The organism is Streptomyces sp. NPDC002870, assembly GCF_042888505.1.
Lineage (GTDB): Bacteria > Actinomycetota > Actinomycetes > Streptomycetales > Streptomycetaceae > Streptomyces.
Map to the genome: position 1 here is coordinate 57396 of NZ_JBIAPW010000027.1, position 56590 is coordinate 113985.

Genomic DNA, 56590 nt, shown 5'->3' on the forward strand with positions numbered 1-56590 from the left:
AACGATGATGATGAGCCCGAGCATGGTCTTCCTCCTTTCTGTCAGCCGATGTTGAAGAGCCAGGCGATGACTCCGCCGATGAGTGAGGCGATGAAGCCGAGTGCGTCGGCGATGAAGGCGCCCGCATTGCCGGGGATGGTGACGGTCAGCGGCGGCACCGTTGCCGCGAGCAGGAGCGTTCGGCCGGTGACGTTGTCCTGCCGGAAGTCGCTGATGAGCATCAGCAGCAGGACCAAGGCCGGGATGAACGTGAGTGCGATGCCGGTCCACTCGCCCACCCAGGACGCGGCCCAGGTGTTGGCAGCGGTGACGCGCTCGTTCCACCAGGCGCCGGCCGGAGTGGCCACGAGCCCGATGGCAGCCGTAAGGACCAGGAGGACCTGGGCGCGCGGCCCTTGGACCTTGGCGGCGATGCGGCTGAGTCCGGGAAGCCGGTCGGCGAGGTACAGCACACCGGCTGTTCCTACGCAGGCCCCGCCGGTCGCGGTCGAGATCCCAGCGTCGATGACGGACATTCGTTGAACCCCCTTGCGATTACGGTCTGTTGGTGGTTTCCTCGCGCGCGCGTTCGTGCGTGCCGACACGTGCTCCCTTTCGATGTCGCGGCGGGCGCGACACGCGACATGCGACACGTCACTCGCTGTCGCTGTCGGCGAACTCCTGTCGGATCCGATCCAGTTGGGCGGTGGCCATCTCCCAGGCCTCCCGCTGTAGTCCCTCGGGCAGCCGGTTGACCGTGGCCCGGAGCCGATCCCAGGCGGTTGCCGCCTGGGTGCGCGGCCCCTGCTTGCGGGCCTCGGCGATCCGGTCGCCCCAGTGCTCGGCCCTGCGGGCCTGGCGCTCGGCGCGGCGCTCGACGAGCGGCTTCTTCCTCGTGGACGGCTTGGACCAGGGTGCGGTTGTCACTGGGCACCTCCGTCGGTGTCGGGCGTGTGGCCCTGGTGGTCGGTGGTGACGGCTCGGATCTGGTCGAGGCCCCACGAAGGCGAGCGGTCGTACTTGCGGGCCACGGCGCGGGCGCCGAGAGGCTGTCCGGCTGTGAGCGCACTCTTGATGTCGGCGCGGGCGGCTTCCCGGTCCTGCCGGTCCTTCTCGCGCTGCTTGGTGTTCGCCTTCGACTGCTTGGCGGCCGTGGCCTTCGAGCTCCGGGCGGTGTTCGGTGCGGGGAGCTTCCCGGTGTTCGCGTGCGAGGGGCGAAAGGTGTTCGTCGAGTTGTTCGCGGTCGTCCGGGGAGCGGTGTTCGCGAACGCCTCGGTGGCACTGTTCTCGAACGGGGCAGTGGAGGTGTTCGCCTCGGCGGGAGCGAACGACGCCGTAGCGACCGCGTCGCCGTCTTGGCCCTCGCCGTTCTCGTCGTGGTGCATGAGCGCGTGCACTCGCCACACCACGTACGGGCCGATGCCGGAGACGATGATGACCAGCCACCAGGCGGGCACCCCGCCGTCCAGGCCGATGATCTTCCGCTCGGCGAGGTGATAGACGGCGTTCGCCAGGAACATCAGGCCAATCGCCGGAGCCTGATCCTTCTCTTGCCGTACGGCGGCGACGGCGTAGATGTCGATGGCGGCGGGGAGCATCGCGGCGACCACGGGACCGAAGCCCACCAGCCGTGCGAGGTTGTACTCGCCGGAGGCAGTCAGCACGACCGCGGCCACAAGAGCAACCCATGTCAGCCCTCGCGACCACCGCTGGCGGGACTCCTTCGCCTTGGCCCGCGTCCGCTCCTCCCGCCGTCGGCCGGCCTCGGCCCGAGCGGGACCGAGGACTTTCGCAGCCTCCGCAGTCGCGGTCTTACGTGCGTCCTCGATCAGCCGGGCCGCGGCGGCCTCGGCATCCGAGTGGATCCGATCGGCCTCGGCCTGCTGACGCTCGCCTCGCTCTGTGGCTGCTTGCAGTACCTCCGCGGCCTGGCGCTTCGCGTCGGCGAGGACCTGGTCGGCCTCCACCTGAGTCGCGAAGAACATGTGACCGTTCAAGGACTGCGGCCGCGGTGCGGGCCGGAGAGTCGACAGATCAATGCCTGAGGTCACGCGCTCGGCTCCTCACGGTCACGCACCACGACCTCGCGGCCGTGAGCCGCTTCGAGGAGGTGCTCATAGCTCTCCCACGCCAGGGCGGACCAGGTCTCGATCGGCCCGTGGCCGCTGCGGAAAGCGGTGGGGGTCACCGCGTCGTGGGCGTGCGTCTTCATGCCGCTGCCCCCAGTCGCTTCTGGGCGAGGTGGCGCCGAAGCGCGGCGCGCTCGCGCGGGGTGGTCGCGCCGAGCACGGCGTACTCGTCTCCGATGCGCAGGGCCTGCACGAGGCACTCGCGGACGACCGGGCAGCCTCGGCAGATCTGCTTGGCTACCTCGGCTTCGTCGTTGTTCTTGGGGTGGAAGAGGTCGGGGTTCTCGCCGACACAGGCGGCCTTCGAATCGATGACCGGGCTGAGCCGCGTGAGCCGGCCGCGCTCGGCCTGGCGCGCACGCCAGTCGTAGGTGACGGTCGTCAGCTGCTTGGTTCCGGAGATCGTGCCCGTGGTGCGTCGCGGCGTGGCCATCTCAGCCCACCTCCGCAGCGGCCGGCGTCTCCGCGCGCCAGGCGGCGGTCCAGTCGGCGACGTCCACGAGCTGACCGGAGTCGGAGACCGCGTCCATCAGGCGCTCGATGGCCTTGATCGGGACGAGGATGCGCCCCCGGATCTTGATGCCGGGGAACTCGCCGTCGCGGATGGCCCTCCACAGCGTCTGGTAGCTGACACCGAGCTGGTCGGCGGCCTCGGCGATCGTGACGGCGAGCTTGGCGCCGGGCCGGCGGTCGCGGCTGGCCCGCTGCAGCTTCACGACGGGGGCGGGAGCGGGTTCACTAACCTGGTTGTGCATCGATCCTCCTGCGTGATCAGGGGGTTGATGTCGGGCCCCAGTGAGGGGACTTGCGGGGTGTTGCACCACCTCGTGGTCCCAGTTCTCACTGGGGCCCTCTGCGCTGTCAGGGATGACTCCGGTCCGACCTCCGATGAGCGGAGATCGCCCGGGGTTTCCCCCTGGTTCCCACATAGTGCTCCTTGAGCTCAAAGAGCGTCAAGTGGCCGGGCCTGATTTCCCGGGCCACGGTGTGGTGCACTAGGAGCGCATAGGGCACGCACGAGAGGTGGGTATGGCGGTCAAGAGGTCGGGCCAACCGGCATACGCGCAGCTGGCGGAGGATCTGCGGAAGCAGATGCGAGAAGGTTCACTCGCCGTCGGATCCGAGATCCCGTCGACGAGTCAGCTGATGAGCCAGTACGAGGTGTCCAACACGGTGGTCAAGCGGGCCCTCGACCTTCTGAAGGCCGAGGGCCTGCTCATCGGCCAGCAGGGCAAGGGCGTCTTCGTACGCGAACTGCCGGCGGCTCCCGAACCGTCCGCCGCAGACGTGGCGGCGGTCATGCGGCGCCTCGACGAACTCGGTGCGACGGTCGAGCAACTCGTCGATCGCATCGCGGCCCTGGAGAAGGGTCGTTCGACTTCGGCGCAACCTCGGCCCGCCCAGGAGTCGTGACGCGTACGGCTTCCGGCTCCTCCGCTCGCTCAAGGGCGGTCATTCGTGCGTCCAACTTCGCGACCCTGCCCTCCATGTCGTCGAGACGAGCAAGCACCGCTGTCCACTCCTGTTCAGACATCGCGTTCACCCCTGTTGATCTGGCGTGTCAGTCCTCGATCCCCTGATCGTGGAGGCAGGCGCAATGCCGGAACCCTCTGGGCCTCCCAACTGCTCACAGGGCGGGAAACGATCTCTTCCGGCGGTCCACAGAGCGGGACGCGACCGGCTGACGTCCTGGCGGTTCGCCCATGTCCTTCGGGCTGCGTGAGCACCGCGTTCATCCCCTGATCGGACATCCCGTTGCCTCCGGTTGTCGGTGATGTCCTCAGGTTGGCCCCAGTCAAGACGAAGGACCCGGACAGACTGTCCGGGTCCAATTTCCTGCTGGCAAAGCACTGTTGACTGAGCGTCAGGAGATGGCTTGCTCGGCCTCGCTCAGTGCGGCGTCCCATGGGTACTGCCGACCCGGCATCCCGGCGCGCGGCTCGGCGAGCGGCCACACCTCCGAGCCGTAGACCAGCCGCACACCTGCGTCGCGCAGAGCCTTGATGTGCCCCTCCCACGCAGGGTGCCGGGCGTGTGCCGCGTTCACGCGGGGCCAGACGACAACCGGGAGGTCGAGCGTCCCGATCGCCTCGTTGACCTGGGTCAGTGCCTGATTGTCCGAGATCCCCAGGGCAAGCTTCGCGACTGTGTTGGCGCTCGCGGGCGCGACGACGTAGCAATCAACGGGCGGATGCGGACGGGAGTCGCCCGGCAGTCGTGGTTCGGCACGGACGGGCAGGCCCGTCAACTCCTCAATCCTGGCGGCCTCGCCACTTGTGCGGAGCCACTCACCCGCGGTCGGCGTGAGCGTGACCGCGACAGTCCAGCCGCGTTCGAGCGCGGGGATCACAAGCGCCGTACGCAGCTCCTCGACTCCGCCGGCGCTCGATCCGACGACGCCCAGCACCTTGCCCTGTATCGAACTCACTGCACCGCCCTGCATCGCTTGGCCATGGCCAGCAGCTCGGAGGAGCGGCTGCCGCCTGTGACCGGGGACTGTTTCCTCAGCTCGCGAAGGGTCTCGCGTACCCGGGGATTGTTCCGTACGAGCTGAGGCGACGTCCGCTCGGCCTTGCGCAGTTCGTCGAGGGAGTCGTCGACGCGACCGCTGAGGCACAGGCCGCGGGCGTAGTCGATGCGATGGGACACCGCGCGTTCCGCCGGCATGTGGTCGACGTCGATGTCGCCGTTCTCGACGACGTAGGGGATGTTGTCCAGATCGAGTTCGATCGGCAGGCGGTGGAGTTCGACGTTCGTGGGACCGAAGCACGTCTGCCAGTAGTTCTCATCAGAGCCGAGCCGGTCGCCCAGCCCCTGCGCCTTCCCCAGCAGGGAGGTGGCGGTGCTCCGATCCTGGTGGCGGGCAGCGGCGACCGCTGCCCGGAGGTGAATCATGCCCAGCAGGCTCAGCGCGGAGGGATCGTCGTCGCTGACCTGCCGTGTGAGCCAGGCCGCCGCGGTGTCGCCCAGTTCGAGGGCGTCCTCGTAGCGGCCGTTGGCCAACAGCGCGTGCGTACCGGATCGGGCGGCAGAGACGAGCGACAACGGATCCTCGGACTCGTCGGCGGCACGCATGGCGCGTTCGGCGGCGAGCCAGGACAGGTCGGACTCGCCGACCTTGGCCAGCGTCGTTGCCGCCAGGTGGTGTGTGCGGGCCGAGACCGCGAGCCCGCGGCGCCGTAGATCGCCGTGTGGGAGGTCTTCGAGCTCCTGGGCGGTACGTAGCAGCCCAGGCAGAGCGGCGATGACATCGCCCAGGACGCCGGCCTGGTAGTCGTCCCAGCTGCGCTCGACGAAGACCTTGGCCTGGTCCGGCCGCGGCAACTGCCGCTCTGCCGTGGGTCCGAACAGCAGCTTGGACAGCCGACGGGGGCTCATCAGGGCGTCACGCACGGCTGGCACGTCGTCCATGTGCTTCTCGTCGTCCTCCATGAGGACGGGCTGCCCCATCAAGTCGCCCAGGGGGACTCGCAGTACGTGGGCGAGCTCGGCGAGCTTGTCGATCCTCGGTGGCTTCCGCACGCCGCGCTCGATCTTCGACAGCCAGTCGGTGCTGTGGCCGACGAGCCCGGCGAGCACGGGCTGTGTGTACCCCCGGCGCTCGCGGTAGAACGCGATCCGCTCGCCGACACTGAGGTGATCCCCAAGACCACGCATGCGCGGTGCCTCCCCAACGGTAGGTCGTGTTCAACGGTAGCGGCGACTCGAATACCGAGGTGAGAGACCTGCCTGGATCCGCACCGCCAGGGCTCAGCTTCCGTGGCGACGGGCGTGCCGGGCCGGACACTTTGTCCGCCTCCGCGCGCCGGGGCCAGCAGAGATGAACGCTTCCCGCGTCCGTCGCGCAGAGTGACCGGCTCTGGTGGTCGGGGTCGCGAACCGGCGCAGACTCCCGCGAGGCGACAGGGATTACAGGGCAAATCGCTGACCAGGCGTTTTGTTCCCGTCCGGGGCCACAGGGCAAAGACAGGGATTACAGGGTTGAACGTTCAACCCTGTAATCCCTGTCTTTGCCCTGCGCTTATCCCTGTCGGCGTTTGTGCAGGTCAGCGATTTACCCTGTAATCCCTGTCGGGTTGGGGCGTCGGCGGCGAGAGCGGCACCTCAGTGGTTACGGAACGTGCTCGCTCGTGGGTCGAGTCGCGAGGCGCTCTTCGTGCCTCGCACGGCGGTCGCGGCCTCCTTGGCTCTGCTGACGACACGTCGCGCGCAAGCGTCCCGGACAGGCCCAGGACCCACCTGACGGGACGCGGCGAAATTGGTTTCCCGCTCCACGGGACGTACGGCGGTCCAAGCCGTTCTGGCCTTGTGGCCAGGCCCAACATCAGGGCATCAAGGGCGACCGGAGGTAATCATGATGCCCAGTGAGCAGTGGACTGAAGTCCTGTCCCGCATGGATGAGTTGGACCGCAGGGTTGAGGGCCTGGCGGCGAGGGTTGCCGCTCTCGAACAAGCCGAGCCGCAACGCCGGGCGCGTCGGTGCTCACTTCGGAGCGCGGGCCCCGAGTCGATATGCGATGCCGCATGATGCCCGGCGTGCTGCCCCGGCTGGTTGGGATTACCCGGGAGGGTAATCCCCTTCGTCCTCTCCCTCTCTTCGATCACGAGCGATCCACACGCCGTAGGAACCCAACAGCCCAGAGGACAAACACAGAGACGGCCCTCCCGGCAGGGGGCTCACTGTGGCTTGGCTGACCAGGATCGTCGCGGACGAGCAAGTCGAGTACAGGCTGCGGCAGCAGGCCGGCTGCGCCGTGGTCGAGTCATCCACCGACAAGACGCTCGTCGTCGACGAAGGGGACGAGGCAGTTGACTATCGCCTGCGCCCGGAGGGTGGCACCTCCCTGGTGTGGGTGGGGTCCGGCCTCCATCTGGTCGGCCTGGTCGAGGGCGAGGTCCTGGACGAGGAAGGCAAGGACGCGGCGCGACGGCTGATGAACGCCTGTCACCCGGCAACTGGGGCACGGCTGCTCAGCTCGCGCAATTCAGCCCGAGCCCATCCGAAGTCCCAGCTGACCACCGCCCGTACGGTCGCCGCACTCATAAAGGCGGGCGAGGAGAAGGGTGTTGAGCCCGCCGTCCTCTTGGCGGGCAAGCCCAACCAGCAACGGGTCCTGGAGCGCATGCAGCGGATGGTGCACCGCCAGGGCGATGTGCACCGGATGCAGGTGGAGACGCTGCACAAGCTGGCCCGCGCGGCCGGCCTCTCCCTCACCGACATCTACGGCGGAGAGGAGCTCGCCGAGGCATGGGCGCACAAGGACAGCCGCGTCGACGCACGCGTCCGCGGCTGGGACATGGTCCTCGATCTGCCGAAGTCGGACAGTCTGCTGCATGGCCTCATCGGCCTACTGCACGCGGAAGAGCTGCGGTCCCTGGCTCTCCAGGCCACGCGCGACACCGTCGTGCAGCTGGAGCGGTGGTGTGGTTATGCGGTCGGCAGCGAGGACGGCGAGCTGATCCGGATTGCGACTGGTGGGTTGATGGCCTGGATCGTCGTGCACGAGAGCGCGCGGCCCGTTCGGGCCGGAGAGCCCGGTGACCCCCACCTTCATCTGCACCTGGTGATCGCCAACCTCGCCTTTTGCGAGGACAGCAAGTGGCGGTCCATCGCCAACTCCGGCAACGACCTGCACCGCCACGCCTCCGCTGCCGACGCCTACTTCAAGGCGCGGTTTCGGGCGCTTACCTACGAGCGGTTCGGGGTTCGGCGGGAGCAAAACGAGCGCACCGGCGCCTGGGAGATCCAGGGCATTCCCGCCGAGCTGCGCGATTCGTTCTCCCGCCGGGCCGCGCTCGTGGATGAGAAGGCCGGCGCTGACGCGAGTCGCCAGGAGAAGGCTGCGGTGTCCATGGCCACGAAGCGGGACAAGCTCGACGTCGACGCGGGCACGATGCGGGCCTCCTGGCGCCGGCGTGCTGAGGCGATGGCCGTCGACGTGGACGCGATGGTGGCCGAAGCTGCGCCTGGGCCGCCCGGCCCTGATGGCGGAGCGGGTATCCATGGCCGCGGGGGCGGACCGCGCATCCCGCCGCCGGACGAGCTGGCCGCCGTGGTGTTCGCCCCGACGACGGGACTGACCGCGCACGAGAAGACGTTCAGCCTCGCGCAGCTCCTGGCGGCCGTCGCCAACGCACTTGAGGACGGCATTGACGCCGATCCGGACCGCTTGGAGCAACTCGCCGACCAGGTCCTCGCGGTCAAGGGCTACGCGGTGCGGGTGCCGTCCTTCGGGTCCACCGTCATGTCGTCCATCGACCGCTACACGACCCAGGACATCCTCGACGCCGAGGGAGTTGTCCGTCGTCAGGTCCTCGACCGCTTCGACGACGGCACGGCGAAGCTCACCGACGAACGGGCCTCGTACGCGATCGACCGGTTCCAGAAGGCAGTTGGCTGGTCGCTGTCCGAGGAACAGAAGGCCGCCATGACCCGGATCCTCACCGCCGGCCACGGCGTCGATGCCGTCGAAGGCCCCGCAGGGGTGGGCAAGTCGACGCTGATGGAGGCGTGCCGGATCGGCTGGGACAACAGCGGCACCACCTATGCGGGCGCCTGCCTGAGCGCGGTCGCCGCACAGAACCTGTATGAAGCGTCGGGCATCCCGGCGAAGACGGTCGCGGCCTGGCTCACCGAGCTCGAGCGCGGCAACGGGCTGCACGGAGTCGACGTCCTGGTCATCGACGAGTCGGCGATGGTGGACGACCGGGCAGCGGCCGCATTGCTGACCGAGGCCGCGCGTACCGGCACGAAGGTCGTCGCGATCGGCGACCACCTGCAGCTGCAGGCGATCGGTCCAGGCGGCTGGTTCCGCGAGGCCCACCGCCTGGTCCACGGACTCACGCTCACCGAGAACCGCCGCCAGGAGGACGCCGCCGAACGCGCCGCGCTGGACATCTGGCGCACGGGTGACCACGAACTCGCACTGCGAATGCTCGCTGCAGGTGACCGGGTCCACCCCACCGAGACCGCCGACGAGGCACGCGCACAGATCCTCACCGTCTGGGACGAACTACGGCAGCGACAGTGGCCGGACGCGTACGACCTCATCGACAACCTGACGGTGCTGGCCGCACGCAACAGCGATGTCGACGCCCTCAATCTCGGCGCACAGCAGATCCGCCGGTCCGCCGGCGAACTCGGCACCGAGCACACGTACGCGCTGCCTGGCGGTGGCGCCCTCACCCTCGCGGTCGGCGACGTTGTCCGGGTTCGCCAGAACGACTATCGCTCGCGACGCGGCGAGGGCCCGGACATGCTCAACGGGTACCGTGCCGTCATCACGGCGATCGACGCGGACCACAACGTGCAGATCAGCTGGCGAGCGCGCGACAAGTCCTCGAACCAAGCAGACCACGAGTCGGCCTGGGTGAAGTCGGAGAAGGTCGTCGGTGGCGCGCTCTCCCTCGGCTACGCCATGACGATCGCCGCGAGCCAGGGCCTGACCTGCGACACGTCACTGATGTACGGACTCGGGGCGAATGCTTTCGCGACCTACCCCGGCATCACCCGAGCAAGGAAGCAGAACCATCTGTGGCTGCCGCTGGCCGCCATCGAGAACGAGCAGATCCAGGCCCAACTAGGCGAGGCACGCAGCGAGAAGGAGCTCCTGCAGCGTGCCATCCGCGCCTTCGCACGGTTCCTTGGGCAGTCGCGGCCGGACGGCATGGTGTCAGACCTCCTGCACGAGCCACCAGCCCCAGCGGTGCTGCAGGAGTTGCACCAGGAGGGCGATCGCGCCCGCGCCGACGTCGAACGCAACATTCAAAGAGCGCGTGCAGCAGCCTCGACCTCAGCTCCGACGGCGCTCGAACTTAGCCCGCACTACGAGCAGTTGCTGGCCCGCATGGAGGAGGCGCGGAAGTCAGCGGAGAAGCGCCATGTACCGGTGACAGGAAGTGAGCAGGCGTCCGCCAGCGAGAACCGGGCCGCTGCCCTGCAGCTCCAGGCACAGCGGCCACAGCATCAAGGGCGATGACCCGACGGAGGGCTTGTCTCTCAGCCCGTATAGCTGAGCTGCAGCACCGACAGCGTCTTGGAGATCTGCCCGACCAGGAGCACAGCGATGGCGTGCTCGGTGACCAGCGTCCGCACCACGCCATCGTCCCCGCCGTAGGGCTCGGTCGCGCCGATCGGATCCTCACAGGATCGGGCCGCCGGCCGCGATCCGGCCGACCAGCGGGATCTACGACGCGGCGGGCTTGCCGCTGGTGTCCGTCGGCTGGGTGCTGGGCTGGTCGGAGCCGCGCACCTCGTAGGCCTTGGGCCGATGGGGGTCCCGGCGCAGGAAGCCCTTGCGCTCGAGAGCGCCATCAGCTGATGAGCGACCGAGGAGGTGCTGGACAGGCCCACGGCCTAGCCGATCTCGCGCACTGTATGCGGTGGTGGTCACGTCGGCCCCTCTCGAATGGTCTCCCTAGCTGGACAGTGGTAGTTGCTTTCGAAAGGTTGCGCCAAACGTACGGTCGAGTGATCGCGCGGGGGCAATTTCGGCGATTTCGGGGTGTCACCGCCCCACGCCGTCCGCGATTTGCGCTCGCCACGCGACACGCTCCGGGGGCGAAAAGGGCGGTCCAACCCCAGATCTAGTGGTTGGATTGTGTCTGCCGCCCACAAGTTGTGGTCCCCGCTGCTCCAAGTACGTGGCCAGCGCCTATGCTTGGGCTGCACTCCTTCGAGAGGTCCCTCTCGTTCTTCGCCGATCATCGGCGAAGGCCCCCATGCGGGGCTTCTTCCGGACCACTTGGAGGTTGGTGTGACGACGCCTGTTGAAGATCGTCAGCCAGACGAGAAGCGCCTGTCGATACGGCAGGTCCTCATGGACTGGCTGCCGGTGGCAGCGCTCATCGTCAAGTGGGTGGTGGAGAACGTCCTCTGAGAGGACGGATGGTGGTTCCGGACGTACGGCGTGAGCTCAGCAATGAGCCCGGCCGAGACGTAGACGGCCGGGCTCACTAGCTCTGCGCCACTACGCAAGGGGCCTGATCCTGGTTGCCCCCAGGGTCAGGTCTTTTGCCGTGGCCCCAGACCGAGACGGCCAGTGTCCACGTGTGACATCTAGATCGTACGACAGAGTCCAACGACGACGCACCGTCTGAGCACGGTGTCACGACATCGTGAGGAGACCGATCCTCACACGCAGGGCCGCCAACGGCTCTACGCTGTCTACAGGCAGCCATCAAAGGAGGGAGTCGCCCGTGCAGTGCCCAACGTGCGCGGCTCCCACCAGCATTGTCGATTTCAGGCTCAGCAGCGACGGAACCTCGATCAGGCGACGCCGCCAGTGCCACGTCTGCGACAAGCGTTTCACCACAGTGGAGATCTCCACTCTGGTGACGATCCAGCACCCTGGAGTCCGCGAACCATTCTCACGACAGACCGTGATCACGCGGGTCCGCACTGCCGCGCAACGGCAGGTGCAAGTAGTTGATGCATCAGCTGGCCACGCCAGGGCGAGCAAGCATCCGCCGGGGGCATCTCTCGCGTCTCGTCTTCCTGAGCGTCGAAGCACAGAAGCCAGCATGTACAGCGCAAAGTCGCCGTACTCGCTGGGACCTGCTTCGGGCCGGGGCTGATCCAGCGTCTCCCCTCTCCATCACTGACATCGCAAACAAGGAGCGCGGTGCGCGATCCGGCCCTATAGCGCACCCACGCCTTCATGGGGTCACTGATCCACGATCTGTCCGTCAGCGTCCTGAGCGGCGCCCTCGTAAGCCTGACTACTGCCGCACTACGGCGCCTGTGGCGACGACGCGGCGACGGTCAGGCCGCAGGGACATCAACGACCAACGCCGACAGCACGGAATAGAGACTTTCACAAAAGATCACCAGGCGCTGAGCGCGTTTGGTGCATGAGCCGCGGTCAGGCCGCGTCCCACTCGTGGGCGCGGCCGCCGCGCCACTCGACCCAAGTCGGATCGTCAATCACCCGTTCCGCATCGAGCACGCCAGTTGCTTCGAGGAACACGATGAGGTCGTGGTCCGAATGCGCGAGGCCGAGGATCTCGTCCCTGCCGTGGCGGCTCACCGTCACCCGCCGGCCCCAACTGGCCGAGGATGGACGACTATCGGCGCGCTCATCCCCCCAGTGTCCTGCACGTGCGCCGTCTCGAATGCCGAGACTGCACATCGTTTCGATCTGATCGAAGGGGAGCCCTTCCGCTACTCCACCCGGCCCCCAGATGCAGGCCTTCGTCGACCACTTCGGCGACATCGAAGGGAACCAGCGTCTACTGACAGCCCGACCGGGATCGAGGATGATGCAGGAAGCGATGGGCAGCGGCCAGGAATTCCTCGACGAATCCCTCCTAGATGAGATCGTCATCAGCCTCGAGGCCCGAGCCGCGATTCTGGTGGGCTCGTTCCGCTGACCGCTTCCTGAGCGACTGACAGTTACCCGCTTGACGCAGTCTGGGGCTCCAGGGTGCGCGCCCTCCGCAGAGGTGTGTCCAGTAACAGATCGGGAAGCATCTGCGTGTGTATAAAGGGGCGGGGCTGGCCAAGTACGGGCTGACCGTACGTGGCGTGATGACATGTTTGACCGGTGTTGGGCTGATCGCATGGGTGTTCCTCAGCGGTTCACTAGGGAAACCCGACAAGACTGGCGCGCTGAACGCCGGCTTAGCGACGGTTGGACTGGCGGTTGCAGTCGCCGGCCTACGAGTCGCGGCGGCCGGACTACACAATCAGGCCGTAGTACCTGAGCAGGCGACGCGGAGACTGGCCGCGCTCGTACATCAAGAGGAAGACAAGCAGTTCACAAAATTGATGGGTGGGGTTCAGGCGTCGTTTCAGCCCATCGATACAAAGTTCCAGCTACGCAGTGGCAATGGGGTCGTTGCATCGAGTACAGGAGGAAGTCTAGAGAACCTTGTCGAGTTCTACCGCACGTCTTCGCCTCGGCGGCTAGTGATCACGGGGCAGGGCCCCGGTACTTCACTTCCTCCTTCCGGAGCAACGGATGCGGGTAGCGGCAAGACATGTCTTGCCGTCGCATTGATCGTGGAGCTCACTAGGGAGCAATCGACTGCCGCTAGCGGGACTACCCCGTCACGCCAAGGACGTGCACCGGGTGAAGCGGTACCTGTACGGCTGTCCGCTGCCTCCTGGAAGGGAGACGAGATCGCAGTATGGCTGAGGACTCATCTTCGGCAGGTGTATCGGCTGCCTGTCCATGTAATCGACTATCTGGTACACGAGAAATTGATAATACCTGTTATTGATGGTGTAGACGAGATGGAGGACGCGACTCAGGTAAGCCACACTTCGCGGGCTGCCAAGCTGATGCGGGCCTTGGATCGTTACAGCGCAGGCCGGACGCCGGCTCCCGTCATTGTCACTTGCCGCCGCCCTGTGTATGAGGCCCTAGTTGCATCACGGGCTCATCCGCAGAAGGTTGCTTGGCTGGAGATCCAGCGCCTTTCCGCGGCCACGATATCTGCGTACCTGCTGCACAGAATTCCGGATCGGGACATAGTTCGTTGGCGACGCGTGCTGAACGAAGTCACGCACAATGGACCACTGGTGCGCGCCCTGGACACTCCCTGGCGCCTAACGATGGCCACCATCGTGTTCCAGGAAACGGACGCTACTGGCAATCCTAAAGAAGACCCGAACAGAATAATCGCAATGTGTAACGCTGGCACATTGCACAGGTTTCTCCTAAACCGCTTCATAACTGCCGCAGTAACTGCTCACACCGCGAGCGGACAGAACGCGCGAGGAGACGGCCAGACGACCGTCTCTCAATACAGCCCTGAGCAGGTGTGGCGTCATCTGGCTACCCTCGCTGTCTACCTCCAGCAAAACGCTACGCATCCAGTACCTCAGGTTGCAGGACGCCCTCTGTCGTCTACCGACCTCATCCCGCACGAGCTGTGGCCAATTGCTCTACCCCGCCGCCCTTCTCTCATCAGCTACGCCCTGGGATTCTGGCTAGCGTTCCTGTCCATAGGAGCGCTCGTCGGCTCCTACTACTTCCGCTCCCACGCCGACGCGCTAATCGTCTTCGCCGCGACACTTCTCCTTTTCGCCATATCCTGCGCTCGGGAGAGAGGTGAATACGAAAACTGGCCGGAAGGGAATCCACTGCATTTCCGCAAATGGTGGGCACCGCTAATATTGACGTTCCTTTTCACCTTCGCGTCATTCATGCACATGCTGGTACTGGCTGTAATCGTAAGGTCGGTAATTAACTGGGGAGGGTGGGGGCGCCCGGGCAACGAAAAGACAAACGGTTGGCCGGTGGTAGCTGGCGTAGGTCCAATCTGGTCGCTCCTGGCGGCATACGTAATTTCAATCACGATATTCAGCAAAAAACCCCCGACTTCACCCCGCTCTGTGTTGCGCAAGCGTCTCGCCATGGAAGTACTCCTCTGTCCGGTCAGCGCGCTCGTGGGTGCCCTGGGTTGGCTTCTTTCCATTCGCCTGGCGGATAGATGGGGAGCGGACGAGCAGGTCATAGGAATTACGTCCGGACTCCTGTCGGCTATCCTAGTTGGAGGTTTTGCGAAGAAACTGCAAAACTCGCTAGGCTATCGCTATGTTCGATTCACATGGCGGAAACGTGGACACCTGCCACTGCGGCTACTTCCTTTCCTGGAATGGTGCTATTCCGCAGGGATTCTTCGAATCTCTGGCATTGCGTACCAGTTCCGTCATCGAGAGCTACAAGAACACCTCGCTCTGAATCCCGCGCACCCTCGGAATGACTGATTCCAGCTCAAAATCGGCGAGTTCCACCCAATAGAGTGGTTATCGATAATGCCTGAGTAGACCGCGACACCCGTGCGGGGACGGCGGAAGGTTGCAGGAAGGCTGCGGACCCCGATGGGCCCGCCCCGCCAGGTCGGCGGGACGGGCCCACGGAGTGCGGGGCGGCCCTGGCAAAGGTCACTGGGTGCGCATGGTCCGTTCACGTGGGAGGGGACGCACAGATCGAGGTGCAGGACCTCGGGGGAGAGGCCGTCATCGAAGCGAATGCCCCGGGCTTCAGGACGCTTGCCGGGCATCTGCTCGTGCGTTCCCGAAGGAAGTCACCGGCACCTCGAAGACAGCAATGGTCTGGAGGGCGGGTCCGTCGGTTTGGTCCTGGAGCGCAGCGACGAGGAGTGAGAATGCCCAGTGCGCAGTAGGCGGGCCAAGCGGTTGTTGGCGGCCCTGGTGTCGTCAGCCGGACCAGGTTCCGGTGACGGCAGTTCCTGGCGGCAACACCCCCGCCGACTGGACGTGGCTGGAGGCACCTGGCAGCTCACCCGGGGGCCGTGGCCTCACCCAGACGATCTGGTAGCGGCTGTGATGCATCCCCGTGCGGGCATGCATGGCCTCACCGCAGCGCTTGTCGGCGCGGAGTGCGAACTGCACTTCGGAACTGCCCTGCTGCGGCTCAACCCACGGCCATCGTCCTGACCTGAGAAGCCGTATCTCAACCGATCTTGGGGTGTGCGGGTCGAACGGGGGCCCTGATCGGGTGGTTTGCGGGCTGTACGCGCATGAAGGCAGGGCCTCTCGGTAGCTCGGGGATGCGAATCGAACCGAGCAATGCCGGGAGGCCCTGTTGTCGTTGTTGTACGCGCCCGTGCCCGTTGCCTTCAACTCGACTGCCGTGTCGTGCGATTGTCTCGCGCACGTGTACGGGAATGCGGCCGATCATCCGGACCGGGTACGCCGGTATCCGTCGGACATGACGGACGCGGAGTGGACGGCCGTGCGGTCGTTGCTGCCGATGCCGGCCTGGCTTCAGGGCAGGGGCGGGCAGCCCGAGGGCTACTGCCACCGTCAGATGCTCGACGCGGTCCGCTACCTGGTCGCGGGCGGGATCTCCTGGCGGGCGATGCCCGCGGACTTCCCAGCCTGGGGCCGGGTTTATGCCTTCTTCCGCCGCTGGCGCGAGCACGGGTTGATCGCGGAGTTCCATGACCGGCTGCGCGGTCGGGTCCGTGAGCGCGAGGGCCATGAGGCGGAGCCGAGCGCGGGGATCATCGACGCGCAGTCGGTGCGGGCCGCGGCTTCGGTGCCTGCCGCCTCACGCGGCTATGACGGCGGGAAGAAGGTTGCGGGCCGCAAACGGCACATCGTGACCGACTGCCTGGGCCTGCTCCTGGTCGTGGCGGTCACCGCCGCGAAAATCGGCGACCGGGACGCCGCCGTGGGCCTGCTGGGGCGGCTGCGCCGCCTGCACCGCGACATCACCCTCGTCTGGGCCGACGGCGGCTACACCGGCGGCATCGTCGACTGGTGCCGTCAGAAACTCGCACTGACCCTGGAGATCGTCAAACGCACCGACGACATGGAGGGATTCGTGATGCTACCGAGGCGGTGGGTGGTAGAGCGCACGTTCGCGTGGCTGCTGAACTCCCGCCGTCTGGCCCGGGACTACGAGACACGACCGGAGAACAGCGAGGCGATGATCCAGTGGTCGATGGTCACACGGATGAGCCGGCGTCTGGCACGGCCAAGGGCCGCTGACCGGCACTGAATGCCCCCGACGCCTCCAGGAGGAGCCACCCACGCTCCACCAGACGTCTGGCCTTCGACCGCACCCCCTCGACCTTCGCCGACGTCGTCTCAAGGCCCAGCTTCACCGCGATCTCCTTGGCGCGCAGTGGTCCTTGCCCCGCTCCCCGCCGCTCTTCCAGCACGCCCAGAATCCGCTGATAGTCCGGCGCCAGAACCGTCACCGGCAGCCCGTCCCGCCAGGGCGGCACCGTCGAGCCTGGCACCGGCGCGAGCGAGGGTGCCGTTTCCTCCTCCGCCACGGTCGCGGCCGTGGTCTCGGCCGCACAGACGGCCAGGGCCTCGACCAGCTCCTCCCGCGCGATCACCCGCCGATCCAGCTCGATCTCGGCTGCCTCCAACATCTCGGCAACCCGGGCGGTTTCCTCCCGCAGACCCTCCACCCGCACCCGGGCAGCCGCCTCTCGCGCCTCCAGCATTCCCAGCACCGACGCCACCGCGCACCCCTCGACCACGAAGCGGAAACAAGACGTCGCATGCCTCCCTCACCCCGAGCGAAACCATGCCTGACCAGCAGGAACCAACGATCAAGTTCGGTTGAGATACGGCTTCTGACACCAGGTAGCCGGGCCACGGCACTTCGCCCGGCCCAGCTACCCCCAACCTGGGCACGAAAAGCTGGCCTACACAGCCCTGCCGGCTGTCTCCTGGAGTGGGCGGACAACGGCCCGGCGGCCCCGGCTGACCTCGATCAGCCCGTCCTTTTTCAGCTGGGTGAAGGCGCGGTGCGCGGTGCCAACCGAAACGCCGTGAGCCTGCGCGATGTCGCCGACGGTGGGGACGTCCTCGCCGGGGAGCATGGTGCCGTCTTTGATGGCGTCCCCGAGCTCCTGGGCGATCGTCTCCCAGGGGGCGAGTTCGCGAGGCGGAACTGCTTCCATCCTGATGGTGCGGCCGATAGGCCCCACGTCCGTGTCCGGGCGGGCAACGACTGATACCTCGCACTGACCGCACAGGGCCTCGGCTCCGTCCGCGGTGACCACGAGCATCGCCCACAACGACTCGTTGCCACATTCGCAGACCAGGCGCAGTCCATTGATGACGGTAATTACTGGTTGCTCGGCGAGCAGTCCGTCCGGCACCGGCAACTGCTTGGCGAAGGCGGTGACGGCCTGGCGGTCGGAGGTGGCCAGGAAGGCTGCGTAGTACTTCAGCGTGGTCGCGCCTCCGCCGCCGTGGCCGACGCGGCCGGCGACGGTTCGTACGTCGGCACCGGCGCCCAGGAGCTCGGTCACGTTGTACGCGCGCAGATCCTTCAGGCGGTGGGTATGAATCCTCAGCTTCTCGGCGAGGCGGCGGTATCGCTGGCTGACGGTCGACGGGACGAGCGGGGTGGAGCTGTCGGCTTCGCCGGAGAACACGAAGGAGTCGCGGGCGAGTTCGCCGCCGAGTGCCTTGCAGCGCTCTTCGGCGCGCTCGCGGTGGGCGGCCAGGACGGAGCGTGTGATGACGTCAATGGCCTGCTTGCGGCTCTGGTGTGTCTTGGTGTCCTTGATCCGGCGGCCGTTGTTGGAGTGCTTGACGGAGAGCTCCAGCCGGTCGAGGTTGATGTGCGACCAGCGCAGCGCGCACATCTCGCCGCGACGTGAGCCGGTGACCATCGTCATGAACAGGAACGTTCCCCAGTCCAGATCGCGTTGCCAGGCCGTGTTGAGAACGAGGACCGCCTCTTCGGGAGTCGGCGGGTCGGGGTTCGGCTTGGGCTGGGAGGGTGGCTCGGCGAGGGCCGCGACGTTTGATGTCACGTAGCCCCAGCGCAGGCCGCGGTCGAGCGCGGGGCGCAGGATGAAGTGAATCTTGCGGACGGAGTTTGCGGAGAGTGGCTGGCAGACGTGCTTCTCCTTGGTCTTCGGGTCGGGCTTGCCGTTGCGCCGGCCGTCGCACTGCTCGCGGCACTTCCGCAGCCGTGAGTAGAACAGCTCGAGCATTTCGGCGCTGAGCTTGCCAGCCTTCAGGTCGCCGAACGTCGGCTTGAGGTAGTTTCGGATGATGCCCTCGGCCCGCTCGTACGAGGTGTCTTCATCGAGCTCGGCGATGCCGAGCCACCGGTCGAGCAGGAACGACATGGTCACCTGCCTCTTGGGGTGACGCTTCTCGTCGACCTGGTGGAGAAGCCGAGTCCGCACCTTTTCCGCCTCGGGCTCTGTCTCTGCCTGCTCGTGGAGATAGAGGTCCTTCTTCGTGAGCGGGTCACGTCCCGCGTACACCCGGACCTGGAAGCCGGCCCCGTTGGGGCGGATGCTGCCGCGCTGACGTCGCTTGGATGTCTTGGTCGCCATGGTTCTGGAACCTATTCATGGTTAATGCCATGGCTACGACAAACAGCGCGCCTACCCTGGAGAGGTAAAACGCGCTGGTCAGACACTGTGCCCCCGGCAGGATTCGAACCTGCGACACCCGCTTTAGGAGAGCGGTGCTCTATCCCCTGAGCTACGAAGGCGGGGATCTGCCGGAGAACGTGTCTGAGAGTCGGTCCAGGTAGACGCGATGATCCAGACGGGCTTACCGGCAGAGTACGGAGGCCTGGTTGTGAGGCCGGGCCACCGCGGTCAGTGTAGCGGGTGGTGCTTGATCCGCATCCGCGATCTAGGGCTCCTGGCACCTCATGGTGGGTGCGGCAGGGGGCAGGGGCGTCATGCCTTGGGCGTGAGGTCGATCATGGCGCGGGTGACGGAGTTCGCGGGTGACGGAGTTGCTGAGGCGCAGCCGATGTAGATGAGCAGAGCGGCGCTCGCTCCGTGGGCTGGGACCCGCTTGTGCGGGCGGCCGAGTTGAAGTCCACGGACGCAACCGCGGAGAACTGCGACAACAGGGCCTTCTGGTGCCGCTCGGACGGATTCGCACCCACGGGCTACCAAGAGGCCCTGCCTTCTTACAGTCCGGTAGCCGGCTCCTCCGTCGCAGGCATCCTGCTCCAGGCCCAGACACTGCCGACGAGGATGACGATCATGCCGGCTGCGGCTCCCCAGAACAGTGAGCGCGGGCCCAGCGAGGCAATCAGGACGCCGCCGAGGGCCAGGCCCAGGGGCTCCACGCCGAACGACAATGTACGGAAGGCGCTGTTGACCCGGCCCTGAAGGTGGTCGGGGGTGGCCGAGAGCCGGTAGGTGACCAGGGATACGGCGAAGATCGGCCACAGCAGGTTGGTGATCAGCAGACCAGCCGTGAGCAGGATGATCGACGGCGCGCTCGCCATCATGGCCGCCGCGACCGCCCAAAGGAAGACGGATCCCAGCGCCATCGAGCGCAGGCGACACGCTCTCGCAGCCACGACGCCGCCAGCGCGCTCGCCACCGTACCGAGACCGACTGCGGCAAGGATCAGACCGATCAGGCCGGCGTTGATGTCCAGATCCTCGGTGGCCAGGACGATGGTGGCCAGGTTGAGCGGGGCCTGGAAGAAGTTGATCAGCGTGACCATCACCATGAGCAGGCGCAGCAGGCGCTGGTGCCAGAGGAAGGACATGCCCTCCTTGAGGTCGGCCAGCACGGAACTGGGTTCGTCGGTCGACCGCTCCTCCTGGAAGGACTTGCGCACGAATAGGAGGGAAGCGCCTGAGATCAGGTACGTGACCGCGTCGACGGCATAGCTGTAGATCGCGCCGACAGTGGAGTTCCTGGCCAGGCCGATCAGCGCGCCGGAGAGCGCGGACCCGCCGACACCGGCGGCCGAATCGGCCACTTCGTTCAGGGCGTTGGCGGAGGCCAGCTGGTTCGAAGGGACCAGCTTCGACAGGGCGGACAGGTGCGAGATGGCCGAGAAGACGTGTCCGACCCCTTCGAGGAAGGCCACAGCGGCCAGGTGCGCGATCGTCAGGCTGTCGAAGGCGTAGGCGACAGGGATTGTCGCCAGCGCGGCGAAGCGTCCCACGTCGGCGACGATCATCACCCGGCGGCGGTCCCAGCGGTCGATGAACACACCGGCCAGCAGGTTCAGGAGCAGATAGGGGGCCAGCCTGGCCGCTCCGACGAGACCGGCCATCGTGGGGGAGCCGGAGAGACCGAGCGCGAGAATCGGCACGGCCAGATTGGACAGGGCCGTGCCCAGCGACGAGACCGTGAACCCGCCCCAGACGATCATGAAGTCCCGGTTGGTCAGCAGCCCGCGCCAGCGGCCCTTGGACGTGTCGGCTGCCTGCGGCACGGGATCGGCCGGCTGCTTGGTGAGCGACGTGGTGTCTTCTGTCGACATGGGGTTTTGTCAGTTCCTCTTTCTCTGACGCAACGCACCGGGCGCCCTTGTGCGCGGGTATCTCGGTCCCACTACGGACGCGTGCCTCAGGAGTTGTTCTCCAGGAACGTGCGCAGCTGTGTAGTGGATCGCGGTCCTCTCCGGTTCTTTCCGGTCGTTTCCGGTCGCGTTCCGCGCGGCTTAGCGTGGAAGCATGCGCGGGGACGTGGTGACCCTGTTCCTCTGCGGTGACGTCATGCTCGGCCGTGGCGTCGACCAGATCCTCCCGCACCCCGGCGACCCCGCCCTGTGGGAGCGGTACACCGCGGACGCCCGGTCCTATGTGGAGTTGGCGGAGGCGGTGAACGGGCCGATCCCGCGTCCGGCCGGGCACTCCTGGCCGTGGGGGGACGCGCTGGGGATGCTCGACGAGGCCGCGCCCGATGCCCGGGTGGTGAATCTGGAGACCAGCGTCACGCGCAGCAACGACTTCGCGCCGGGCAAGGAAGTGCACTACCGGATGCACCCGGCCAACCTTCCCTGCCTGGTCGCGGCCCGGCCCGACGCCTGTGTGCTGGCCAACAACCACGTGCTGGACTTCGGTCGCCGGGGGCTGGAGGAGACGCTCGACTCGCTGGCCGGCGCGGGCCTGCGGGCGGTGGGCGCCGGGCGGGACCTGGACGAGGCGCGGCGGCCCGCCGTCGTCGCCGTCCAGGGCGGCGCGCGGGTCCTCGTCTTCTCCTTCGGGATGTCGTCCAGCGGCATCCCGCGGAGCTGGGCAGCGGGCGAGGACCGGGCCGGGGTCGACTTCCTGGCGGAGCCGTCGGACGCCGCGGCGGCCTCGGTCGTCCACCGCGTACGGCAGGTGAAACGGCCGGGTGATGTGGCGGTCGCCTCCGTCCACTGGGGCTCCAACTGGGGATACGGCGTCCCGCGAAACCAGGTCCGCTTCGCGCATGCGCTGATCGACGGCGGAGTCGACGTCGTGCACGGGCACTCCTCGCACCATCCCCGCCCGCTGGAGCTGTACCGCGGCAAGCTCGTCCTCTACGGCTGCGGCGACTTCATCGACGACTACGAAGGCATCACCGGCTACGAGCAGTACCGGGACGACCTGCGGCTGCTGTATTTCGTCTCGGTGGAGCCGGACACCGGCAAGGCGGCCGACGTGCGGATGGCAGCCGTGCAGAGTCGGCGGATGCGGCTGAGGCACGCGTCGGACGAAGACCTTGAGTGGCTGCGGGCGACTCTCGCCCGGGTCAGTCGCGGCTTCGGTGTGCGCATCGGCCTGGAGTCCGGCGGCATGCTCGTGGCCGACGGCCTGGATGGGCCGTACACGGATGTTGACGAGGGTGGGGCTCGGGCATAGCGTCGCTCCGATATTGAGCAGGCGCTTAGAGAGGGTCGACCCGTGCCGCACCCCGATCCGTCCACCCGTCCTGAAGCCGCACTGGCTGCTCCCGGGGCGCCCTTCGCCGTCGTACGGGGCGAGGACGGCGGGCTGCTCTACGCCGACGGGCCGCGCACGCTGCGGGAGTTCGTCGAGGCCACCTGGGCGTTCGGGGACCAGCCGTTCCTCGTCGCCGGCACGGGGACGTACAGCTACCGCGAGTTCTTCGCCGCGGCCTCGGCGCTCGCCCGGCGGTTCGTCGAGGTGTACGGGCTGCGGCCGGGCGACCGGGCCGTCGTCGCGATGCGGAATCACCCCGAGTGGCAGATCGCCTTCTGGGCCGCCCAGTTGGCGGGACTGGTGGCCGTGCCGCTCAATGCCTGGTGGACCGAGGACGAGTTGACGTACGCCCTCGACGACTGTTCGCCGCGGGTGCTGCTCGTGGACGGGGAGCGGCTGCCGCGGGTCGACGCCTGGCGCAGGCGGGCCGATGTCCCGGTCGTCGTCTTTCACGGGCAAGACGGTCGTGGGCAGGACGTTCACCCGGAAGACTCTGACCGGGTAGCCGCGCCGGGCGCGGGGGTGGAGCGGTACGAGGACTTCGAGGTCCCCGATCCGCTCGCCGCGCCGCCCGGCGTCGAGGTGCGGGCCGAGGACGACGCCACCATCATCTACACCTCCGGGACCACCGGACGGCCCAAGGGCGCCGTTGCCACTCAGCTCGCGCAGGCCGGGGCCGCGCACAATCCGCGGTTCTACGCCGCCGCTTCCGCCCTCGCGCGCGGGGTGATGCCGGGGCAGGGGCCCGCGCCGGTGGTGCTGATGACGTTCCCGTTCTTCCATGTGGCCGCGTTCACCACGCTGTACTCGACGATGGCGGCCGGCGGGGCGCTCGTACTGATGCGGAAGTGGGACGCCGACGCGGCCCTCGCGCTGATCGAGCGGCACCGCGTCACGCACTACTCCGGGGTGCCGACCACCGCGCTCCAGCTGCTCGACGCCGCCGAGCGGACCGGGGCGGAGCTTGAGACGCTCACGCATCTCAACACCGGCGGGGCCGCGGCCCCGCCCGCTCTCGTGGCCCGGCTGACGGCCCGCTACGGGCGGCGGATCGAGCCGCGCAACGGCTACGGGCTGACCGAGACCAGCGGTGGCGTGTTCGCCAATTTCGGCGCCGGGTACCGGGAGAACCCGCAGAGCGTGGGGCGGCCGACCCCCGCCACCGAGGTGCGGATCGCCGGGCCGGACGGTCATGAACTGCCCGAAGGGCAGGTCGGTGAGTTGTGGCTGCGCGGACAGGCGCTCGTACGCGGTTACTGGAACGACCCGGACGCGACCGCCGCCGCGTTCCACGACGGCTGGTTCAGGACCGGCGATCTCGCGACCGTGCGCGACGGGCTGGTCAGCATCGTCGACCGGCTGAAGGACATGGTCATCCGCGGCGGCGAGAACGTGTACTGCGTCGAGGTGGAGGCGGTCCTGCACGACCACCCGGACGTCGCCGACGCCGCCGTGCTGGGCGTCCCGCACCCGGTGCTGGGGGAGGAGGTGGCGGCCGTGGTGCAGCTGCGCGCCGGGGCCACGGTCACCGTCGACGAGCTGCGGGCGCACGCCGGCAAGAGCCTGGCCGCCTTCAAGGTGCCCGCTCATGTCCTCGTACGGGACGAGCCCGTGCCCCGCAATCCGACCGGGAAGATCCTCAAGCGCGAGCTCCGCATCCCCGTACAGCGACAGGTGTCGCAGGAGCGGCTCTTCAGGAACGCGTGACGCGCACCCGGTAGGTGCCGCCCGGCTCCTCCCCGATCACCGCGATGCGGACGCCGTTCTGCTGGTCGACGAACGACTGCCCCGGCCGGTACGGCGCGTCGGACAGCTCCGCGTGCACATTGGGACGCCGGGTGCAGCCCCCGCTGTTCCGCTTGCTGTCCGAGACCGACACCGGACCCTGCCCGGTGTCCACGTCGGACTGCACGCGGTAGATCAGCACGCCCGGCGCGCACACGGCATCGTCGTTGCCCGCCCGGGTGCGCACCTCCACCGCGTACCCCGCGTTCTTGGTGAGCGGGATGATCGCCATCTTCGCGCCGCCCGCGACCGCGAGCGGCGTCAGCGCGTACTCCGTGCTGCCGGGCCCGGACGCGCAGCCGATCTGGCCGGCGTCCAGCCAGCCCAGCTTCCACTTGTGCCAGCCCAGCAGATCGTTGTTGGCCCCCCAGTCCTCGGACATGATGTCCCAGTGGCCGACCGCGCCCGCGCCTTCGGAGGTGTAGAGGTCGGGCAGGCCGAAGACATGGCCGTTCTCGTGGGGCAGTACGCGATAGCCCGTCTCGGCGTACGACCCCGAACCATCGTCCTGGCGGCTGTAGACGAAGGACGTGTTGGCGAGCGGCACGCCGTCCGCGAGCGGGGCCTCGTCATTGCCGGAGAAGGTCACGGAGAGCACGGTGTCCAGCGCCGACGGCCCGGCGTTGGGCGTGACCAGGACGTTCACCAGGTCGTACGCGCTGAAGTCCACCTTCGGGTCGGCCATTGTCACTACGTCCTGGGCGAGCCGGCGGTAGCCCGGTTCATAGGGCGAGCCGCGCTCTATCCCGTACGCGGCGAACGGCATCGGCATCCGCAGCCAGCCGGTGATCGGGGCGTGCGCGCGATAGCTGAGGCGTCCGTACGAACTGGTCCGGAACCAGTCGGCGGTCTGCGGGAAGAACTCCGCGAGCCGGTCCATCGCCCGGCCCGTACCCTGCGCGTCCGGGAAGTCGATCATCAGGTTGAGCGCGCGGACGACGCCTGTGGAGCGGGAGTAGCCCGACGGGGTCGGCACACCCTCTGACATCTGGACCCCCAGCGTGGACGCGATGCGGCAGGGCCCGAGCGCGGTCTTGTCGGCGCCTGCCACCGGCCCGGCCGATGCCCGGGTGGGGGAGGGGAGAGTGGCGCTCGCCGTGGTGAGCGCGGCGAGCGCGAGAGCGGCGAGGGCGCCGAGCGCGCAGATGCGGCGGGAGCTGCCGGTTTTGCGTATCCGCTGGCGTGTTGACTGCATGCAATCGCCTTCGGGTCCGCGGCAGCAGGCCGGGCCCTGGCTGCACTCAGTGCGATCAGCCTGTGACGGGTGGTGGCGGGGCGCCCGCCGGGTGGGCCGATCGTGGGTATTTCTCGCGAGGGATATGTGATGCAGGTCACATTCGAGGTGGGAAATAACCGGGGATCGTTTCCCCGTTTGAACTCGTGTCCCCGCGAAACGGGGAAGAGGTCCCCGGTTACGTAGCGACTACATGTGATGTACGTAGCGACACGAGCAAGACACGAGAGGAAGTGGAGCCGTGAGCCCCGCCGCCGACACCGAAGCGCGCCGCTCTCCCCGGCCGCGGGCGGACGCCCTGCGGAACAGGGAGCGGATCGTGACGGCCGCGCGCGAGATGTTCGTCGAGTTCGGGCCCGAGGTCCCGCTCGATGACATCGCCCGCCGAGCGGGTGTCGGCAATGCCACGCTCTACCGGCACTTCCCCGACCGCGACACCCTCATCCACGAGGTCGTCCTTTTCGTCCTGGCCCGCACGACGCAGCGGGCGCACGAGGCGGCGGCCGAGGAGGCGGACCCGTTCGAGGCGCTGCGGCGCTTCACCCACGCGGCCGCCGACGAACGGATCGGGGCGCTGTGTCCGCTGCTCACCGGGTCCTTCGACAAGCACTATCCCGATCTGGCCCATGAGCAGGTACGCCTCGAAGCGGCAGTCGACGGCCTCTTCGAGCGCGCACATGAAGCGGGCCGACTCCGCGCCGACGTCGCCGTCGGAGATCTTCTCGTGGCTCTCTCCCAGCTCAGCCGGCCGCTGCCGGGCACCGCGTGCCTGAACATCGACCACTTCGCCCATCGCCATCTGCAGCTTTTCCTGGACGGACTCGAAGCGCCCGCGCGCTCCGAACTGCCGGGCACGGCCGCGACCTTGGAGGGCCTGCGCGGCAGCACCGTGTGAAGCGGCGAAGCTGCCTGGCCGCGCCGATGAGTTGAACCGGCGCCGCAGGTCCCCTCCACAACACTTTTGACCACGTCCTTTTTTGACCCCTGTGCACCCTGAGGCGGCTCATCCCATGCCAAAAACAGCCGATATTTCCGTTCCGGACCCCAGCCGCTGGAAAGCGCTGGTGTTCATAGCCGTGGCCCAGCTGATGGTCGTGCTCGACGCCACGATCGTGAACATCGCGCTCCCCACCGCCCAGCAGGACCTGGGTATTTCCGACGCCAACCGCCAGTGGGTCATCACCGCCTACGCCCTCGCCTTCGGCGGACTGCTGCTCTTCGGCGGCCGCATCGCCGACCTGTGGGGCCGTAAGCGCACCTTCGTCGTCGGACTGCTCGGCTTCGCCGCGGCGTCCGCCCTCGGCGGCGCCGCCACCGGCGAGGCCATGCTGCTCGGTTCGCGGGCACTTCAGGGTGCGTTCGGCGCGCTGCTCGCGCCCGCCGCGCTCTCGCTGCTCGCCGTGATGTTCACCGACGCCAAGGAGCGAGCCAAGGCCTTCGGCATCTACGGTGCGATCGCCGGTGGCGGCGGCGCCGTCGGTCTGATCCTCGGCGGCTTCCTCACCGAGTACCTGAACTGGCGCTGGACCTTCTTCGTCAACATCCCCTTCGCGATCGTCGCCGCCGTCGGCGCGTACCTCGTGATCCGTGAGCCGGAGGGCGCGCGCAACCGCTCCTCGCTCGACATCCCCGGCGTCGTTCTGTCCACCCTGGGCCTGGTGGCGCTGGTGTACGGCTTCACCCGCGCCGAGTCCGCCGGCTGGTCCGACAGCCTGACCGTGGGCATGTTCGTCGCCTCCGCGGTGCTGCTCGCCGGATTCGTCGTCACCGAGGCGAAGGTCAAGTCCCCGCTGCTGCCGCTGCGCGTCCTGACCGAGCGCAACCGCGGCGGTGTCTACCTCTCGCTGGGCCTCGCCATCATCGCGATGTTCGGGCTGTTCCTCTTCCTGACGTTCTACCTGCAGGTCGTGAAGGGGTACTCCCCGGTCATGACGGGCTTCGCGTTCCTGCCGATGATCGCGGGCATGATCGTGGGCTCGACCCAGATCGGCGCCCGGCTGATGACCCGCGTTGCGCCGCGGCTGCTGATGGGCCCCGGCTTCGTGGTCGCGGCGCTCGGCATGCTGATGCTGACTCAGCTGGAGATCGGCACTTCGTACGCGGGTCTGATCCTGCCGGCGCAGGTGCTGCTCGGTCTTGGCATGGGTACGGCGTTCATGCCGGCGATGTCGCTGGCCACCCACGGCGTGAACCCGGCCGACGCCGGTGTCGCCTCCGCGATGGTCAACACCTCGCAGCAGGTCGGCGGCGCTATCGGAACGGCGCTGCTGAACACGATCGCGGCCTCGGCCACGACCGCGTACATCTCCTCGCACGCCGCGGGAGCGACCGACCCGAAGCTGCTGGAGCTCCAGGCCATGGTGCACGGCTTCTCGTCCGCGATCTGGTGGGCGGTCGGGATCCTGGTGGCCTCCGCCGCGATCGCGTTCACGTTCATCAACACCGGGCGCCCGGGGGCCGGTTCGGTCACCGCGTCGTCGGGTGAGGGCGTCGAGGACGAGATCAAGGTCCCGGTCGTCGCGCACTGACGCCGCGCACAGTGAAACAAGGCCCCGCCCGGGGCGAACCCGGGCGGGGCCCTTCCGTTGCCGTGTGGGCTCAGCGCAGCCAGGGCAGGTCCGCGCCGGAGTCCTGCGGCTGGAGTCCGGCGGCCATGATCTGCATGATCTCGCCGAGCTGCGCGACCTGCTCGGGCGTGAGCCGGTCGAACAACGCCTGTCGTACGGCCTCGACATGGCCCGGTGCGGAGCGTTCGAGGACCTTGAAGCCGTCGTCCGTCAGCACGGCGTTCTGCCCGCGCTTGTCGGAGGGGCAGTCCTCGCGGCGCACCCAGCCGTTCTTCTCCAGGCGGGCTATCGCGTGCGAGAGCCGGGACCGGGTGATCTTCGCGTCGATGGCCAGCTCCGTCATCCGCATGCGGCGGTGCGGGGCCTGGGAGAGCTGGACGAGCAGGCCGTAGTAGATGTGCGGCATGCCGACGTCGCGCTGGAGCTGCCGGTCGAGGTGGTCTTCGAAGAGGGTGGTGGCATGGAGATAGGCGCGCCACACGCGCTGTTCGTCCTCGGTGAGCCAGCGCGGTTCGCGGCCGCCCCCACCAGTGGATGCCGTGTTCATGTATCCCACTCTACGACCCATCCTTGAAAGTTGAACTATGTGGAGTTAGGGTGGATGTAGCTTGAAAGTTCAAGTAGGTCTGGAGCTGGAAGCAGACCGGACCGGACCGGACCGGACCGGAGTAGACCGGACCGGATCGGATCGATCGGACCGGATGTGGATCGGGAGCCGCAGTCATGAATGCCACCCCTGCCGCGGAGCGCATGCCCGCCCTCTATCTCTCGCACGGCGCACCGCCGCTCGCCGATGACTCCGTCTGGCCCGGCCAGCTCGCCGCCTGGTCCGCGTCCCTGCCGCGCCCGAAGGCGATCCTCATGGTCTCGGCCCACTGGGAGGACGCCCCGCTCGCGCTCGGCGCGACCGAGGCGGTGCCGCTGGTGTACGACTTCTGGGGCTTCCCCGAGCACTACTACCGGGTCCGGTACGACGCGCCCGGTGCCCCCGGACTCGCCGAATCCGTACGGAAGTTGCTGCGCGCCGCCGGAACGCCGGTGCAGGATGTCCCGGACCGAGGGCTCGACCATGGCGCATACGTCCCGCTGGTGGAAATGTTCCCTGGCGCCGACGTACCCGTACTCCAGATCTCCATGCCTACGCTCGACCCGCAGAAGCTGATGGGCGTCGGGCGCAGGCTCGCGCCGCTGCGCGACGAGGGCGTGCTGATCATCGGCAGCGGCTTCTTCACCCACAATCTGGCCGCGCTACGGCATGAGGGGACCCCCGGCTGGTCGGCCGAGTTCGACGACTGGGGGCGGCGGGCACTCGCGGCGGCGGACGTGGACGCGCTGCTGGACTTCGAGAACAAGGCCCCGGCGGGCCGACTGGCCCACCCACGGACCGAGCACTTCGCGCCGCTGTTCGTCACCCTGGGAGCGTCTCAGGACGAGCTCAAGAGCGGGAAGAGCGTGATCGACGGCTTCTGGATGGGCCTGGCGAAGCGGTCCCTGCAGTTCGGCTAGTCGCTGCCAGGTCCTTTTCGTACCAGGCCACGTCCCAGTACCGGCCGAATTTCCGGCCCACCTCGCGGTACGTACCGATGTGCCGGAAGCCGAAACGCGCGTGCAGCCGGGCCGAGGCCTCGTTCGGCTGGGCGATCCCGGCGTACGCGCGGTGCAGATCTTCACTGTCGAGTGCCTCGAAGAGCGCCTTGTAGAGGAGTGTGCCGATGCCGCGGCCCGCGGCGTCGGGGGCGCAGTAGACGCTGACCTCGACCGAGGTGGAGTACGCGGGCTTGGGGCGGAAGGGGCTGCTCGTCGCGTACCCGAGAAGCAGGGCAGAACGGACATCCCGAGCAACCAAAAGACGATGGGGACCGTCTTCAGGGTGGGAGTGCAGCCACGAGCGGCGCTGCTCGGGGGTGAAGGCGGTCGTGTCGAATGTGACGGCAGTCTCACGTATGTAGTGGTTGTAAAGCTCCGTGAGGGCCTCGAGATCGGCCTCCGTGCCCGCCCTGACCTGCACCTCTGTGTGATCCTCTGACACTCTTCCTCCCGATCGCCGGACAGGGTACTGCAAGATCACGAAAATCGATGTGTCGCGTGGGAATTCTGTCCGGATTCCAGTCGTTGTTTCCAACGGATGCAGGGCACCCGGGAGGGTGTCGCGACCTACTCAGCAAGGGAGCTCGCATGGCAACCCGTGCCGTCGCCCGTCGTCAGTCCCAGTCCGCTGGGGCGAGTCGGGCAAGCAGTGCCGTGGGCGGGGAGATCGCCGACCGCGACCTGGTCGGCATGTACCTCGACGAGATCGCACGTACGCCACTGCTCGACGCCGCAAAGGAAGTCGAACTGTCCAAGACCATCGAGGCGGGTGTGTATGCACAGCAGATCCTCGGCGAAGAGGTGGAGAGCGATGCCGTCGACGCCACCCGCGAGGAGCTCGAGGCGCTGGTCGTCGAGGGCGAGCGCGCGAAGGACGTCTTCATCCGCTCCAACCTCCGGCTCGTGGTCGCCGTGGCCCGGCGCTATCCGCGCAGCGGCCTGCCCCTGCTCGACCTGATCCAGGAGGGCAATGCCGGTCTGGTGCGCGCGGTCGAGAAGTTCGACTACGCCAAGGGCTTCAAGTTCTCGACGTACGCCACCTGGTGGATCCGCCAGGCGATCACCCGCTCCATAGCCGACCAGTCCCGCACGATCCGGCTCCCTGTCCACCTGGTGGAGGAGCTCGGCCGGATCCGTCGCGTCCAGCGCGAGTTCAACCGGGAGAACGGACGGGAGCCGGAGGCCGCAGAGGTCGCGAAGGAGCTGGGCTCCACGCCGGAGCGCGTCATCGACGTCCTCGACTGGGCGCGCGACCCGGTCAGCCTGAACATGGCGGTGGACGACGCGGGCGAGACGCAGTTCGGCGACCTTCTGGAGGACACCTCGGCGGTCTCGCCGGAGCAGTCGGTGCTCACGCTGCTGCGCAGCGAGGAGCTGGAAGACCTGATCGGCAAGCTCGACCACCGTACGGCGTCGATCATCCGCATGCGGTACGGCATCGAGGACGGCCGGGAGCGCACCCTGACGGAGGTCGGCAAGCAGCACGGCCTGACGCGGGAGCGGATACGGCAGATAGAGAAGCACGCGCTGCTGGAGCTGAAGCGGATGGCGCGCGACACGGGCTTCGACGCGGCGGCGTAATCGCCCGCGGCGGGCGCAAGCCCCCATAGACGGACCCCGGCACCATCCCCCCCCGGTGCCGGGGTCCTTTCCTGTCCTCGTGTCCTGCTCCTCGTGTCCTGTGCCCGTCCCTGTCCTGCGCCCGTCCCTGTCCTGTGCCCGTCCCTGCCGTGTGCCCGTCCCTGCCCTGGGCCCGCAGCCTCACCGGACAGGAGTTGCCCGGGTCAGGCGCGCGCCCAGGTCCGTCACGTACTCCACCAGCGGCCGCGGGCCGTGCACCGTGAACTCGCAGTCCACCAGCGCCAGTCGGAGCGCCACCCACTCCAGCGAGTCCGTCGACGTCGCCCGCAGCCGGCATGTCCCCTCACCCGTCGCCTCCGGCGCGCCCAGCGTGTCCGGCAGACGCGCGGACACGAACGCGGCCGGGGCGTCGAAGGTCACGTCGATGTCGTTCTCCGGCTGCCGGGACATGGTGTGCCCCAGCAGCTCGGCGGCACTGCCCGTCGGCAACTCCCGCGGCACGAAGCGCGCCCCCGTGGCGAAGGGTTCGGAGACCCGGTCGACCCGGAACGTACGCCAGTCCTCCCGGCCGATGTCGTACGCGACGAGATACCAGCGGCGGCCGGTCGATACGAGGCGGTACGGCTCGACCTGCCGCTTCGTCTCGTTGCCGTCGCCCGCGCGGTAGCCGAAGCGGAGCCGTTCGCGCCCGGTGGCCGCGCCCGCGATGACCGTCAGAGTGTGCGGGTCGATCGTCGCGCCGTCGCCCCGGGTGAGCGGGATCGTCGCCGCCTGGAGGGTGGTCACCCGGTGCCGCAGCCGGGACGGCAGCACCTGCTCCAGCTTGGCCAGGGCGCGTACGGAGGCCTCCTCGATGCCCTCGATGGCATGGCCGGCCCCCGCGCGCAGGCCGACCGCGATCGCGACCGCCTCCTCGTCGTCGAGGAGGAGCGGCGGCATCGCGGCGCCCGCCACCAGCCGGTACCCGCCGATCGCGCCCTTCGTCGCCTCGACCGGATAGCCGAGGTCGCGCAGCCGGTCGATGTCGCGCCGGATGGTACGCGGGCTCACCTCGAGGCGCTCTGCGAGCTCACTGCCCGGCCACTCGCGCGGTGTCTGGAGGAGGGAGAGCAGATTCAGGAGTCGTGCCGGAGTATCCGTCATGTTCTTCAGGATGGCGCCTATTTAGGTCGGGATCTGACCTACATCGCCTCTACTTTCCTTCCTATGAGTTCACAGTCCGCCGTACCGGATACGGCTTCAGACCGTCGTCGCTGGATCGCGCTAGCCATCGTCATGACCGCGGCCTTCATGGATCTGGTCGACGTCACCATCGTCAATATCGCGATCCCGAGCATGGAGCGGGACCTGGGAGCGTCCTTCGGTGCGATCCAGTGGATCACCGCCGGGTACGCGCTGGCCTTCGCCGCCGGTCTGATCACGGGCGGCCGGCTCGGTGACATCTACGGCCGCAAGCGGCTGTTCCTGATCGGCATTTCCGGCTTCACGCTCGCCTCCGCGCTCTGCGGCTTCGCCGCGAACGAGGAGATGCTGGTCGCCTCCCGCCTGCTGCAGGGCGCGACCGCCGCGATGATGGTGCCGCAGGTGCTGGCGATCATCCATGTCACCTTCCCGGCGCACGAACGCGGCAAGGTCTTCGGCATGTTCGGCGCGATCATCGGGCTCGGCGCCGTGTCCGGGCCGCTGCTCGGCGCGCTGCTGACCCAGTGGAACCTCTTCGGCCTCGAGTGGCGGCCGATCTTCCTGATCAACCTGCCGGTGGGCATAGCCGGGCTGATCCTGGGCCGGAAGTACATCACCGAGTCCCGCGCCCCGAAGGCGCTCAAGCTCGACCTGGTGGGCGTCGCGCTGGTCACGCTCGGCCTGCTGATGCTGATCTACCCGCTGACGCGCGGCCGTGAGCTGGGCTGGCCGCTGTGGGGTCACCTGTGCATGGCCGGCAGCCTGATCGTCTTCGCTGCGTTCGTCATGTACGAGAAGTACAAGACGCGCAAGGACGGCTCGCCGCTCGTCGAGCTGTCGCTGTTCAAGGTGAAGAGCTTCGCGGCGGGCATCGCCGTGCAGCTCACCTTCGGGATCGCGTGCGGGATCTTCTTCCTGGTCTGGACGCTGTACATGCAGATCGGTCTTGGCTGGTCGCCGCTGCGGGCGGGGCTGACGGGCGTCCCCTTCTCCATCGCCGTGTCCGCCGCGGCAGGGATGTCCGTGCAGAAGCTGGTGCCGCGCTTCGGCCGGAAGGTGCTGCAGGCGGGCGCGGTGACGATGGCCACTGGTCTGCTGCTCTACATCTGGGAGGCCGGGCGGTACGGGACGGGGATCCAGTCCTGGCAGATGGCGCTCCCGCTGGTCGTCATGGGCGTCGGGATGGGCCTGATCGTGGCGCCGCTGACGGACGCGGTGCTGTCGGACGTGCCGCGCGAGCACTCGGGCTCGGCGTCCGGGCTCATCAACACCACCATGCAGATGGGGAATGCGCTGGGGCTGGGGCTTGTCTCGGTGGTCTTCTTCGGCTCGATCGACGACCGGATCGCGCCGAGCGCGGTCGGGAAGGCGTTCGGGGACGCGTTCCAGAACTCGCTGTGGTGGGTGGTGGCGGTGCTGGTCGCGATCTTCGTGGTGATGTTCGCGCTGCCGGCGCGGCCGAAGCAGCATGTGGAGGGAGCGGCGGACGCCGGGGCCGAAGGGCCGGTCGACCGGGAGCCGGTGCTCGCCAACTGATCTCGTGCGGCTGACAGGCCCGGCCCGGGGACGCTTCCCCGGGCCGGTCCTTTCTGTATGTGCCCGGCCCATGTCTGTCCGGGCCCGTGTCTGTCCGCCCCGTGTCTGTCCGACCCATGTCTGGCGCGCCCCATATCTGCGCTCTTCATGCCCGGATCTGTTTACTTTGCGGAATTCGGGGCGTAGCCTGCAAGTGAAACCACAGATTCGGGTACGGAACGGATGTAAACCCACATGTACGCACCGGAGCGCCAGCAGGAGATCCTGCGACTCGCCCGCGACAGCGGCCGGGTCGATGTGCTCTCGCTCGCCGAGGAGTTCCAGGTCACTGCCGAGACCATCCGGCGCGACCTCAACGCGCTGGACCGGGCCGGGCTCGTCCGCCGGGTGCACGGTGGGGCCATACCGGCCGGGCGGCTCGACTTCGAGCCCGACCTCGCCGAGCGCGAGTCCACGGCCGCGGACGAGAAGGACCGCATCGCACACGCGGCGCTCGCCGCGCTGCCGGCGGACGGCAGCGTGATCCTCGACGCCGGGTCCACCGTGGGCCGCCTCGCCGCGGCCTTCCCGCTGGAGTGCTCGCTCACAGTCGTCACCCACGCCCTGCCCGTCGCGGCGCGCCTCGCCGACCACCCCGGAATCGACCTCCACCTGGTGGGCGGGCGGGTTCGGCACCGGACCCGGGCCGCGGTCGACGGGTGGGCGCTGCGGGCGTACGGAGAAATCCACGCGGACGTGGTCTTCCTCGGCGCCAACGGTTTCTCCGTGGGTGGCGGGCTCACCACGCCCGACCTCGCCGAAGGCGCCGTCAAGCGCGCGACCGTCTCGGCCTCGCGGCGCGTGGTACTGCTGGCGGACTCGGCCAAGCACGGGCACTCGCACTTCGCCCGCTTCGGCGACCTTGCCGACGTCGACCTGCTCATCACCGACAGCGGGCTCAGCCCCAAGGACGCCGCGGTGATCGAGGCCGCTGGAACGGAAGTCGTACGCGCATGATCCTGACCGTCACCCCGAATCCCTCGCTGGACCGTACGTACGAGGTCCCGGCGCTGGACCGTGGCGAAGTCCTGCGGGCTACGGCCGAGCGGATGGACCCCGGCGGCAAGGGCGTCAACGTCTCGCGGGCCCTCGCGGCCGCCGGGCACCGTACGGTCGCGATCGTGCCGCTCGGCGGGGCGCCCGGCGCGCTCGTCGCGGAGCTGCTGACGGGGCAGGGCATCGAGGTCGCGCCGGTTCCGGTGAAGGGTTCGACGCGCTCCAACATCGCGCTGGCGGAGCCGGACGGGACGCTGACGAAGATCAATGCGCCCGGCCCCGAGCTGAGCGCCTCAGAAGCCGAGTCGTTGCTGGCGGCGGTCTCCGCGGTCGCTTCGGCAGCTGCGGCCTCAGCCGTCTCTGCCATCGCCGCGCGGTCCGCGTCCGCGGCCTGGATCGCGTGCTGCGGCAGCCTGCCGCGGGGGCTCGCGCCCGAGTGGTACGCCAAGCTGGTCACCCGGGCACACGCGGCGGGGGCGCGGGTCGCCCTCGACACCTCAGGCCCGAGCCTGCTGGCCGCCCTGCGCTCACGCCCCGACGTCGTCAAGCCCAACGCCGACGAACTCGCCCAGGCGGTGGGCCGCCCGCTCGCCACGGTCGGCGACGCGGTCAAGGCGGCGGAGGAGCTGCGCGGGCTCGGCGCGGGCGCGGTGCTGGCGAGCCTGGGCGCGGACGGCCAGCTGCTGGTGTCGTCCGCGGGCACCTTCTACGGGCACGCCCGCGTCACTGCCGTCCGCAGCAACGTCGGCGCGGGCGACGCCTCGCTGGCCGGCTTCCTGGCGGCGGGCGGTGGGGGCCCGGAAGCGCTGTCCGCGGCGGTCGCACACGGCGCGGCGGCGGTCCAGCTGCCGGGCAGCGTGATGCCGAAGCCGGCCGACCTCGACTCGTCCGCGGTCACCGTGACCGCGGACATCCCCCTGGACCGAGTACTCACTGAGCAAGGGAGCCCGCGATGAGCGAAATGATCACCGCGGACCTGGTCGACCTCGACCTGGCCGCGACCACGAAGGAAGCCGCGGCCCGTTCGCTGGCCGAGCGGATGACGGCCCTTGGCCGGGTCACCGACCTGGACGGCTTCCTGGCGGACGTGGCGGCCCGCGAGGCCCAGATGCCGACGGGCCTGGACGGCGGGATCGGCATACCGCACTGCCGCAGCGCGCATGTCAGCGAGCCGACGCTGGCATTCGGCCGCAGCGCTTCGGGCATCGACTTCGGAGCCCCGGACGGCCCGGCGGACCTGATCTTCCTGATAGCGGCTCCCGCGGGCGCGGACGACGCCCACTTGACGATCCTGTCGAGCCTGGCACGCCGCCTGATGGACGAGAACTTCACGGGAACGCTGAGGGGAGCGACGGACGCGGACGCGACCGCCGCACTGATCCGCGGCGATGCTCCGAAGCCCGCGACGGACGCTGACTCCGCCCCCGCCGCACCGACTTCGCCGGACACCGGCGCGGGCGCACCGGCCGAGGGTTCGGTGCCGGACACCGGCGCGGGCGCGGCTGCCGCGGCCGCCTCGGCTTCGCCGGGCGGGACGCGCGGAGATGACGGGGCGGCGGGGGCCGACACGGCCCCGGGCGGGCCGGCTTCGCCCGACAGCGCCGCTGGCGCACCGGCCGCGGGTTCGATGCCGGGTGCCGACCGTGCCGCAGACGGCGGAGAAGCAGCCGTCGGCAGCGACGGGGCCCTGTCCGGCGTCGGTGTGGAGCCGGTGGCCGCCGAGCGCGGCGAAGCCGACGTCGACGCGGCCGGGGGTCCGGGGCGGAGCCCCGCTGCGCCGGGGGGACCCCCACCCAGGCGGAGCTCTGGGGGAGGGCGGGGTGGGGGAGAAGACACCACCACCCCCTTCCGCATCGTCGTCGTCACCTCCTGCCCCACCGGCATCGCCCACACCTACATGGCCGCCGAATCCCTCGAAAAGGCCGGCGAAGCCCACGGCGTCCAAGTCGCCGTCGAGACGCAGGGGTCCGCCGGGTTCACCCGGCTCGACCCCAAGGTCATCGCCGACGCCGACGGCGTGATCTTCGCGCACGACGTGCCCGTACGGGACAAGGAGCGCTTCGCCGGGAAGCCCACCGTCGACGTCGGCGTCAAGGCCGGGATCAGCAGGCCCGCCGAGCTCATCGCCGAGGTCCGTGGCAAGGCCGCGCGCGGTGAGGTCAGCGGTCCCGCCAAGGCCACGCCCGTCGAGGCAGCCGGCGAGCCCGGCGAGGGCTACGGCACCAAGCTGCGCAAGTGGCTGATGTCCGGCGTCAGTTACATGGTCCCCTTCGTCGCCGCCGGCGGCCTCCTCATCGCCCTCGGCTTCGCCATCGGCGGCTACGAGATCTCCGACGCCAAGTCCGTCGCCGAGCACTTCGCCTGGGCGGACCACACCAGCTGGGCCGCCCTCCTCTTCCAGGTCGGCGGACTCGCCTTCAGCTTCCTCGTCCCCGTACTCGCCGGCTACATCGCCTACGGAATGGCCGACCGCCCCGGTCTCGTACCCGGTTTCGTCGGCGGCGCCATCGCGCTCACCATCAACGCAGGATTCCTCGGCGGCCTGATCGCCGGTCTGCTCGCGGGCGGCACCGTCATGGCGATCCAACGCCTCAAAGTGCCCAAACCACTTCGCGGCATCATGCCGGTCGTCGTGATCCCGCTCATCTCGTCCGCGGTCGTCGGGTTCCTGATGTTCCTGGTGATCGGCAAGCCCATCGCCGAGCTCCAGCAGGCGCTCACCGACTGGCTGTCCAGCCTCTCCGGCGCCAACGCCGTCATCCTCGGCGCCATCCTCGGCCTGATGATGTGCTTCGACCTCGGCGGCCCGCTCAACAAGGTCGCGTACACGTTCGCGGTCGGCGGGCTCGCCAACCCCAACGAAGGCTCGCTCAAGGTGATGGCCGCGGTGATGGCCGCCGGTATGGTGCCGCCGCTGGCGATGGCCCTGGCCACCGTCGTACGCGGCAGGCTCTTCACCAAGACCGAGCGCGAGAACGGCAAGGCCGCCTGGGTGCTGGGCGCGTCCTTCATCACCGAGGGCGCGATCCCGTTCGCCGCGGCCGACCCGCTCCGGGTGATCCCGGCGGCGATGGCGGGCGGCGCGGTCACCGGCGGCCTGTCGATGGCCTTCGAGTGCACCCTGCGTGCGCCGCACGGCGGCATCTTCGTGGTACCGCTGATCGGCAACCCGTTCCTCTACCTGGTTGCGATCGTCGCGGGCACGCTCGTCAGCGCGGGCCTGGTCATCCTCCTCAAGGGCGCGCGCAAGCGGCAGCCTGAGCAGGTCCGGACCGGGGCCGAGGAGGAGACCCAGGTGCTCGCGGCGGCCTGACTGGAAGGAGAAGGGCGTGCGGCAGACGGCTACACACCCCGAGCTCCAACGGCTGGAGCCCCTCGTGGGCGAGTGGCTGATGGACGCGTCCATCGACGGCCGGCTCGTGGCACGCGCCAGGACGACCTTCGCGTGGCTGGCGGGCGGAGCCTTCCTCCTCCAGCACGCGGACCTGGAGCCCGACGCGTCCACCCCCGGTGAATGGCTGGACAACGCGCCCTTCCCGGTCGAGTCGGTCACCGGGCTGGACGACGCGGCGGGGACGTTCACCATGCTCTACGCCGACAGACGCGGAGTCTCCCGGGTCTATGAGACCGACGTACAGGACGGGATCTGGACGATCCGGCGGGCCGCACCGGCGTTCCACCAGCGCTTCACCGGCACGATCGGCGGAGGCGGCAGGACCATCACCGGCCGCTGGGAAGGGTCGGGCGACGGCGAGACATGGACCTACGACTTCGATGTGACCTACCGGAAGGTCACCTAGCCTCACATGGCCGAACGCACCCGCGGGCCCGCTAACGCACCCGCGCCCGGAGCTCCATCGCCTCCCGCGCGGCCTGCTCCGCGCCGTACACCTCGCACATATGGCGGCCGTCCGGCGTCGCCGTGTGCTCCACCTCCCACAGGCTCGTCTCCGTCCCGTCCAGCAGCAGGAACGCGTGCTCGTACAGGGTGAAGCCCGCGTCCCTGCCCTCCACCCGGTACTGGCGGCCGAAGACCTGCGTGATGTGGTGGGCGAACGCGGCCCTCAGCAGGCGCGCGGTCTCATCACCCGGCCGGTCGGCGTTCTCCGCGCGGCGCAGCACACGGCGGGCGTGGTCCGCGGAGTTGTCCGGGGCGTACACCCGGGGGAGCGGGACCGGCGGCGTGGCCATCAGGCTGGCGAGAAGCTGCAGGTCGGCGTCCAGGTCAGCGCCGGGATCGGCGTCCGGATCCAAGACGGGACCCGCGTCCGGTCCGGCGAAGCCCGGGAAACCCGCGGGCAGCCGTGAGGCGGCGAGGCGGACCTCCGACTCCTCGGTGTACAGCTCGTGCTGCTCCGGGCCGCCGCGTCCGGTGTTGTGCACCAGCTCCCACAGGACGACGGAGCTGCCGTCACTGAGCAGATAGGCATGGCGGTACGTCGCGCGATGCAGCGCCGCGCTGTGGTGCGAGGAGTGCAGCGAACTGGCGTGCGCCAGCGCGGACTCCAGCCGTTCGACCGTGGCATCGGGCAGGTCGAAGGAGTTGAGCGCCCGACCCAGGAGTCGCTCGAGCTGCGTCTCGGTTGTCTCGTACGGATCGTTCAAGATGGGTCTCCAGGCCGTCGCCGCAAGTCACTTGGTGATTGCTAAACGTAGCCCCTGGGTCTGACAACGCGTCCGGGGTTCGGGAAAACGAAGGGGGTGCGACGGAAGTTCCCGCGCGTCCGCTCGCGTACAGCGCATCCGCGGACGGCTCCGCGCGCCGGAGCCAACTGGCCTGCTCCGTAGGTCAGTTGACGTCGTACAGATCCCGGTATGCAGGAAACACCCCGCCCGGCCCCTCGACGCCGTCCGCCGTCAGGACCGCCCGTACGATCGCCCGCGTCACCACGTCCGCGCCCGCCGCGAGCACCTCGTTGAGCGCGAGCGGGTTGGCGGCGTCGAGGGGGACGGCGCCCGTGGCGAGGGTGAAGACGGTGTCCCCGTCGTTGAGGAGATGGACGGGGCGTACGGCGCGCGCGATGCCGTCGTGCGCCGTACCCGCGAGCTTCTGCGCCTGGGCGCGGGTGAGGTCGGCGTCGGTGGCGACGACGGCGAGGGTGGTGTTGAGCGGGGGCGGCCCGCTCTTCTCGCGCGCCTCGGTGAGGCGGAGCTGGGCGGCGGCGTGGACGTCGGGGGAGGGGTAGGCCACGCGACCCGCGAAGTACTGCCCGTACAGCGCGCCCGTCCGCGGATCGACAGCCGAGCCCGCGGCGTTGGCCACGACGAGCGCGGCGACGGTGACCCCGGAGTCCAGAACCGTGCTCGCGGTCCCGATCCCGCCCTTGAACTGTCCGACGGCCGCGCCCGTGCCCGCGCCGACGCCGCCCTCCTCGACCGGCGCGCCCTCGTCCGTACGGGCTGCCGCCTCCACCGCGGCGCGTCCCGTCGCGGCGTCCGGCCTGGCCCGCCAGTCGCCGCCGCGCCCCAGGTCGAAGACGCAGGCGGCCGGGACGACCGGCACCACGTGCGAGGGGTCGGGGCCGACGCGCACGCCGCGGCCCTGCTCCTCCAGCCAGGCCATCACGCCGGCGGCGGCGTCCAGGCCGTACGCGCTGCCGCCGGTCAGCACGACCGCCTCGACGCGCTGGACCAGGTTGCGGGGGTCGAGGGCATCCGTCTCCCGGGTGCCGGGTCCGCCGCCGCGTACATCGACGGCGGCGATCGCTCCGCCCGTGGGGGCGAGCACGACGGTGGTGCCGCTGAGGGCGCGCTCGCCGGCCACGCGCGCGTGGCCGACCCGCAGGCCGGCGACGTCCGTGAGCCCACCGTCCGCCGGTCCGCCGGCCTGACCGACTGCCGGAGCATCATTCCTGTCCATAACGCCCATGCGTATCACGCCAGTTGCGGCAGGCGGTGGCCGTCACGCGGTGATCGCCTGACGGGTGGCGAGCGTCACACCCCAACCGCGACCGTCGTCGCGGTAACGAGCCCCGCCCCGGCGGTCCCCGGTCACCGGGCGTCCCAGGCGACCGGGCGTCCCCGGCCGTCCCTGGCCGCCAGGTGTACCCGGAGACCCGGCTAACCCGCACCGGCCCCATGCCGACCACGTCGCCGCATGGCCGCGGCACCGCGGAGAGGCGCCGACGCCCGTCACGATGGGCCGAACGATCTCATCGTCCCGGGCGCTGCACCGGCGGCCACGCCCGGGCCGTCGTCACCGGACCCAGAGCTGCCGCCGCGTCCCGACTACCGCCCAGGCCGCCCGACCCGTGCCCGTCCCCGTCGCCGTACCCTGAAGGTATGAGTACCGCCCCCGCCCCCGGACCGCGTGACGCGAAGCAGCCACGGCAGCAGTCCCCCAAGCCGAAGCTGATCTTCGACGATCCGCTGGACCAGCAATCCTCGGACGATACGGACCGCGGGTGGGGCGAGCGGGCTCCTTCGGGCGGCGACAGCGCCGCCGACCTCGCGCGCTTCCTCGACGAGAAGCCGCCCCACCACATCTGAGCCTTAGCCGGCTTCGCTACTGATCGTGGCCCGAGCCGCGCTGCGCCACGATCGCGTCGCGGATCTCCTTCAGGACCTCGAGCTCGGTCAGCTCGACCACTTCCTTCGCGCCTTCCTTGGCGGCGTCCCGCTGGGCCCTCCTGGCCAGGTACTTGGACATGGGCAGCACCATCAGGAAGTAGACGACGGCCGCGGTGATCACGAACGTGAGGGTGGCGCTGAGCACCGAGCCCCACAGGATCTGGATGCCGTCCACCTCGCCGTTCACCGTCTTGCAGCTGCCCTTCAGGCAGGAGCTGTAGGAGTCGAGCTCCTTCGTCCCGAACGCGCCGACCACCGGGTTGATCACGCCCTTCACCACGGAGTTCACGATCTGGGTGAACGCCGCGCCGATGACCACGGCGACGGCCAGGTCGATCACATTGCCGCGCATCAGGAAGACCTTGAAGCCCTCCAGGACGCTGACCTTCTTCTCGCTCACCACTGAGCCTCTCTTCGCATGTGCAGGACACGGAGCCAAACGCTCCGCAACCTACGTCAGCGCGTGACCGCGCTGTCCAGTCCGCACATGCGATGAAGTGACTTGATGGTGCGTCAGTACGAGTACGGATGCAGGCACGAGCACGAGCAGTCAGCACACCGTCACCGCCAGCCGGGATGTCGCCCCCGCGCCCGCCAGCGCCGTGGCCGTCGCCCGCGGCACGGAGAGCACCACCAGCGCACCGCCGTCCGGAGAAGAGCCCTCGGCGGACGGCTCGCGCAGGCCCGGAACTTCGGTCACCCGGGCTCCCGATGCCACCACTCGCGCCTCGGGCCCTTGCCCCGCAGGGGAGTTGGCGGCGGCGATCACATCCACGCGGTCACCGGGGCGCAGCAGCCGGACCGTCGCGGCATCAGCGATACGCACCGGAGCCGACACCATCTCCGCGGCGGGCCGGCGCTCGCGCTGTGGTGCCGCGGCGAGCGCCTCCGCCCCGGAACCGTCCGCACCGCGGGCGCCCGAAGCGGCAAGCGCCGCCGCCGTCATGGCGAGACCGGCCGCCATCGCACGCCGTCGCCGGCGCATCGCCCGCCGCAGCCGATGCGCCCCGCCGCGCACCCGCAGCGGAGCGAACGGAGGCACACCGAGAGGCTCGGGCGCGGGCGAGGGAGGGAGCGAGGAGGGAACAGAGGAGGAAGGAACAGAGGAGGGTGGAACAGAGGGAGGAAGAGAAGGAGGAACAGAAGGAGGGAGAAGCGACATGACACTCACCGCCTGTCGTGAGGAGTGGACTTGGACCGACCGCCTGGACCGATCACCCGGTCCGACCGCTTGGTCCGACCGCTCCTCACGATCCACCCTCCGTCCGCATCCCGCAGACGCCTGTGGACGACCCCCGCCTTGTGGACAACTCCCTCACCCGGGCGAGCGATTACGGCAGCTGAAACCCCGGATCGAGGCCGCCCAGCGCTCGCGTGCACAGACAGTCCCGGTCCCCGTCCACCGGCAGCCCCGCCACCGCGTCGAACAGCACCGTCCGCAGCCGGTCCACATTGGCGGCGAAGACCTCCATCACCTCCTCGTGGGAGACGCCCTCGCCCGACACGGCACCCGCGTCCAGGTCCGTCACCAGCGCCATCGACGTGTAGCAGAGCGCCAGTTCACGGGCGAGCACCGCCTCCGGGTGCCCGGTCATGCCGACCACCGACCAGCCCATCGCCGCGTACCACCGCGACTCCGCCCGGGTCGAGAAGCGCGGCCCCTCGACCACCACCATCGTCCCGCCGTCCACCGGGTCCCAGTTCCGCCCGCGCGCCGCCGCCAGTGCCGTCTTGCGCCCGTCTGGGCAGTACGGATCGGCCGGTGACACATGCACGACGTTCGGAATGGACCCGTCCGGCAGCGGCAGCCCGTCGTAGAACGTCTGCACCCGCGACTGCGTACGGTCCACGAACTGATCCGGTACGACCAGCGTCCCCGGCCCGTACTCCGGCCGCAGGCCGCCCACCGCGCACGGGCCCAGCACCTGCCGTACGCCCACTGACCTCAGCGCCCACAGATTGGCGCGGTAGTTGATGCGGTGCGGCGGCAGATGGTGGCCGCGTCCGTGCCGGGGCAGGAAGGCGACCCGCCGTCCGGCGATCTCGCCGAGGAACAGCGAGTCGCTGGGACTGCCGTACGGGGTGTCCACCTGAATCTCGGTGACATCCTCCAGGAAGGAGTAGAAGCCCGAGCCGCCGATCACACCGATCTCTGCGTTCGCGTTACTCGCGTTGGTCGCCATGCCTGTCACAGTATCCGGACGCGAAAACGCCAAGGGACCCCGCCGTACACAACGGCGGGGTCCCCGGAAGCAGACCTCAGGCGGCGGAGCTGCCGCTGGAACTCGTGGACGAACTCGAAGAGCTCGAGGACGGAGAAGACGACGAAGACGACGACGAGGAAGCCCCAGAAGCCGCAGGCTTCGAGTCGGACGACTTCGAGTCGGAAGCCTTCGCGCCCGACGTCGGCGCCGGCGAGCTGCTCGACGACGACCCACGGCTGTCGTTCCGGTAGAAGCCGGACCCCTTGAACACGATGCCGACCGCCGAGAACACCTTCTTCAGGCGTCCGTCGCAGCTGGGGCACACGGTCAGGGCGTCATCGGTGAACTTCTGCACCGCCTCGAGGCCCTCGCCGCATTCGGTGCACTGATACTGGTAGGTCGGCACGTTGTCTTCCTCCTGGCACTCTCACTCAATGAGTGCTAACGACGGTCCATAGTGACGTATTCCGCTGGATCAGTCCACTGTCACCGGCACTCGGTGACCCATCCCACGCGCCGCGATCCGCCCGGAAGCCCTCGTCGAGAGCCGCGAGCGCAGCGCCACCAGGGTGACCAGGGCCAGCACGGTGCCCACCAGGGGGACCAGGAATCCGGCGCTCGCGCCGTGTTCGTCGGCCAGCCGCCCGGCCACCGTCACGGCCGCCGCCTGGCCGAGCGCGACCGCGCCCGTCAGCCAGGTGAAGGCCTCGGTACGGGCCAAAGGAGGAACCAGGGACTCGACCAGTGTGTAGCCGCTGATCAGGGCGGGCGCGATGCACAGGCCGACCAGCAGCCCGAGCCCGGCCAGCAGCGCCACGGAGTGCACCGCCCACAGCGCGGAGGCCGCCAGTGTCAGCCCGGCGTAGCCGAGCACCATGCGCCGCCGCGGCCCGGTCTTCCAGGCGATGGCGCCGCACGCGATGCCCGCCAGCATGTTGCCGGCCGCGAAAACTCCGTACAGCAGACCGTTGACCCCGGGGTTGCCGATCTCCTCGGAGAAGGCGGTCAGTGCGACCTGCATTCCGCCAAAGACCGAGCCGATGCCGAGGAAGGCCACGGCCAGCACCCGTACGCCAGGTATGGACAGGGCGGAGGTGTGCGGCTCGGCGGCTGTCGCCGCAGGTCGGACCGCCGGCTGCGTACGGCTCTGGGCCGCGAAGAAGAGGCCGCCGGCCAGCGTCAGTGCCGCCTCTGCGATCAGTCCCGCCGCCGGGTGGACGCCCGTGCACAGCGCGGTCGCGAGCACCGGTCCGACGACGAAGGTGAACTCGTCCGTCACGGACTCGAAGGCTGCCGCCGTCGACATCAGTGGCGAGCCTCCCCCGGAGCCTTCGGCCTGGGAGGTGCCCCCACCGAGCATGGCGGCCCAGCGGGCCCGGACCATCGGGCCGACCTGCGGTACGGACGCACCCGTAGGCACGGCTGCGACGAACAGCGCCCACAAGGGCGCGTCCGCCAGCGCGAGCGCCGTCAGGGCGGTTACGGAAGCGGTGTGCACGAGCACGCCCGGCAGCACGACGGCCCGCTGCCCGAACCGGTCCGCGAGCTTGCCGCTCTGCGGTGCGAACAGCGCCATGGAGACACCGGTGAAAGCGGCGACGGCGCCGGCGGTGCCGTACGAACCGGTGGTGTGCTGGACCAGCAGGACGATGCCGATGGTCAGCATCGCGAAGGGCTGGCGTGCCAGAAAGCCCGGGAGCAGGAATGTCCAGGCGCCTGGGGTGCGCAGGAGCTGCCCGTACCCAGGACGGGACTCGACCGTGGATGCCACGGTCCGTGCCTTTCTGCCGCCTGGTAGCGCTCCCCTGGTACGCGTCGTACTCGTGGTACGAGACGCACGGGAGCCGCCGAGAGCTGTCCTCTTGCGCGGAACTGCGGTAGATACCGGGGCCCACTACGAGGGACACCGCGGCCGCCATACGGTCGCGCCAGCTCTGCGTCAGGCAGAGTTGGTCGATCAGTGTGCCTTCATGGTACAGGTGGATTTCGCAGTTGCGCCTGGGAAATGGGCCACATCTCCAGAGGTACGCCTGGGATTAGTCGGATCTTCCTCTGCCGTTTCCGCCTGTCCCCAGCCAGTCGGCCAGCTTTCCGCCCTGTCCGACGGCCCGCAGCCGCCGCTCCGCCGCATCCCGCACCGGATCCGTCGCCACCACAAGCAGCTCGTCGCCCCGCCGCAGCACGGTCGACGGCAGCGGTACGAAGCTCTTCCCCTCCCGTACGACCAGGGTCACCGCGGAACCCGCGGGCAGTCGCAGCTCCGCCACCTCCACGCCGTGCATCTTCGACTCCTCGGGGATCGTCACCGAGAGCAGATGTCCGCGCAGCCGCTCCAGCGGCGCCGACTCGATGCCCAGATCGGCCGCGTCGGTCGAGCGCAGGTGCAGTGCCCTCGCCAGCCAGGGCAGCGTCGGCCCCTGCACCAGGGTGTAGACGACGACCAGGACGAAGACGATGTTGAAGACTCGGCGGCTGCCCTCGATGCCGTAGACCATCGGGATCGTGGCGAGAATGATGGGCACGGCGCCGCGGAGCCCCGCCCATGACATCAGCACCTGCTCCGGCCACGGAATCCTGAAGGGCAGCAGGCTGACGAAGACCTCCAGCGGCCGCGCCACCATGGTCAGCACCAGGCCCACGACCACTGCGGGCCAGAAGTCGTCGACCAGCTCGCTCGGGGTCACCAGCAGGCCGAGCAGGACGAACATGCCGATCTGCGCGATCCAGCCGAGCCCCTCGGCGAATCCGCGGTTCGCCGGCGCGTGCGGCAGTCTGGAGTTCCCCAGCAGCATCGAGGCGAGGTAGACCGCGAGGAAGCCACTGCCGTGCGCCATGGCGCCGGCGGCGTACGCGACCACCGCGATCGCCATCACCGCGATCGGATACAGACCGGACGCGGGCAGTGCCACATGCCGCAGTCCGAAGGCGCCCAGCCAGCCCGTCGCCAGGCCAATGGCCGCGCCGATCGCCAGCTCCAGCGCGATCTTGCCGATCAGCACGTACCAGTCGTCGACCGGCCCCGCCGTCGAGAAGGCGATCACCAGGATCACCACGGGGGCGTCGTTGAAGCCCGACTCGGCCTCCAGCACACCGGTCACCCGTGACGGCAGCGGCACCTTGCGCAGTACGGAGAAGACCGCGGCGGCGTCCGTCGAGGACACCACCGCGCCGATGATGAGCGCCTGCCGCCACTCCAGCCCGACCAGATAGTGCGCCCCTGCCGCCGTGATGCCCACGCTCACCGCGATGCCGACGGTCGACAGCGCGACCGCCGCGGGCAGCACGGGTTTGATCTCCTTCCACTTCGTGCTCAGTCCACCCTCGGCCAGGATCACCACGAGTGCGGCATAGCCGATCACTTGGGTAAGCCTGGCGTCGTCGAACCTGACGTCGAAGATGCCGTCCTGCCCGATGGCGATCCCGATCCCGAGATACAGCAGCAGGCTGGGGAGCCCACTGCGGGACGAGATGCGCACCGCCGCGACGGCGATGAGCAGAACGAGGGAGCAGATGAGCAGGAGTTCATTGAGCTGGTGGACAGTCAGTGGCCGATCCTTCCCTTCGCGCCTACATGCCGGATGGTCCCTCCGGCAGGCGACACATCGTTACCTTACCTAATCTTTAACGTTTCTTTGATGCGGTCGATCATCTGTGCGGGCCGCGGGGCCTGGTGGGGGCCGGGTTGCTGCCTTACGGATACCGCGTCCGGACGGGGGGAGTGCTGCGCCTACAGTTGCTCCAGCACTCAGTTGAGCACTCCAGGACCACCCTGCCCCTCGAAGGACAGCGATGCCCGCCAACACAACCGCCTCTTCCCCCAAGAAGAAGAAGGGGCGACGCGCCCGCCTGCTCGTGATCGTCCTGGTGCTGGCGCTTGTCGCGGGTGTCGGATACGGCACGTACTGGAGCATCAGCACAGTGCGCGCCTCCTTCCCGCAGACGACCGGGACACTCAAGCTCGACGGTCTGCGTGGCCAGGTCGAGGTCAAGCGCGACAATTACGGCATCCCGCAGATCTATGCCGACAGCGACGAAGACCTGTTCCGCGCCCAGGGCTTCGTCCAGGCGCAGGACCGCTTCTGGGAGATGGACGTACGCCGCCATATGACGGCCGGCCGACTCTCCGAGATGTTCGGCTCCGAACAGGTCGAGACGGACGCTTTCCTGCGCACCCTCGGCTGGCGCCAGGTGGCGCAGAAGGAGTACGACACCAAGCTCACCCCGGAGACGAAGAAGAACCTCCAGGCGTACGCGGACGGCGTCAACGCCTACCTCAAGGACCGCGACGGCAAGGACCTCTCCGTCGAGTACGCCGCCCTGTCCTTCGTGAACGACTACAAGCCCGAGCAGTGGACGCCGGTCGACTCGGTGGCCTGGCTCAAGGCGATGGCCTGGGACCTGCGCGGCAACATGCAGGAGGAGATAGACCGCTCTCTGCTGACCAGCAGGCTCACCGAGCAGCAGATCAAGGACCTGTACCCGTCGTATCCGTACGACCGGAACAAACCGATCGTCGACAAGGGCGGAGTCGACGCCGCCACCGGGAAGTTCGACCCGGAGGCCGAGCCGTCCGACCCGTCCGGCGGCAGCAGCGCAAGCGACAGCCCGGCAGGCGCCACCCAGGGCCTGAACTCCCAGCTCGCGGCGCTCTCGAAGACCCTGGACACGATCCCGGCGCTGCTCGGCCCCAGCGGCAGCGGCATCGGCTCCAACTCCTGGGTCGTCTCCGGCAACTACACGACGACCGGCAAGCCGATGCTGGCAAACGACCCGCATCTGGCGCCGTCGCTGCCCTCCCTCTGGTACCAGATGGGGCTGCACTGCCGTACGGTCTCGGCCTCCTGCCAGTACGACACCGCCGGCTACACCTTCTCCGGGACGCCCGGCGTGATAATCGGTCACAACCAGGACATCGCCTGGGGCTTCACCAACCTCGGCGCGGACGTCACCGACCTCTACCTCGAGAAGCTCGCCGGTGACAGCTACCAGGTGGGCGGCGAGGAGAAGAAGCTGACCACCCGCCGGGAGGTCATCAAGATCGCGGGCGGCGGCTCCAAGACGATCACGGTCCGCTCCACCGGCCACGGACCACTGGTCTCCGACCGCAGCAACGAACTGGAGAAGGTCGGCCAGAAGGCCCCGGTCTCCAACGCCGCACCGGACCGCGGCGCCGGCTACGCCGTGGCTCTGCAGTGGACCGCCCTGGTGCCCGGCAAGTCCATGGACGCGGTCTTCGAGCTCAACCGCGCCAAGGACTTCAAGACCTTCCGCGCGGCCGCCGAGAACTTCGAGGTTCCCTCGCAGAACCTCGTCTACGCCGACTCCAAGAACAACATCGGCTACCAGGCGCCCGGCAAGATCCCGGTCCGCGCCGAAGGTGACGGCACCACGCCCGCTCCCGGCTGGGACCCGAAGTACAAGTGGAAGGGCTTCATCCCCTTCGACGAGCTGCCCTACGAGTACAACCCCCGGCGCGGCTACATCGTCACCGCCAACCAGGCGGTCGTCGACGCGAAGAAGTACCCGTACCTGATCACCAAGGACTACGGCTACGGGGCCCGCAGCCAGCGGATCAACGACCTCATCGAGTCGAAGATCCAGGGCGGCGGCAAGATCTCGACCGAAGACATGCGCACCATGCAGATGGACAACAGCAGCGAGATCGCCAAGCTGCTCACGCCGTATCTGCTGAAGATCGACGTCTCGGACAGCTACGTCCGCGAGGCGCAGAAGTTGCTGGAGGGCTGGGACTACACCCAGGAGCCGGACTCCGGCGCGGCCGCGTACTTCAATGGGGTCTGGCGCAATGTCCTCAAGCTCGCCTTCGGCAACAAGCTGCCCAAGGAGCTGCGCATCGAGGGCGAGTGCCTCAATGTCCGCCCGGCCGACAGCTCGGCCCCGGACGACGAGCTGACCGAGCGGGTGCGCGAGTGCGGCCAGCGCGACACTGAGTCGGCGCAGCCGGACGGCGGCGACCGCTGGTACGAGGTCGTGCGCAAGATCCTCGAGGACGAGAACAACGAGTGGTGGAAGTCCCCGGCCAGCCGTACCGACTCGGCCACCACGACGCGTGACCAGCTGCTCGCCCGGGCCATGGAGGACGCCCGCTGGGAGCTGACGGCCGAGCTCGGCAAGGACGCCTCCGGCTGGACCTGGGGCCGGCTGCACCAGCTGACGCTGAAGAACCAGACGCTCGGCACCGAGGGTCCCGGCTTCCTGCAGTTCGTGCTCAACCGCGGCCCGTGGAATCTGGGCGGCGGCGAAGCCGCGGTCAACGCGACCGGCTGGAACGCGGCGGGCGGCTACGGAGTCATCTGGGTGCCTTCGATGCGGATGGTCGTCAACGTCGGCGACTGGGACAAGTCCCGCTGGATCAACCTGACCGGTGCGTCGGGGCACGCGTACAACGCGCACTACACCGACCAGACGGACAAGTGGGCGAACGGCGAACTTCTCGACTGGGCCTACAGCGCGCAGGCCGTGTCGCAGAAGACCACCGACACGCTCAAGCTCACTCCGTAGCGTCCGTAGCGTCCGTCGAGCCGGTGAAGCGCCTGACGGCCTCGGGTGTCACCACCGCGTGCACGGGGTGGTCGTGCGGTTCCTCCGGGACCCGCGCGACCACCTCGTCCGCGTACAGCAGCACCACCAGCGCCGGGTCGGCGCCGGCCGCCGAGAGGCGGGCGAGGACCCTGTCGTACGAGCCGCCGCCGCGGCCGAGCCGCATACCGCGGGCGTCCACCGCGAGCCCGGGAAGGAGCACGGCATCCGCATCCAGCACGGCGTCCGCGCCGAGCCGCGCGCCGTCCGGCTCCAGCAGTCCGCGCCCCGCGCGCACCAGATGTTCCGCGCCCTCGTACACTCCCCAGTCCAGATCGTTGTCCGCCTGCAGGACCGGCAGCAGGACGCGTACGCCCCGCGCGCGCAGCGCGTCGAGCAGCGCGCGGGTGCCGGGCTCGCGCCCGACGGAGACGTATGCGGCTACCGTGCTTGCTTCGGCCAATTCCGGGAGGTCAAGGGCCAGTCGGGCGAGAGCCTCCGCGGCCCGCTGGACGTCCTGGGGGGACAGGACGTCCCGGGCGTCCAGGAGTTCACGCCGAACCGCACTCTTTCCGGACAAGTCACCGCTCATTACCCGTTCACAAACCTCTCGTACACGTCTTTATGAGACGGAAGTTAACCGGAGGCTCATCTTCAGCCCATACTCGACGGCTATGGTGCTGCGCATGACTCAGTCGCACCCCAGGATCAGCAAGGCTGTCATCCCCGCCGCAGGCCTCGGAACCCGGTTCCTGCCTGCCACGAAAGCCACTCCCAAAGAGATGCTGCCTGTCGTCGACAAGCCCGCGATCCAGTACGTCGTCGAGGAGGCGGTCGCGGCCGGCCTCTCCGACGTACTCATGGTCACGGGCCGCAACAAGCGGCCGCTCGAGGACCACTTCGACCGGAACTACGAGCTGGAAGAGGCGCTCACCCGCAAGGGCGACGCCCGCCGCCTCGCGAAGGTCCAGGAGTCGAGCGACCTCGCCACCATGCACTACGTCCGCCAGGGCGACCCGCGCGGCCTCGGCCACGCCGTGCTCTGCGCCGCCCCGCACGTCGGCGACCAGCCCTTCGCGGTCCTCCTCGGCGACGACCTGATCGACCCGCGCGATCCGCTGCTCGCCAGGATGGTCGAGATCCAGGAGCGGGAGGGCGGCAGTGTCATCGCGCTGATGGAGGTCGACCCCGCGTCGATAGGTATGTACGGCTGCGCGGCAGTCGAGGCTACCGGCGAGTCCGACGTCGTCAAGGTGACGAACCTGGTCGAGAAGCCCGACCCGTCCGAGGCCCCGAGCAACCTCGCCATCATCGGCCGTTATGTCCTGGACCCTGCCGTCTTCGGCATACTTCGTGAGACAGAGCCGGGCCGAGGCAACGAGATCCAGCTCACCGACGCACTCGAGAAACTCGCCGCGGACGAGAAGGTGGGCGGACCGGTGCACGGCGTGGTCTTCAAGGGTCGCCGTTACGACACCGGCGACCGTGGGGACTACCTGCGGGCGATTGTCAGACTCGCGTGCGAACGTGAAGACCTGGGCCCGGAGTTCCGGACCTGGCTTCGCAGTTATGTGACCGAGGAGATGTAACACCGTGAGCAGCACGATCTGGTCGGTGGACGACCACCTTGAGGACATCCTCGGAGCGATCCGCCCGCTGGACCCGATCGAGCTGCAGCTGCCGGACGCGCTGGGATGTGTCCTGGTCGAGGACGTCACCGCGCCGGTCGCGCTGCCGCCCTTCGACAACAGCTCCATGGACGGGTACGCGGTCCGCACCACGGATGTCGCGGGCGCGAGTGAAAAGTTCCCCGCCGTCCTCACGGTGATCGGCGATGTAGCGGCCGGCGGCGGTGGGCTGCCCACCGTCGGACCCGGCCAGGCCGCCCGCATCATGACCGGCGCCCCGCTGCCGCCCGGCGCGGAGGCGGTCGTCCCGGTCGAGTGGACCGACGGCGGCACGGGCGGCGGAGCCGCCACCACGATGCGACCGGCCGGAGAGTCCCCTGAGGGCGCGAGCGGCGAGGTCCGCGTCCACCGGCCGGCCGAGGCGCGCGCCCATGTGCGCGCCCGCGGCAGCGACGTCCAGGCGGGTGACCTGGCGCTGGAGGCGGGCACCGTCCTTGGCCCGCCGCAGATCGGCCTGCTCGCCGCGATCGGCCGCGGCTCCGTGCGCGTCCGCCCCCGTCCGCGCGTCGTCGTGCTCTCCACCGGCAGCGAACTGGTCCAGCCCGGCGAGGAGTTGGGCGAGGGCCAGATCTACGACTCGAACAGCTTCGCGCTGTGTGCCGCCGCCCGCGACGCGGGCGCCATCTCCTACCGGGTGGGCGCGGTCACCGACGACGCGGAGGTGCTGCGCGCCACCATCGAGGACCAGCTGATCCGCGCCGATCTGCTGGTCACCACGGGCGGCGTCAGCGTCGGCGCGTACGACGTCGTCAAGGAGGCCCTCGCCTCGGTGGGCGACGCGGACGTGCCGGGCAGCGGGATCGACTTCCGCAAGCTCGCCATGCAGCCCGGCAAGCCGCAGGGCTTCGGCTCGATCGGCCCGGAGCACACCCCGCTGCTGGCGCTGCCGGGCAATCCCGTCTCCTCGTACGTCTCGTTCGAGCTGTTCGTACGTCCCGCGATCCGGGCCCTGATGGGGCTCAAGGACATCCACCGCCCGAAGGTGCGCGCCGTGCTCAAGGCCGACAAGCCGGTGCCGTCGCCCGCGGGCAAGCGGCAGTTCCTGCGCGGTACGCACGACCCCGAGTCGGGCACCGTCTCCCCGGTCGGCGGCTCGGGCTCCCATCTGATCGCGGCCCTCGCCCATGCCGACTGCCTGATCGTCGTCCCGGAGCGCGACACCTCGGCCGAGCCCGGCGCGGAGGTGGAAGTGGTCCTCCTCGGCTGACCTGCATACGGTGGCGGTACCGTGTCTGCCCACACAGGCCCTGAGGGGCCAGGACCGGGAGCGCCACAGCAAAATGAGTACGCATGGCAGGCTGACGCACATCGACGACGCGGGGGCGGCCCGTATGGTCGACGTCTCCGGAAAGGACGTCACCGCACGCACCGCCCGCGCCAGCGGCCGGGTCCTGGTGTCACCGCAGGTCGTGGAGTTGTTGCGGGGTGAGGGCGTGCCCAAGGGCGACGCGCTGGCGACGGCCCGTATCGCGGGCATCATGGGCGCCAAGCGCACCCCTGATCTGATCCCGCTCTGCCACCCGCTCGCGGTCTCCGGCGTCACCCTCGATCTGGCGGTTGCGGACGACGCCGTCGAGATCACCGCCACGGTGAAGACCACTGACCGCACGGGCGTCGAGATGGAGGCCCTGACCGCCGTCTCGGTCGCCGCGCTCACCGTCGTCGACATGGTCAAGGCCGTCGACAAGGGCGCGGTGATCACCGACATCCGGGTCGAGGAGAAGACGGGCGGCAAGTCCGGCGACTGGAGCAGGTCATGACTCCGCCGCCACGGGCCGGAGAGGTGTACGGCCACAGCCACGGGCCTCGCCCGGAGCCGTCGGCAGCCGAGTCCTCGGCACCCGGACAGGCGGAGCACGCGCCGGATCCGGCGTACGGCAGGCGGCTGCCCGGCCCCGACGCGGCCCGGCGGGCCCTGGTCGTCACCGCCTCCAACCGAGCGGCCGCCGGTGTCTACGAGGACAAGGGCGGCCCGATCCTCGCCGGGGGGCTGGCCGCGCTCGGCTTCGCGGTCGACGGGCCGCGCGTCGTCCCGGACGGCGACCCGGTCGAGCAGGCCCTGCGGGACGGGGTGGCCGCCGCGTACGACGTCATCCTCACCACTGGCGGCACCGGCATCTCGCCCACCGACAAGACCCCCGAGGTCACCCGGCGGGTGCTCGACCACGAGATCCTCGGCATCCCCGAGGCGATCCGCGCGTACGGGCGCGAGAAGGTGCCCACCGCGGCGCTGTCCCGGGGGCTCGCCGGAGTCGCGGGACGCACCCTGATCGTCAACCTGCCGGGCTCCACCGGCGGGGTGCGCGACGGACTGGCCGTACTGGAGCAGCTGCTGCTCCACGCCGTCGACCAGATCCGCGGCGGCGACCATCCCGGACCCATGCCCCAGACCCCGTCCGGGGGGACCCCCGGGAGCCCGAGCTGAACGCCCTCACCTGGCCGGTGATCCTGGCGGACGGCGATGTGGTCCTCCGCCCGATAAAGCTGCGCGACCAGCGGAACTGGCGCGAGGTGAACCGGCGCAACCGCGACTGGCTGCGGCCCTGGGAGGCGACCATTCCGCCGCCCGCCCCGGGCGGGCCCGTCGCGCACCGGCCCACGTACCGGCAGATGGTCCGCCATCTGCGCACCGAGGCCAACGCGGGCCGGATGTTCCCCTTCGTCATCGAGTACCAGGGCCGCCTGGTGGGCCAGTTGACGGTCGCCGGGATCACCTGGGGCTCGATGTGCTCGGGCCATGTCGGCTACTGGGTCGACCGGGAGATCGCGGGCCGCGGGGTCATGCCGACCGCCGTCGCGCTCGCCGTCGACCACTGTTTCCGCTCGGTCGGACTGCACCGCATCGAAGTCTGCATTCGGCCCGAGAACGTCCCCAGCCGCCGGGTCGTGGAAAAACTCGGATTCCGCGAAGAGGGACTGCGCCCTCGTTACCTCCACATCGACGGTGCGTGGCGGGACCATCTGGTGTTCGCCCTCACGGCCGAGGAGGTGCCGGAGGGACTGCTCCGCCGCTGGCACCAGGCACGACCCGGAACGCCACGGGAAATAAAATAAACGTTCGAAAATGATCGCTGTCGACCATGTTCCGATCTGAACAATCACAAAAAAAGTCCGTGATATCAGCCAGATCGTGCGACACACCGGGCCAATTGGCGGATGCCCTTGCGCAAATCCCTCTACGGTGTGATGCGTGAGCAGCAGCGGCCTCATCTACGCAGTCATCGTCGGGGCCTGGGCCGCCTACTTGGTGCCGATGTGGCTCCGCAGGCAGGACGAGCTCAATGAAGCCCGTCCGACGGAACGCTTCTCCACCGCCATCCGGCTGCTGTCCGGACGCGGTGCGATGGAGCGCCGGTACGCCAAGGAGCTGCGGGAACGCACCGCCGAGCAGGCTGAGCCCGAGGCAGACCCGGATGCCGCCACGGACCATTTGAGTTCCGTGGACGTCCGGGCCTTCGCCGCGCCCCCGGCCCGTACCGAAGCCCGGATGGAAATCCCGGGCCGCCCGGCGCCCGTCCCGGCCCAGGCCCAGGCGCGACGCCCGGTGCCGCGTCCACGTCCGCGGCCGAACGGCTCCGCCGCCGAGCGCGCCCGGCGCACCAAGGTCCTGGCCCGCCGCAGACGTACCACCGTGGTGCTCTTCCTCGCGTTCACGCTCGGTACGGTCGTCGCCGCGGTCGGCGGACTCCGCTTCCTGTGGGCCCCGGCCGTTCCGGCCATACTTCTCAGCGCGTACATCGTCCATCTGCGCACCAAGGAGCGCCGGCGCTTCGCGTTCACCATGGACCGCCGCCGGGCCGAGGCGGCGGCGCAGCGGCTGCGCGAGAACCATCCGCGCCGACACCCGGACGCGGCGGCCACCGCCGAGCCGGACGAGGAGCCCGCGGCACGCACCGAGCCCGAACCGGGCAGCGCGCTCTCCCCGCAGGAGGCGGGCCGCCGTGCGCTGGTCGAGCAGACGGACCACGCGGAGTGGGTCGACCAGCAGCGCGAACGCGGTCCGGCGAGCGGCGACAGCTGGGAGCCGGTCCCGGTCCCGCTGCCGACGTACGTCACCGCGCCCGTGGCCCCGCGCGCCACGAGCGGCGTGGACATGAACGACCCGGAGACCTGGAGCGCGGCCCGCTCCTCGACGGCGGAACCGACCTCCGTGCCGGCCCCGACGGCGGACCCCGCGCCGAGCCGGCGCACGCCCGCGCCCCGGCGTGCGCGCGAGCGCGGACGCACCCCGCTCTTCGATCAGTACGCGGACGAGGACAGGCCCCGCGCCGCCAACGAGTGACCCCGTGGCCGTTGCGTGACCAGCGCCGGAACGGATTTCCAAGCACCCCGACCAGGATGCTAGAGTTTCACTCGTTGCAGGGGCCTGTGGCGCAGTCTGGTAGCGCACCTCGTTCGCATCGAGGGGGTCTGGGGTTCAAATCCCCACAGGTCCACACCAAGGGCCGTTCGCGGGTTAGCCCGCGAGCTGTTCACGAGATCCCGGTCAGACGGTCATCGTCTGGCCGGGATCTCGGCGTTTGAGCTCCTACTTGTGTGAAAGTCAGTTTGCCGGGCCGCCGGGAAGCGTGGCGGTCTGCGTCGGAACGGGCCGGGGGATGGGATGCGGACATGCCGCGGGGACCGCAGGCGTGGAGTCAGACTCCTGCGGTCTCGCGACGTGTCGATTTTCAATTACGTGGTGCGCGCGCGCTCAAGGGCTGCGGCTCAGACCCTGGGGGCGGGGCATGGCTGTCTCCTCCATCGTCGGGTAGGGCGGGAGGGCATCCGTGGGCTCGGGGTTGAGGCCGGTGATGGGACTCTTCTTGCTGGCGGTCAGGTATTGCTCGAGTTCCTTG

54 protein-coding genes, 2 tRNA genes and 1 pseudogene (2 of these 57 only partly in view) are annotated in these 56590 nt (G+C 69.1%); 27 read left to right on the forward strand and 30 right to left on the reverse strand.

Annotation, left to right across the window (positions count from 1 at the left end):
* The 7 genes from ACFYWY_RS27540 to ACFYWY_RS27570 form a co-directional block, all read right to left on the reverse strand.
* A protein-coding gene (locus ACFYWY_RS27540; RefSeq protein ID WP_389190713.1) for a hypothetical protein crosses the window boundary here: on the reverse strand, positions 1-24 show its 5' portion. The gene continues 909 nt to the left of window position 1, outside the view; 24 of the gene's 933 nt are visible here — the first part of the coding sequence; it begins with the start codon at positions 22-24; the stop codon falls past the left edge of the window.
* A gap of 17 nt (positions 25-41) precedes the next feature.
* Positions 42-515: a hypothetical protein gene (locus ACFYWY_RS27545; protein ID WP_389190714.1), complete on the reverse strand. Its 474-nt coding sequence runs from the start codon at positions 513-515 to the stop codon at positions 42-44.
* A 118-nt stretch (positions 516-633) separates the two neighbouring features.
* Complete coding sequence (locus ACFYWY_RS27550) at positions 634-906, reverse strand: hypothetical protein (RefSeq protein WP_389190715.1); 273 nt, start codon at positions 904-906, stop codon at positions 634-636.
* The gene (locus ACFYWY_RS27555) at positions 903-2030 is read right to left on the reverse strand and encodes a hypothetical protein (protein WP_389190716.1); all 1128 of its coding nucleotides are present in this window, start codon (positions 2028-2030) and stop codon (positions 903-905) included. Before ACFYWY_RS27555 ends, ACFYWY_RS27550 begins: the two co-directional genes overlap by 4 nt.
* Positions 2027-2191 carry a hypothetical protein gene (locus tag ACFYWY_RS27560; protein WP_389190717.1) on the reverse strand — a complete coding sequence of 55 codons (165 nt, stop codon included), beginning with the start codon at positions 2189-2191 and terminating at the stop codon, positions 2027-2029. The genes ACFYWY_RS27555 and ACFYWY_RS27560 overlap by 4 nt, the downstream gene beginning before the upstream one ends.
* A complete protein-coding gene (locus ACFYWY_RS27565) occupies positions 2188-2541 on the reverse strand; it encodes a WhiB family transcriptional regulator (protein ID WP_389190718.1) in 354 nt (117 codons plus the stop codon). Before ACFYWY_RS27565 ends, ACFYWY_RS27560 begins: the two co-directional genes overlap by 4 nt.
* 1 nt (position 2542) lies before the next feature.
* Positions 2543-2863: a helix-turn-helix domain-containing protein gene (locus tag ACFYWY_RS27570; protein WP_389190719.1), complete on the reverse strand. Its 321-nt coding sequence runs from the start codon at positions 2861-2863 to the stop codon at positions 2543-2545.
* Between the two features lie 274 nt (positions 2864-3137).
* Between ACFYWY_RS27570 and ACFYWY_RS27575 the strand changes: the two genes are divergently transcribed.
* The gene (locus tag ACFYWY_RS27575) at positions 3138-3521 is read left to right on the forward strand and encodes a GntR family transcriptional regulator (protein ID WP_389190720.1); all 384 of its coding nucleotides are present in this window, start codon (positions 3138-3140) and stop codon (positions 3519-3521) included.
* A gap of 451 nt (positions 3522-3972) precedes the next feature.
* Here ACFYWY_RS27575 and ACFYWY_RS27580 read toward each other — a convergent pair whose 3' ends face one another.
* Both ACFYWY_RS27580 and ACFYWY_RS27585 read right to left on the reverse strand, forming a co-directional pair.
* Positions 3973-4536, reverse strand: coding sequence for a flavoprotein (locus tag ACFYWY_RS27580; RefSeq protein ID WP_389190721.1), 564 nt, complete (start codon positions 4534-4536; stop codon positions 3973-3975).
* The gene (locus tag ACFYWY_RS27585; protein ID WP_389190722.1) at positions 4533-5765 is read right to left on the reverse strand and encodes a helix-turn-helix domain-containing protein; all 1233 of its coding nucleotides are present in this window, start codon (positions 5763-5765) and stop codon (positions 4533-4535) included. Before ACFYWY_RS27585 ends, ACFYWY_RS27580 begins: the two co-directional genes overlap by 4 nt.
* A gap of 1025 nt (positions 5766-6790) precedes the next feature.
* On the opposite strand from ACFYWY_RS27585, the gene mobF reads away from it, so the two are divergent.
* Entirely contained in the window at positions 6791-10087 is a 3297-nt protein-coding gene (mobF, locus tag ACFYWY_RS27590) for a MobF family relaxase (protein WP_389190723.1), read from the forward strand.
* Between the two features lie 210 nt (positions 10088-10297).
* Here mobF and ACFYWY_RS27595 read toward each other — a convergent pair.
* Positions 10298-10482, reverse strand: a pseudogene (locus ACFYWY_RS27595) (repressor LexA); the annotation flags it as partial.
* A 382-nt stretch (positions 10483-10864) separates the two neighbouring features.
* On the opposite strand from ACFYWY_RS27595, the gene ACFYWY_RS27600 reads away from it, so the two are divergent.
* A complete protein-coding gene (locus ACFYWY_RS27600; protein WP_389190724.1) occupies positions 10865-10987 on the forward strand; it encodes a hypothetical protein in 123 nt (40 codons plus the stop codon).
* A gap of 319 nt (positions 10988-11306) precedes the next feature.
* On the forward strand, positions 11307-11684 hold the full coding sequence (locus tag ACFYWY_RS27605; protein WP_389190725.1) for a hypothetical protein: 378 nt from the start codon (positions 11307-11309) through the stop codon (positions 11682-11684).
* A 287-nt stretch (positions 11685-11971) separates the two neighbouring features.
* Here ACFYWY_RS27605 and ACFYWY_RS27610 read toward each other — a convergent pair whose 3' ends face one another.
* A complete protein-coding gene (locus ACFYWY_RS27610; protein WP_389190726.1) occupies positions 11972-12142 on the reverse strand; it encodes a hypothetical protein in 171 nt (56 codons plus the stop codon).
* A gap of 148 nt (positions 12143-12290) precedes the next feature.
* On the opposite strand from ACFYWY_RS27610, the gene ACFYWY_RS27615 reads away from it, so the two are divergent.
* The 3 genes from ACFYWY_RS27615 to ACFYWY_RS27625 all read left to right on the forward strand — a co-directional run bounded on the left by ACFYWY_RS27615 (position 12291) and on the right by ACFYWY_RS27625 (position 16585).
* On the forward strand, positions 12291-12479 hold the full coding sequence (locus ACFYWY_RS27615; protein WP_389190727.1) for a hypothetical protein: 189 nt from the start codon (positions 12291-12293) through the stop codon (positions 12477-12479).
* A gap of 2171 nt (positions 12480-14650) precedes the next feature.
* Positions 14651-14797 carry a hypothetical protein gene (locus tag ACFYWY_RS27620; protein ID WP_389190728.1) on the forward strand — a complete coding sequence of 49 codons (147 nt, stop codon included), beginning with the start codon at positions 14651-14653 and terminating at the stop codon, positions 14795-14797.
* Positions 14798-15790: 993 nt separating this feature from the next.
* Positions 15791-16585, forward strand: a complete 795-nt coding sequence (locus tag ACFYWY_RS27625) for an IS5 family transposase (protein WP_389190729.1) — start codon at positions 15791-15793, stop codon at positions 16583-16585.
* Here ACFYWY_RS27625 and ACFYWY_RS27630 read toward each other — a convergent pair.
* The 5 genes from ACFYWY_RS27630 to ACFYWY_RS27650 form a co-directional block, all read right to left on the reverse strand.
* Complete coding sequence (locus ACFYWY_RS27630; RefSeq protein ID WP_389190770.1) at positions 16533-17042, reverse strand: hypothetical protein; 510 nt, start codon at positions 17040-17042, stop codon at positions 16533-16535. The two genes, ACFYWY_RS27625 and ACFYWY_RS27630, sit on opposite strands and share 53 nt — an antisense overlap.
* Positions 17043-17246: 204 nt before the next feature.
* Positions 17247-18902 carry a tyrosine-type recombinase/integrase gene (locus tag ACFYWY_RS27635; RefSeq protein ID WP_389190730.1) on the reverse strand — a complete coding sequence of 552 codons (1656 nt, stop codon included), beginning with the start codon at positions 18900-18902 and terminating at the stop codon, positions 17247-17249.
* Positions 18903-18990: 88 nt separating this feature from the next.
* Positions 18991-19063 (reverse strand) — tRNA-Arg (locus tag ACFYWY_RS27640).
* A 432-nt stretch (positions 19064-19495) separates the two neighbouring features.
* A complete protein-coding gene (locus ACFYWY_RS27645) occupies positions 19496-19864 on the reverse strand; it encodes a hypothetical protein (RefSeq protein ID WP_389190731.1) in 369 nt (122 codons plus the stop codon).
* Positions 19819-20814 (reverse strand): MFS transporter, encoded by a 996-nt coding sequence (locus ACFYWY_RS27650; RefSeq protein WP_389190732.1) that lies wholly within the window; start codon positions 20812-20814, stop codon positions 19819-19821. The genes ACFYWY_RS27645 and ACFYWY_RS27650 overlap by 46 nt, the downstream gene beginning before the upstream one ends.
* Before the next feature lie 193 nt (positions 20815-21007).
* Between ACFYWY_RS27650 and ACFYWY_RS27655 the strand changes: the two genes are divergently transcribed.
* Together ACFYWY_RS27655 and ACFYWY_RS27660 are read left to right on the forward strand one after the other, a co-directional pair.
* Complete coding sequence (locus ACFYWY_RS27655) at positions 21008-22162, forward strand: CapA family protein (protein ID WP_389190733.1); 1155 nt, start codon at positions 21008-21010, stop codon at positions 22160-22162.
* A gap of 42 nt (positions 22163-22204) precedes the next feature.
* On the forward strand, positions 22205-23950 hold the full coding sequence (locus tag ACFYWY_RS27660; RefSeq protein ID WP_389190734.1) for a class I adenylate-forming enzyme family protein: 1746 nt from the start codon (positions 22205-22207) through the stop codon (positions 23948-23950).
* On the opposite strand, the gene ACFYWY_RS27665 is transcribed toward ACFYWY_RS27660, so the two are convergent.
* The gene (locus ACFYWY_RS27665; RefSeq protein ID WP_389190735.1) at positions 23937-25223 is read right to left on the reverse strand and encodes a M6 family metalloprotease domain-containing protein; all 1287 of its coding nucleotides are present in this window, start codon (positions 25221-25223) and stop codon (positions 23937-23939) included. The genes ACFYWY_RS27660 and ACFYWY_RS27665 overlap by 14 nt on opposite strands.
* Before the next feature lie 280 nt (positions 25224-25503).
* Here ACFYWY_RS27665 and ACFYWY_RS27670 point away from each other — a divergent pair, with 280 nt between their 5' ends.
* Both ACFYWY_RS27670 and ACFYWY_RS27675 read left to right on the forward strand, forming a co-directional pair.
* A complete protein-coding gene (locus tag ACFYWY_RS27670) occupies positions 25504-26157 on the forward strand; it encodes a TetR/AcrR family transcriptional regulator (RefSeq protein ID WP_389190736.1) in 654 nt (217 codons plus the stop codon).
* A gap of 115 nt (positions 26158-26272) precedes the next feature.
* A complete protein-coding gene (locus tag ACFYWY_RS27675; RefSeq protein ID WP_389190737.1) occupies positions 26273-27790 on the forward strand; it encodes an MFS transporter in 1518 nt (505 codons plus the stop codon).
* A 70-nt stretch (positions 27791-27860) separates the two neighbouring features.
* On the opposite strand, the gene ACFYWY_RS27680 is transcribed toward ACFYWY_RS27675, so the two are convergent.
* Complete coding sequence (locus tag ACFYWY_RS27680) at positions 27861-28385, reverse strand: MarR family winged helix-turn-helix transcriptional regulator (protein ID WP_389190738.1); 525 nt, start codon at positions 28383-28385, stop codon at positions 27861-27863.
* 167 nt (positions 28386-28552) lie between these two features.
* Here ACFYWY_RS27680 and ACFYWY_RS27685 point away from each other — a divergent pair, with 167 nt between their 5' ends.
* Entirely contained in the window at positions 28553-29335 is a 783-nt protein-coding gene (locus tag ACFYWY_RS27685) for a dioxygenase (RefSeq protein WP_389190739.1), read from the forward strand.
* On the opposite strand, the gene ACFYWY_RS27690 is transcribed toward ACFYWY_RS27685, so the two are convergent.
* Complete coding sequence (locus ACFYWY_RS27690; protein ID WP_389190740.1) at positions 29265-29858, reverse strand: GNAT family N-acetyltransferase; 594 nt, start codon at positions 29856-29858, stop codon at positions 29265-29267. The two genes, ACFYWY_RS27685 and ACFYWY_RS27690, sit on opposite strands and share 71 nt — an antisense overlap.
* Before the next feature lie 146 nt (positions 29859-30004).
* On the opposite strand from ACFYWY_RS27690, the gene ACFYWY_RS27695 reads away from it, so the two are divergent.
* Entirely contained in the window at positions 30005-30997 is a 993-nt protein-coding gene (locus tag ACFYWY_RS27695) for an RNA polymerase sigma factor RpoD/SigA (protein WP_389190741.1), read from the forward strand.
* A 180-nt stretch (positions 30998-31177) separates the two neighbouring features.
* On the opposite strand, the gene ACFYWY_RS27700 is transcribed toward ACFYWY_RS27695, so the two are convergent.
* Positions 31178-32140, reverse strand: a complete 963-nt coding sequence (locus ACFYWY_RS27700) for a helix-turn-helix transcriptional regulator (RefSeq protein WP_389190742.1) — start codon at positions 32138-32140, stop codon at positions 31178-31180.
* 63 nt (positions 32141-32203) lie between these two features.
* Here ACFYWY_RS27700 and ACFYWY_RS27705 point away from each other — a divergent pair, with 63 nt between their 5' ends.
* From ACFYWY_RS27705 to ACFYWY_RS27725, 5 genes are all read left to right on the forward strand, one after another.
* The gene (locus ACFYWY_RS27705; protein WP_389190743.1) at positions 32204-33715 is read left to right on the forward strand and encodes an MFS transporter; all 1512 of its coding nucleotides are present in this window, start codon (positions 32204-32206) and stop codon (positions 33713-33715) included.
* A gap of 234 nt (positions 33716-33949) precedes the next feature.
* On the forward strand, positions 33950-34711 hold the full coding sequence (locus ACFYWY_RS27710) for a DeoR/GlpR family DNA-binding transcription regulator (RefSeq protein WP_389190744.1): 762 nt from the start codon (positions 33950-33952) through the stop codon (positions 34709-34711).
* On the forward strand, positions 34708-35706 hold the full coding sequence (pfkB, locus tag ACFYWY_RS27715; RefSeq protein WP_389190745.1) for a 1-phosphofructokinase: 999 nt from the start codon (positions 34708-34710) through the stop codon (positions 35704-35706). Before ACFYWY_RS27710 ends, pfkB begins: the two co-directional genes overlap by 4 nt.
* Entirely contained in the window at positions 35703-38063 is a 2361-nt protein-coding gene (locus ACFYWY_RS27720) for a fructose-specific PTS transporter subunit EIIC (protein ID WP_389190746.1), read from the forward strand. Before pfkB ends, ACFYWY_RS27720 begins: the two co-directional genes overlap by 4 nt.
* A gap of 16 nt (positions 38064-38079) precedes the next feature.
* Positions 38080-38550: a hypothetical protein gene (locus tag ACFYWY_RS27725; protein WP_389190747.1), complete on the forward strand. Its 471-nt coding sequence runs from the start codon at positions 38080-38082 to the stop codon at positions 38548-38550.
* A gap of 31 nt (positions 38551-38581) precedes the next feature.
* Here the strand turns inward: ACFYWY_RS27725 and ACFYWY_RS27730 are convergent, their stop codons facing one another.
* Both ACFYWY_RS27730 and ACFYWY_RS27735 read right to left on the reverse strand, forming a co-directional pair.
* Complete coding sequence (locus tag ACFYWY_RS27730; protein ID WP_389190748.1) at positions 38582-39355, reverse strand: DUF6227 family protein; 774 nt, start codon at positions 39353-39355, stop codon at positions 38582-38584.
* Positions 39356-39539: 184 nt separating this feature from the next.
* Positions 39540-40610 carry a P1 family peptidase gene (locus ACFYWY_RS27735; protein ID WP_389190749.1) on the reverse strand — a complete coding sequence of 357 codons (1071 nt, stop codon included), beginning with the start codon at positions 40608-40610 and terminating at the stop codon, positions 39540-39542.
* Positions 40611-41032: 422 nt separating this feature from the next.
* Between ACFYWY_RS27735 and ACFYWY_RS27740 the strand changes: the two genes are divergently transcribed.
* Positions 41033-41239 carry a hypothetical protein gene (locus ACFYWY_RS27740; protein ID WP_389190750.1) on the forward strand — a complete coding sequence of 69 codons (207 nt, stop codon included), beginning with the start codon at positions 41033-41035 and terminating at the stop codon, positions 41237-41239.
* 16 nt (positions 41240-41255) lie between these two features.
* Here ACFYWY_RS27740 and ACFYWY_RS27745 read toward each other — a convergent pair whose 3' ends face one another.
* From ACFYWY_RS27745 to ACFYWY_RS27770, 6 genes are all read right to left on the reverse strand, one after another.
* Positions 41256-41720 (reverse strand): MscL family protein, encoded by a 465-nt coding sequence (locus ACFYWY_RS27745; RefSeq protein WP_389190751.1) that lies wholly within the window; start codon positions 41718-41720, stop codon positions 41256-41258.
* 150 nt (positions 41721-41870) lie between these two features.
* Positions 41871-42482 carry an RcpC/CpaB family pilus assembly protein gene (locus ACFYWY_RS27750; protein ID WP_389190752.1) on the reverse strand — a complete coding sequence of 204 codons (612 nt, stop codon included), beginning with the start codon at positions 42480-42482 and terminating at the stop codon, positions 41871-41873.
* Between the two features lie 169 nt (positions 42483-42651).
* Positions 42652-43503 carry an S-methyl-5'-thioadenosine phosphorylase gene (locus ACFYWY_RS27755; RefSeq protein ID WP_389190753.1) on the reverse strand — a complete coding sequence of 284 codons (852 nt, stop codon included), beginning with the start codon at positions 43501-43503 and terminating at the stop codon, positions 42652-42654.
* A 76-nt stretch (positions 43504-43579) separates the two neighbouring features.
* Entirely contained in the window at positions 43580-43930 is a 351-nt protein-coding gene (locus tag ACFYWY_RS27760) for an FmdB family zinc ribbon protein (protein WP_389190754.1), read from the reverse strand.
* 69 nt (positions 43931-43999) lie between these two features.
* Positions 44000-45295, reverse strand: coding sequence for an MFS transporter (locus ACFYWY_RS27765; RefSeq protein ID WP_389190755.1), 1296 nt, complete (start codon positions 45293-45295; stop codon positions 44000-44002).
* A gap of 265 nt (positions 45296-45560) precedes the next feature.
* A complete protein-coding gene (locus ACFYWY_RS27770; protein ID WP_389190771.1) occupies positions 45561-47069 on the reverse strand; it encodes a potassium/proton antiporter in 1509 nt (502 codons plus the stop codon).
* Between the two features lie 244 nt (positions 47070-47313).
* Here ACFYWY_RS27770 and ACFYWY_RS27775 point away from each other — a divergent pair, with 244 nt between their 5' ends.
* The gene (locus ACFYWY_RS27775; RefSeq protein WP_389190756.1) at positions 47314-50046 is read left to right on the forward strand and encodes a penicillin acylase family protein; all 2733 of its coding nucleotides are present in this window, start codon (positions 47314-47316) and stop codon (positions 50044-50046) included.
* Here the strand turns inward: ACFYWY_RS27775 and ACFYWY_RS27780 are convergent.
* Positions 50036-50656, reverse strand: coding sequence for a 5-formyltetrahydrofolate cyclo-ligase (locus ACFYWY_RS27780; RefSeq protein WP_389190757.1), 621 nt, complete (start codon positions 50654-50656; stop codon positions 50036-50038). The genes ACFYWY_RS27775 and ACFYWY_RS27780 overlap by 11 nt on opposite strands.
* Positions 50657-50750: 94 nt before the next feature.
* On the opposite strand from ACFYWY_RS27780, the gene galU reads away from it, so the two are divergent.
* The 7 genes from galU to ACFYWY_RS27815 all read left to right on the forward strand — a co-directional run bounded on the left by galU (position 50751) and on the right by ACFYWY_RS27815 (position 56188).
* The gene (gene galU, locus ACFYWY_RS27785; protein WP_389190758.1) at positions 50751-51653 is read left to right on the forward strand and encodes a UTP--glucose-1-phosphate uridylyltransferase GalU; all 903 of its coding nucleotides are present in this window, start codon (positions 50751-50753) and stop codon (positions 51651-51653) included.
* A 4-nt stretch (positions 51654-51657) separates the two neighbouring features.
* Positions 51658-52959 carry a gephyrin-like molybdotransferase Glp gene (glp, locus tag ACFYWY_RS27790; RefSeq protein WP_389190759.1) on the forward strand — a complete coding sequence of 434 codons (1302 nt, stop codon included), beginning with the start codon at positions 51658-51660 and terminating at the stop codon, positions 52957-52959.
* 40 nt (positions 52960-52999) lie between these two features.
* Positions 53000-53512, forward strand: a complete 513-nt coding sequence (moaC, locus tag ACFYWY_RS27795) for a cyclic pyranopterin monophosphate synthase MoaC (RefSeq protein WP_389190772.1) — start codon at positions 53000-53002, stop codon at positions 53510-53512.
* Entirely contained in the window at positions 53509-54177 is a 669-nt protein-coding gene (locus tag ACFYWY_RS27800; protein WP_389190760.1) for a molybdenum cofactor biosynthesis protein B, read from the forward strand. The genes moaC and ACFYWY_RS27800 overlap by 4 nt, the downstream gene beginning before the upstream one ends.
* A gap of 17 nt (positions 54178-54194) precedes the next feature.
* The gene (locus ACFYWY_RS27805; RefSeq protein ID WP_389190761.1) at positions 54195-54806 is read left to right on the forward strand and encodes a GNAT family N-acetyltransferase; all 612 of its coding nucleotides are present in this window, start codon (positions 54195-54197) and stop codon (positions 54804-54806) included.
* A gap of 136 nt (positions 54807-54942) precedes the next feature.
* Positions 54943-56034 (forward strand): gephyrin-like molybdotransferase receptor GlpR, encoded by a 1092-nt coding sequence (glpR, locus tag ACFYWY_RS27810; RefSeq protein WP_389190762.1) that lies wholly within the window; start codon positions 54943-54945, stop codon positions 56032-56034.
* Positions 56035-56114: 80 nt separating this feature from the next.
* A tRNA-Ala gene (locus ACFYWY_RS27815) sits at positions 56115-56188 on the forward strand.
* 257 nt (positions 56189-56445) lie between these two features.
* Here the strand turns inward: ACFYWY_RS27815 and ACFYWY_RS27820 are convergent.
* A protein-coding gene (locus tag ACFYWY_RS27820; protein ID WP_389190763.1) for a hypothetical protein crosses the window boundary here: on the reverse strand, positions 56446-56590 show its final stretch. 1226 nt of this gene lie beyond the right edge of the window; only the last 145 of its 1371 coding nucleotides appear in the window; its start codon lies off the right edge, out of view; the stop codon is at positions 56446-56448.

Coding starts and splice junctions, on each gene's coding strand:
- ACFYWY_RS27735 (WP_389190749.1), bottom strand. CDS start 40,610: ATGGACAGGAATGATGCTCCGGCAGTCGGTCAGGCCGGCGGACCGGCG.
- ACFYWY_RS27750 (WP_389190752.1), bottom strand. CDS start 42,482: ATGTCGCTTCTCCCTCCTTCTGTTCCTCCTTCTCTTCCTCCCTCTGTT.
- ACFYWY_RS27545 (WP_389190714.1), bottom strand. CDS start 515: ATGTCCGTCATCGACGCTGGGATCTCGACCGCGACCGGCGGGGCCTGC.
- ACFYWY_RS27675 (WP_389190737.1), top strand. CDS start 26,273: ATGCCAAAAACAGCCGATATTTCCGTTCCGGACCCCAGCCGCTGGAAA.
- ACFYWY_RS27560 (WP_389190717.1), bottom strand. CDS start 2,191: ATGAAGACGCACGCCCACGACGCGGTGACCCCCACCGCTTTCCGCAGC.
- ACFYWY_RS27625 (WP_389190729.1), top strand. CDS start 15,791: ATGACGGACGCGGAGTGGACGGCCGTGCGGTCGTTGCTGCCGATGCCG.
- galU (WP_389190758.1), top strand. CDS start 50,751: ATGACTCAGTCGCACCCCAGGATCAGCAAGGCTGTCATCCCCGCCGCA.
- ACFYWY_RS27755 (WP_389190753.1), bottom strand. CDS start 43,503: ATGGCGACCAACGCGAGTAACGCGAACGCAGAGATCGGTGTGATCGGC.
- ACFYWY_RS27695 (WP_389190741.1), top strand. CDS start 30,005: ATGGCAACCCGTGCCGTCGCCCGTCGTCAGTCCCAGTCCGCTGGGGCG.
- ACFYWY_RS27575 (WP_389190720.1), top strand. CDS start 3,138: ATGGCGGTCAAGAGGTCGGGCCAACCGGCATACGCGCAGCTGGCGGAG.
- ACFYWY_RS27630 (WP_389190770.1), bottom strand. CDS start 17,042: ATGCTGGAGGCGCGAGAGGCGGCTGCCCGGGTGCGGGTGGAGGGTCTG.
- ACFYWY_RS27635 (WP_389190730.1), bottom strand. CDS start 18,902: ATGGCGACCAAGACATCCAAGCGACGTCAGCGCGGCAGCATCCGCCCC.
- ACFYWY_RS27720 (WP_389190746.1), top strand. CDS start 35,703: ATGAGCGAAATGATCACCGCGGACCTGGTCGACCTCGACCTGGCCGCG.
- ACFYWY_RS27775 (WP_389190756.1), top strand. CDS start 47,314: ATGCCCGCCAACACAACCGCCTCTTCCCCCAAGAAGAAGAAGGGGCGA.
- ACFYWY_RS27685 (WP_389190739.1), top strand. CDS start 28,553: ATGAATGCCACCCCTGCCGCGGAGCGCATGCCCGCCCTCTATCTCTCG.
- ACFYWY_RS27570 (WP_389190719.1), bottom strand. CDS start 2,863: ATGCACAACCAGGTTAGTGAACCCGCTCCCGCCCCCGTCGTGAAGCTG.
- ACFYWY_RS27740 (WP_389190750.1), top strand. CDS start 41,033: ATGAGTACCGCCCCCGCCCCCGGACCGCGTGACGCGAAGCAGCCACGG.
- ACFYWY_RS27710 (WP_389190744.1), top strand. CDS start 33,950: ATGTACGCACCGGAGCGCCAGCAGGAGATCCTGCGACTCGCCCGCGAC.
- pfkB (WP_389190745.1), top strand. CDS start 34,708: ATGATCCTGACCGTCACCCCGAATCCCTCGCTGGACCGTACGTACGAG.
- ACFYWY_RS27655 (WP_389190733.1), top strand. CDS start 21,008: ATGCGCGGGGACGTGGTGACCCTGTTCCTCTGCGGTGACGTCATGCTC.
- ACFYWY_RS27700 (WP_389190742.1), bottom strand. CDS start 32,140: ATGACGGATACTCCGGCACGACTCCTGAATCTGCTCTCCCTCCTCCAG.
- ACFYWY_RS27780 (WP_389190757.1), bottom strand. CDS start 50,656: ATGAGCGGTGACTTGTCCGGAAAGAGTGCGGTTCGGCGTGAACTCCTG.
- ACFYWY_RS27620 (WP_389190728.1), top strand. CDS start 14,651: ATGTTCGATTCACATGGCGGAAACGTGGACACCTGCCACTGCGGCTAC.
- ACFYWY_RS27800 (WP_389190760.1), top strand. CDS start 53,509: ATGACTCCGCCGCCACGGGCCGGAGAGGTGTACGGCCACAGCCACGGG.
- ACFYWY_RS27645 (WP_389190731.1), bottom strand. CDS start 19,864: ATGGCGCTGGGATCCGTCTTCCTTTGGGCGGTCGCGGCGGCCATGATG.
- ACFYWY_RS27585 (WP_389190722.1), bottom strand. CDS start 5,765: ATGCGTGGTCTTGGGGATCACCTCAGTGTCGGCGAGCGGATCGCGTTC.
- ACFYWY_RS27665 (WP_389190735.1), bottom strand. CDS start 25,223: ATGCAGTCAACACGCCAGCGGATACGCAAAACCGGCAGCTCCCGCCGC.
- ACFYWY_RS27650 (WP_389190732.1), bottom strand. CDS start 20,814: ATGTCGACAGAAGACACCACGTCGCTCACCAAGCAGCCGGCCGATCCC.
- ACFYWY_RS27565 (WP_389190718.1), bottom strand. CDS start 2,541: ATGGCCACGCCGCGACGCACCACGGGCACGATCTCCGGAACCAAGCAG.
- ACFYWY_RS27615 (WP_389190727.1), top strand. CDS start 12,291: ATGCAGGCCTTCGTCGACCACTTCGGCGACATCGAAGGGAACCAGCGT.
- ACFYWY_RS27705 (WP_389190743.1), top strand. CDS start 32,204: ATGAGTTCACAGTCCGCCGTACCGGATACGGCTTCAGACCGTCGTCGC.